At 72.5% G+C, this 56,192-nt stretch carries 53 protein-coding genes (2 of these 53 only partly in view); 18 read left to right on the top strand and 35 right to left on the bottom strand.

Annotated elements, in window-relative coordinates; translation table 11 throughout:
• The 3 genes in view from MTP10_RS11590 to MTP10_RS11580 are tightly spaced (at most 3 nt apart) and all read right to left on the bottom strand, a layout consistent with a single transcriptional unit that may run on beyond the window.
• A protein-coding gene (locus MTP10_RS11590; protein WP_310709086.1) for an ABC transporter ATP-binding protein crosses the window boundary here: on the bottom strand, positions 1–1,753 show its 5' portion. The gene continues 101 nt to the left of window position 1, outside the view; only the first 1,753 of its 1,854 coding nucleotides appear in the window; it begins with the start codon at positions 1,751–1,753; its stop codon lies off the left edge, out of view.
• Positions 1,750–3,585: an ABC transporter ATP-binding protein gene (locus tag MTP10_RS11585; protein ID WP_310709085.1), complete on the bottom strand. Its 1,836-nt coding sequence runs from the start codon at positions 3,583–3,585 to the stop codon at positions 1,750–1,752. Before MTP10_RS11585 ends, MTP10_RS11590 begins: the two co-directional genes overlap by 4 nt.
• A gap of 3 nt (positions 3,586–3,588) precedes the next feature.
• Positions 3,589–5,706, bottom strand: a complete 2,118-nt coding sequence (locus MTP10_RS11580; RefSeq protein WP_310709084.1) for a TetM/TetW/TetO/TetS family tetracycline resistance ribosomal protection protein — start codon at positions 5,704–5,706, stop codon at positions 3,589–3,591.
• A 198-nt stretch (positions 5,707–5,904) separates the two neighbouring features.
• Between MTP10_RS11580 and MTP10_RS11575 the strand changes: the two genes are divergently transcribed.
• Positions 5,905–6,459 (top strand): O-acetyl-ADP-ribose deacetylase, encoded by a 555-nt coding sequence (locus tag MTP10_RS11575; protein ID WP_310709083.1) that lies wholly within the window; start codon positions 5,905–5,907, stop codon positions 6,457–6,459.
• 6 nt (positions 6,460–6,465) lie between these two features.
• On the opposite strand, the gene MTP10_RS11570 is transcribed toward MTP10_RS11575, so the two are convergent.
• Genes MTP10_RS11570 through MTP10_RS11560 form a run of 3 tightly spaced genes read right to left on the bottom strand, consistent with a single transcriptional unit; the run spans position 6,466 to position 9,369 of the window.
• The gene (locus MTP10_RS11570; protein WP_310709082.1) at positions 6,466–7,062 is read right to left on the bottom strand and encodes a hypothetical protein; all 597 of its coding nucleotides are present in this window, start codon (positions 7,060–7,062) and stop codon (positions 6,466–6,468) included.
• Positions 7,059–8,216, bottom strand: coding sequence for an acyl-CoA dehydrogenase family protein (locus tag MTP10_RS11565; RefSeq protein WP_310709081.1), 1,158 nt, complete (start codon positions 8,214–8,216; stop codon positions 7,059–7,061). The genes MTP10_RS11570 and MTP10_RS11565 overlap by 4 nt, the downstream gene beginning before the upstream one ends.
• A gap of 43 nt (positions 8,217–8,259) precedes the next feature.
• The gene (locus MTP10_RS11560; RefSeq protein ID WP_310709080.1) at positions 8,260–9,369 is read right to left on the bottom strand and encodes a Xaa-Pro peptidase family protein; all 1,110 of its coding nucleotides are present in this window, start codon (positions 9,367–9,369) and stop codon (positions 8,260–8,262) included.
• A 143-nt stretch (positions 9,370–9,512) separates the two neighbouring features.
• Here MTP10_RS11560 and MTP10_RS11555 point away from each other — a divergent pair, with 143 nt between their 5' ends.
• From MTP10_RS11555 to MTP10_RS11520, 8 genes are all read left to right on the top strand, one after another.
• A complete protein-coding gene (locus MTP10_RS11555; RefSeq protein ID WP_310709079.1) occupies positions 9,513–10,826 on the top strand; it encodes a SpoIIE family protein phosphatase in 1,314 nt (437 codons plus the stop codon).
• Positions 10,827–11,096: 270 nt separating this feature from the next.
• The gene (locus MTP10_RS11550) at positions 11,097–12,104 is read left to right on the top strand and encodes a LacI family DNA-binding transcriptional regulator (RefSeq protein ID WP_310709078.1); all 1,008 of its coding nucleotides are present in this window, start codon (positions 11,097–11,099) and stop codon (positions 12,102–12,104) included.
• Positions 12,097–12,984 carry a ribokinase gene (locus tag MTP10_RS11545; protein ID WP_310709077.1) on the top strand — a complete coding sequence of 296 codons (888 nt, stop codon included), beginning with the start codon at positions 12,097–12,099 and terminating at the stop codon, positions 12,982–12,984. The genes MTP10_RS11550 and MTP10_RS11545 overlap by 8 nt, the downstream gene beginning before the upstream one ends.
• Positions 12,974–13,345, top strand: a complete 372-nt coding sequence (gene rbsD / locus MTP10_RS11540) for a D-ribose pyranase (RefSeq protein ID WP_310709076.1) — start codon at positions 12,974–12,976, stop codon at positions 13,343–13,345. The genes MTP10_RS11545 and rbsD overlap by 11 nt, the downstream gene beginning before the upstream one ends.
• 12 nt (positions 13,346–13,357) lie before the next feature.
• Positions 13,358–14,326, top strand: coding sequence for a sugar ABC transporter substrate-binding protein (locus tag MTP10_RS11535; protein ID WP_310709075.1), 969 nt, complete (start codon positions 13,358–13,360; stop codon positions 14,324–14,326).
• A complete protein-coding gene (locus MTP10_RS11530; protein WP_310709074.1) occupies positions 14,323–15,810 on the top strand; it encodes a sugar ABC transporter ATP-binding protein in 1,488 nt (495 codons plus the stop codon). The genes MTP10_RS11535 and MTP10_RS11530 overlap by 4 nt, the downstream gene beginning before the upstream one ends.
• Positions 15,807–16,805 (top strand): ABC transporter permease, encoded by a 999-nt coding sequence (locus MTP10_RS11525; protein ID WP_310709073.1) that lies wholly within the window; start codon positions 15,807–15,809, stop codon positions 16,803–16,805. Before MTP10_RS11530 ends, MTP10_RS11525 begins: the two co-directional genes overlap by 4 nt.
• A gap of 183 nt (positions 16,806–16,988) precedes the next feature.
• Entirely contained in the window at positions 16,989–17,882 is an 894-nt protein-coding gene (locus MTP10_RS11520; RefSeq protein ID WP_310709072.1) for a 5'-3' exonuclease, read from the top strand.
• 132 nt (positions 17,883–18,014) lie between these two features.
• On the opposite strand, the gene MTP10_RS11515 is transcribed toward MTP10_RS11520, so the two are convergent.
• The 3 genes from MTP10_RS11515 to MTP10_RS11505 are packed head-to-tail and all read right to left on the bottom strand — an operon-like array spanning position 18,015 to position 19,647.
• Positions 18,015–18,995, bottom strand: coding sequence for an NAD(P)-dependent alcohol dehydrogenase (locus MTP10_RS11515; RefSeq protein WP_310709071.1), 981 nt, complete (start codon positions 18,993–18,995; stop codon positions 18,015–18,017).
• Complete coding sequence (locus MTP10_RS11510; protein WP_310709070.1) at positions 18,992–19,225, bottom strand: helix-turn-helix transcriptional regulator; 234 nt, start codon at positions 19,223–19,225, stop codon at positions 18,992–18,994. Before MTP10_RS11510 ends, MTP10_RS11515 begins: the two co-directional genes overlap by 4 nt.
• Positions 19,219–19,647: a hypothetical protein gene (locus MTP10_RS11505; RefSeq protein ID WP_310709069.1), complete on the bottom strand. Its 429-nt coding sequence runs from the start codon at positions 19,645–19,647 to the stop codon at positions 19,219–19,221. Before MTP10_RS11505 ends, MTP10_RS11510 begins: the two co-directional genes overlap by 7 nt.
• A gap of 133 nt (positions 19,648–19,780) precedes the next feature.
• Here MTP10_RS11505 and MTP10_RS11500 point away from each other — a divergent pair, with 133 nt between their 5' ends.
• On the top strand, positions 19,781–21,205 hold the full coding sequence (locus MTP10_RS11500) for an RNB domain-containing ribonuclease (RefSeq protein WP_310709068.1): 1,425 nt from the start codon (positions 19,781–19,783) through the stop codon (positions 21,203–21,205).
• Between the two features lie 69 nt (positions 21,206–21,274).
• On the opposite strand, the gene MTP10_RS11495 is transcribed toward MTP10_RS11500, so the two are convergent.
• The 8 genes from MTP10_RS11495 to MTP10_RS11460 form a co-directional block, all read right to left on the bottom strand.
• The gene (locus tag MTP10_RS11495) at positions 21,275–21,445 is read right to left on the bottom strand and encodes a hypothetical protein (protein ID WP_310709067.1); all 171 of its coding nucleotides are present in this window, start codon (positions 21,443–21,445) and stop codon (positions 21,275–21,277) included.
• Positions 21,446–21,655: 210 nt separating this feature from the next.
• Positions 21,656–24,379, bottom strand: a complete 2,724-nt coding sequence (locus MTP10_RS11490; protein WP_310709066.1) for a DEAD/DEAH box helicase — start codon at positions 24,377–24,379, stop codon at positions 21,656–21,658.
• 95 nt (positions 24,380–24,474) lie between these two features.
• Positions 24,475–25,419 carry a diacylglycerol kinase family protein gene (locus tag MTP10_RS11485; protein WP_310709065.1) on the bottom strand — a complete coding sequence of 315 codons (945 nt, stop codon included), beginning with the start codon at positions 25,417–25,419 and terminating at the stop codon, positions 24,475–24,477.
• A 16-nt stretch (positions 25,420–25,435) separates the two neighbouring features.
• A complete protein-coding gene (gene tatC / locus MTP10_RS11480; RefSeq protein ID WP_310709064.1) occupies positions 25,436–26,326 on the bottom strand; it encodes a twin-arginine translocase subunit TatC in 891 nt (296 codons plus the stop codon).
• Positions 26,327–26,368: 42 nt separating this feature from the next.
• A complete protein-coding gene (gene tatA / locus MTP10_RS11475; RefSeq protein WP_310709063.1) occupies positions 26,369–26,686 on the bottom strand; it encodes a Sec-independent protein translocase subunit TatA in 318 nt (105 codons plus the stop codon).
• A gap of 62 nt (positions 26,687–26,748) precedes the next feature.
• Positions 26,749–26,916, bottom strand: a complete 168-nt coding sequence (locus tag MTP10_RS11470) for a hypothetical protein (protein WP_310709062.1) — start codon at positions 26,914–26,916, stop codon at positions 26,749–26,751.
• Positions 26,913–27,878 (bottom strand): WYL domain-containing protein, encoded by a 966-nt coding sequence (locus tag MTP10_RS11465; protein WP_310709061.1) that lies wholly within the window; start codon positions 27,876–27,878, stop codon positions 26,913–26,915. The genes MTP10_RS11470 and MTP10_RS11465 overlap by 4 nt, the downstream gene beginning before the upstream one ends.
• 37 nt (positions 27,879–27,915) lie before the next feature.
• Positions 27,916–28,890, bottom strand: a complete 975-nt coding sequence (locus MTP10_RS11460) for a WYL domain-containing protein (RefSeq protein ID WP_310709060.1) — start codon at positions 28,888–28,890, stop codon at positions 27,916–27,918.
• Positions 28,891–28,928: 38 nt separating this feature from the next.
• Between MTP10_RS11460 and MTP10_RS11455 the strand changes: the two genes are divergently transcribed.
• Complete coding sequence (locus MTP10_RS11455; RefSeq protein WP_310709059.1) at positions 28,929–30,011, top strand: DUF3866 family protein; 1,083 nt, start codon at positions 28,929–28,931, stop codon at positions 30,009–30,011.
• Here MTP10_RS11455 and MTP10_RS11450 read toward each other — a convergent pair.
• From MTP10_RS11450 to prcB, 8 genes are all read right to left on the bottom strand, one after another.
• A complete protein-coding gene (locus MTP10_RS11450) occupies positions 29,957–30,436 on the bottom strand; it encodes a DUF3291 domain-containing protein (RefSeq protein ID WP_310709058.1) in 480 nt (159 codons plus the stop codon). The two genes, MTP10_RS11455 and MTP10_RS11450, sit on opposite strands and share 55 nt — an antisense overlap.
• 33 nt (positions 30,437–30,469) lie before the next feature.
• Positions 30,470–31,132: a helix-turn-helix domain-containing protein gene (locus tag MTP10_RS11445; protein WP_310709057.1), complete on the bottom strand. Its 663-nt coding sequence runs from the start codon at positions 31,130–31,132 to the stop codon at positions 30,470–30,472.
• Positions 31,133–31,193: 61 nt separating this feature from the next.
• Entirely contained in the window at positions 31,194–32,135 is a 942-nt protein-coding gene (locus tag MTP10_RS11440; protein ID WP_310709056.1) for an FKBP-type peptidyl-prolyl cis-trans isomerase, read from the bottom strand.
• An 84-nt stretch (positions 32,136–32,219) separates the two neighbouring features.
• Entirely contained in the window at positions 32,220–33,578 is a 1,359-nt protein-coding gene (gene pafA, locus MTP10_RS11435; protein WP_310709055.1) for a Pup--protein ligase, read from the bottom strand.
• A gap of 293 nt (positions 33,579–33,871) precedes the next feature.
• Positions 33,872–34,468, bottom strand: a complete 597-nt coding sequence (locus MTP10_RS11430) for a hypothetical protein (protein WP_310709054.1) — start codon at positions 34,466–34,468, stop codon at positions 33,872–33,874.
• 92 nt (positions 34,469–34,560) lie between these two features.
• Positions 34,561–35,520, bottom strand: a complete 960-nt coding sequence (locus tag MTP10_RS11425; protein WP_310709053.1) for an SIMPL domain-containing protein — start codon at positions 35,518–35,520, stop codon at positions 34,561–34,563.
• 349 nt (positions 35,521–35,869) lie between these two features.
• On the bottom strand, positions 35,870–36,709 hold the full coding sequence (prcA, locus tag MTP10_RS11420; protein ID WP_310709222.1) for a proteasome subunit alpha: 840 nt from the start codon (positions 36,707–36,709) through the stop codon (positions 35,870–35,872).
• Between the two features lie 20 nt (positions 36,710–36,729).
• Complete coding sequence (gene prcB, locus MTP10_RS11415) at positions 36,730–37,578, bottom strand: proteasome subunit beta (RefSeq protein ID WP_310709052.1); 849 nt, start codon at positions 37,576–37,578, stop codon at positions 36,730–36,732.
• Between the two features lie 206 nt (positions 37,579–37,784).
• Between prcB and MTP10_RS11410 the strand changes: the two genes are divergently transcribed.
• On the top strand, positions 37,785–38,894 hold the full coding sequence (locus tag MTP10_RS11410; protein ID WP_310709051.1) for a DNA polymerase IV: 1,110 nt from the start codon (positions 37,785–37,787) through the stop codon (positions 38,892–38,894).
• On the opposite strand, the gene MTP10_RS11405 is transcribed toward MTP10_RS11410, so the two are convergent.
• Both MTP10_RS11405 and MTP10_RS11400 read right to left on the bottom strand, forming a co-directional pair.
• Entirely contained in the window at positions 38,870–39,877 is a 1,008-nt protein-coding gene (locus tag MTP10_RS11405) for an endonuclease domain-containing protein (protein WP_310709050.1), read from the bottom strand. The genes MTP10_RS11410 and MTP10_RS11405 overlap by 25 nt on opposite strands.
• Positions 39,878–39,909: 32 nt before the next feature.
• Positions 39,910–40,119: a ubiquitin-like protein Pup gene (locus MTP10_RS11400; RefSeq protein WP_310709049.1), complete on the bottom strand. Its 210-nt coding sequence runs from the start codon at positions 40,117–40,119 to the stop codon at positions 39,910–39,912.
• Positions 40,120–40,267: 148 nt separating this feature from the next.
• Between MTP10_RS11400 and MTP10_RS11395 the strand changes: the two genes are divergently transcribed.
• Positions 40,268–40,675, top strand: a complete 408-nt coding sequence (locus tag MTP10_RS11395) for a hypothetical protein (protein WP_310709048.1) — start codon at positions 40,268–40,270, stop codon at positions 40,673–40,675.
• Positions 40,676–40,754: 79 nt separating this feature from the next.
• Here the strand turns inward: MTP10_RS11395 and dop are convergent, their stop codons facing one another.
• From dop to MTP10_RS11375, 4 genes are all read right to left on the bottom strand, one after another.
• The gene (gene dop, locus MTP10_RS11390) at positions 40,755–42,269 is read right to left on the bottom strand and encodes a depupylase/deamidase Dop (protein WP_310709047.1); all 1,515 of its coding nucleotides are present in this window, start codon (positions 42,267–42,269) and stop codon (positions 40,755–40,757) included.
• An 86-nt stretch (positions 42,270–42,355) separates the two neighbouring features.
• The gene (locus MTP10_RS11385; protein ID WP_310709046.1) at positions 42,356–43,480 is read right to left on the bottom strand and encodes an acyltransferase; all 1,125 of its coding nucleotides are present in this window, start codon (positions 43,478–43,480) and stop codon (positions 42,356–42,358) included.
• Positions 43,481–43,610: 130 nt separating this feature from the next.
• The gene (arc, locus tag MTP10_RS11380; protein ID WP_310709045.1) at positions 43,611–45,374 is read right to left on the bottom strand and encodes a proteasome ATPase; all 1,764 of its coding nucleotides are present in this window, start codon (positions 45,372–45,374) and stop codon (positions 43,611–43,613) included.
• Between the two features lie 204 nt (positions 45,375–45,578).
• Complete coding sequence (locus tag MTP10_RS11375; protein WP_310709044.1) at positions 45,579–46,439, bottom strand: tRNA (adenine-N1)-methyltransferase; 861 nt, start codon at positions 46,437–46,439, stop codon at positions 45,579–45,581.
• 55 nt (positions 46,440–46,494) lie between these two features.
• On the opposite strand from MTP10_RS11375, the gene MTP10_RS11370 reads away from it, so the two are divergent.
• Both MTP10_RS11370 and MTP10_RS11365 read left to right on the top strand, forming a co-directional pair.
• On the top strand, positions 46,495–47,586 hold the full coding sequence (locus MTP10_RS11370; RefSeq protein WP_310709043.1) for a GNAT family N-acetyltransferase: 1,092 nt from the start codon (positions 46,495–46,497) through the stop codon (positions 47,584–47,586).
• A 154-nt stretch (positions 47,587–47,740) separates the two neighbouring features.
• Positions 47,741–48,256, top strand: a complete 516-nt coding sequence (locus MTP10_RS11365) for a hypothetical protein (protein ID WP_310709042.1) — start codon at positions 47,741–47,743, stop codon at positions 48,254–48,256.
• 28 nt (positions 48,257–48,284) lie between these two features.
• Here MTP10_RS11365 and MTP10_RS11360 read toward each other — a convergent pair whose 3' ends face one another.
• Positions 48,285–49,895, bottom strand: coding sequence for an FHA domain-containing protein (locus MTP10_RS11360; RefSeq protein WP_310709041.1), 1,611 nt, complete (start codon positions 49,893–49,895; stop codon positions 48,285–48,287).
• Positions 49,896–50,313: 418 nt separating this feature from the next.
• A complete protein-coding gene (locus MTP10_RS11355; RefSeq protein WP_397334448.1) occupies positions 50,314–51,408 on the bottom strand; it encodes a site-2 protease family protein in 1,095 nt (364 codons plus the stop codon).
• A gap of 155 nt (positions 51,409–51,563) precedes the next feature.
• Here MTP10_RS11355 and MTP10_RS11350 point away from each other — a divergent pair, with 155 nt between their 5' ends.
• The 3 genes from MTP10_RS11350 to MTP10_RS11340 all read left to right on the top strand — a co-directional run bounded on the left by MTP10_RS11350 (position 51,564) and on the right by MTP10_RS11340 (position 54,653).
• Positions 51,564–52,424, top strand: a complete 861-nt coding sequence (locus MTP10_RS11350) for a RecB family exonuclease (protein WP_310709039.1) — start codon at positions 51,564–51,566, stop codon at positions 52,422–52,424.
• A gap of 328 nt (positions 52,425–52,752) precedes the next feature.
• Positions 52,753–53,973: a histidine kinase gene (locus MTP10_RS11345; RefSeq protein ID WP_310709038.1), complete on the top strand. Its 1,221-nt coding sequence runs from the start codon at positions 52,753–52,755 to the stop codon at positions 53,971–53,973.
• A complete protein-coding gene (locus tag MTP10_RS11340; RefSeq protein WP_310709037.1) occupies positions 53,970–54,653 on the top strand; it encodes a response regulator transcription factor in 684 nt (227 codons plus the stop codon). The genes MTP10_RS11345 and MTP10_RS11340 overlap by 4 nt, the downstream gene beginning before the upstream one ends.
• A 57-nt stretch (positions 54,654–54,710) precedes the next feature.
• On the opposite strand, the gene MTP10_RS11335 is transcribed toward MTP10_RS11340, so the two are convergent.
• Both MTP10_RS11335 and MTP10_RS11330 read right to left on the bottom strand, forming a co-directional pair.
• Positions 54,711–55,703, bottom strand: a complete 993-nt coding sequence (locus MTP10_RS11335) for an ABC transporter ATP-binding protein (RefSeq protein WP_397334447.1) — start codon at positions 55,701–55,703, stop codon at positions 54,711–54,713.
• A gap of 68 nt (positions 55,704–55,771) precedes the next feature.
• Positions 55,772–56,192 carry the final stretch of an ABC transporter ATP-binding protein gene (locus MTP10_RS11330; RefSeq protein ID WP_310709035.1) on the bottom strand. 608 nt of this gene lie beyond the right edge of the window, so only the last 421 of its 1,029 coding nucleotides appear in the window; its start codon lies off the right edge, out of view — the gene reads right to left on this strand; its stop codon occupies positions 55,772–55,774.

Below are 56,192 nucleotides of genomic sequence, written 5' to 3'. Positions count from 1 at the left end.
CGGCGACCCGGCCGCGGTCGAGGACGACGACCTCGTCGGCCCGTTCGAGGGCGACCCTCCGGTGCGACACCACCAGCAGCGTCGAGGGCCCGCTCCCGTCGCGGGCGGCCGTCGCGAGCCGCTCCCACAGCAGCTCCTCCGTCTCGACGTCCAGCGCGGACGACAGGTCGTCGAGGACGAGCAGGTCCGGAGCCCGTACGAGCGCGCGGGCGGCGGTCGCCCGCTGCACCTGGCCGCCGGACAGCCGCACGCCGCGCGGCCCGACCACGGTGTCCGGACCCTCCGGCATGGCGGCGAGGTCGTCCTCCAGCGCCGCGAGCCGCAGCGCCCGCTCCAGGCCGTCATCGGGGACGCCGAGCAGCACGTTCTCCCGCAGCGACGCCGAGAACAGCCGGGGCACCTGCCCGGCGTACGCGACCCGGCCGGGCACCAGGAACGTGCCGGGGTCGGCGACGGGCCGGCCGTTCCAGGTGATCGTCCCGGCGTCCACCGGCAGCAGCCCGAGCAGGGCCCGTATCAGCGTCGTCTTGCCCGCGCCCACGGCGCCGGTGACGACCGTGAACGAGCCGCGCCGCACCCGCAGGTCCACCCCCCGCAGCCCGGCGCCGTGCGGCCCGAGGCGGACGGTCAGGCCGCGCGCCTCCAGCACCTCCAGGGGGTCGCCGTGGCGCGGCGGCGGCACGGCGGCGGGCGGCTCGCGGTGGAACCACACGCCGGTGTCGCGCGCCAGGTCGCCGGCGTCCTCGTGCGGCGCCATGAGCGCGGTGAGGCGGCCGGTGGCGACGGTGGCGTGCGGCAGCCGGGCGAGGATTCCGCCGACGACGCGCGGCAACGCCGCCAGCCAGCCCGCGTAGCTGGTGAACAGCGCCAGGTCGCCCACCGTGAAACCGCCGCGGCGCATGGCCGGCGCGGCGAGCACCAGGACCAGGCCGACGCCGATCTCGACGGTCGCGTTCGTCACGCCCTCCAGCAGGTCGGTGGCCAGCCGGTCGCGGAGGGCGGCGTCGCGCCGCGCCCGGTTGCGCTCGCGCAGCCGCTCCAGGGCCGCCGCCTCCGCGCCCGCCACCTTGAGCGCGAGCACGCCGCCGAACATCTCCCCGACGTACGCGGTGACGTCCGCGCCGAGCGCCCGCGCCCGCTGGTGCAGACGCCGGACCCGGCGGCTCATCAGCCGGCCGGCGACCCCGATCACGACCATCGGCACCACCAGCGCCGCCGTGACGACGGGGTCGATCGCCGCCATGATCCCGAGCGCGGTCCCGCCGAACAGGATCGCCCCGGCCAGCGGCACCGCCTCGTCCACGAGCTCCACCAGGTCGCTCACGTCGTCCCGCAGCCTTGCGAGCGCGTCCCCCGGCGCGTACGGCAGCCTGGCCGCGGCCGGGCCCGGGGCGGTGAGGACCGAGCGGAGCAGGTTGGAGCGCAGCAGGGTGGCCGCCGCGTCCCACCAGTAGTCGCCGTACGTCCAGGCGACCACCATGGTCAGGCCCCGGGCCAGCTCCACGCCGACGAGCGCGGCGCACAGCCACAGCACCTGACCCGGCGCCGCGGCGGCCTGCCCGCTGATCCCGTCGAAGATCGCCTGGAGCGCCAGGCCGGTGCCCAGCGGCAGCACGCTGACCGGCATCCACAGCAACGCGCCCACCAGGAACCGGCGCAGGTCGAACCGCACCAGTCCCGCCACCACCGTCCACACGCCCGCCCCACGCCCGGAACGGCCCCTCGGGTCCACGTCACCTTCCGCGCGGCTCATCGGGTCACCCCCGCCAGCGTCAGCAGGCGCGCGAAGCGGCTGCCCGGGTCCGCCGCCAGCTCCTCGCGGCGGCCGTACTCGACGACCCGCCCGTGCGACATGACCGCGATCTTGTCGACCCGCGCCAGCGACGACAGCCGGTGCGCGACGATCACGCCCGTGCGGCCGGCGAGCAGCCGGTCCATGCCGCGCTCGACGCGCCGCTCGGTGGCGGGGTCCAGCCGGCTGGACGCCTCGTCGAGCACGACCAGCCCCGGATCGGCCAGGAACGCCCGCGCGAACGCCAGCAACTGCGCCTGCCCGGCCGAGACGCCCCGCAGCTCGGTGTCGAGCCCGTCGGGCAGCCCGGCCAGCCACTCGCCGAGCCCGGCGTCGGCCAGCGCCCGCCGTAACCGGTCGTCGCCGGGCGAGGGACGGAACAGGGTCAGGTTGTCGCGGACACTCGCGCCGAACAGCCGCACGTCCTGCGTGACCGCGCACACCCGCTCACGCAGGGAGGCGGCGTCCACGTCGCGCAGGTCGAGCCCGCCCACCCGCACGGCGCCCCGCACCGGGTCGTACAGGCGCAGCACGAGCCGCGTGATCGTGGTCTTGCCGCTCCCGGTGCGGCCGACCAGCCCGAGCGTCTCCCCCGGCGCCAGCGACAACGTGACGTCCACCAGCACCCGCTCCTCGGGGGCGTCGCGGGCGTCGTAGCCGAAGGCGACCGCGTCCAGCTCCAGCGCGAGCGGCCCGCTCGCGGGCAGCCGGCGCGGCCGGGCGGGCGCGGGCAGCGTGCGCCGCTCGGCCAGCAGGCCGCCGATGCGGGTGATCCCCGCCAGGGCGCCCTGGTAGTCGCGCAACCGGTCGATCAGCCGCTCGAACGGCGTACGCACCATCACCGTGCACTGGAACACCAGGACGGCGGTGCCGACCGTGAGCGTCCCGCTCGCCCGGGCCCACGCGGCCAGGGCCAGCATGAGCGCCGTCCCGGCGGCGAACGCGACCGACGTTCCCGCCAGCAGGCCGCTGCCGATCCGGTCGGCCCGGTGCTCGGCCCGGTACCAGACGGCGGCGGTGCCGAGGAAGCGGCTCACGACGTGCCCGCCCGCGCCGTTGGCGCGGATGTCCTCGGCTCCGGCCAGCCGCTCCTCCATCTCGCCGTACAGCCGCGCCTGGGCCGCTCTCGCCGCGGCGGCGGAGGGCACCGCCAGCCGCTGCGCGCGCGTCGTGCCGAACCCGACGAGCACGCAGTACGCGAGCAGGGCGGCGCCGAGGCGCGGGTCGGCGGCGAACACGACGGCGATCACCCCGGCCAGCAGCAGCCCGCCGGCCACGACGTCCATGAGGAACGCCACGACGAACCCCGACACGGCCACCACGTCGCCGTCCACCCGCTCGATCAGCTCGCCGGGCGTGTGCCTGCCGTGGAAGTCCATGTCGAGGCCGAGCGCGTGCCCGGCCAGGCGCTCACGGAGACGGTCGGTGCCGTCCCAGGCGAGCCGGCTCGCCAGCCAGGCGGCCGCCAGCCGGGCCGCCTGCCCCGCGACGGCCGCCGCGAGGGCGGCCAGCGCGATCAGCGTGAGCCGGCCGGTGCCCGCGCCGGCGATGGCGTCGTCGACGAAGCGGCGGGTGAGCTGGGGGCCCGCCAGCGGGAGCACGGTCATGGCGGCGACGGCCACGCCCAGCACCACGGCGGCCCGCCGTCCCGGCCACATGAGCCGCAGCACATCCCGCCGGACCTCCCGGCTCCGCCCCGGCCTCCGGTCCTGGGCGGCGCGTTCCGTGGTGCGGGGACGCCCGTCTTCGGTGGCATGCCGATCGTCCCGGTCCTGCCGGGTCTCGGAGGTCATCGGCTACACCCGCCGCGCGACGTGCAGGAGGTACTGCTCGCGGTCGAGCGGGTTCCGGCCGTCGCGCCGCCGGACGGGTGCGGGCCCTCGGACGGGCCGGTAGTGGTCGAAGGTGGTCTCCAGGACGCCCTCGCCCCGGGTCAGCCCCGGCAGCCGCCGTTCCAGCCGGTGGACCTCGGCGGCCGGGATGTCGCCCTCCAGCTCGTACCACGGGCCCCGTCGTGCCGTGTCGCCGTGAACGGCGCGCAGCCGGCCCAGGACGGCCGCGACCTGCCCGGCCGTGTCCGCCGGGACCTCCAGGTGGAAGCGGTGGACCGGCTCGCACACGACCGTCCCGGCCCGCCGCAGCGCGCTCATCAGCACCAGCGGCGTCAGGAGCCGGAAGTCGCGTGCCGTGGACATCGGCGAGATGTAGCCGGAGCGCGTCAGGGTGACCGCGCAGTCGACGACCTCCCAGCCGCGCAGACCCTGCCGGAGCGTCTCGCGCACCGTGCCGCCGATCGTCTCGGCCAGCTCGCCGACCGACTTGTACACGTACAGCGGGAGCGTGCCCAGCTCGGCCCGCACGCGGAAGGCGACGCCCGCGCCGGGCGGGACGGGCTCGACCCGCAGGCCGAGCGTGGCGACGAACGGGTTGCCGTCCTGGCCGAGGAGCTCCACGGCCTCGCCGGTGGCGGCGGGGCGCTCGACGCAGATGGTGGTGGTCTCGCGGAAGGTGACGTGCAGGCCGTACTCGGCGGCCAGCGTGTCCTGGACGACCTCCTTCTGCACCTCGCCGTAGAGGGAGATGGAGATCTCCTGCCGCTCGTCGTCCTGGCGCAGGCCGATGAGCGGGTCCTGCTCGGCGAGCTCGGTCAGGGCCGCGTGCAGCGCCGCCCTGTCGGCGCGACGGGCCGGCACGACGACGGTCTCCAGGCTGGGCGGCGCGAACCACCCGCGCCCGGGCGCCCGCACCGGCCGGGCGTGATCCACGGCGAGGGCCGGGGAAGCGCCCGGGGACGCGGCCGAGGGTTCGGCCTGGCGGATCTCGTCGCCGATCCGGATGCCGGTGAGGCCCCGCACCGTCCCGATCCGCCCGGCCGGGAGCGCCGCCCCCGGACCCGCCGCTCCCCGGTCGAACACGCGGATCGCCGTGACCCTGCCCTCCCGTTCACCCCCGACCTGGCCACCGCCGTCACCGGCACCCTCACCGGCACCTTCACCAGCGCCCTCGCCGGCACCTTCACCTGCGCCGGCGAGGGGGCCGAAGCGCACCCGGTCACGCACCCGCAGCGTCCCGGACAGCATCCGCACGTAGGCGGCCCTCTCCCCGGCCGGCCCCCGCTCGACCTTGAAGACGGTGCCCGACGCCGGGGCGTCCGGGTCGGGGTCGGCGGCCGGCAGCAGCTCCTCGACCCCGGCCAGCAGCGCTTCCACGCCCGCGCCGGTGATCGCCGACCCGAATAGCACCGGGTACGCCCGCGCCCGCCCCGTCTGGTCCGCGAGCGCGCGGCGCAGCCGGTCGTGGGTGAGGGCGGGCCCGCCGTCGAGGTAGGCGGCCAGCAGCGCGTCGTCCCGCTCGGCCAGCGCCTCGGCCAGGCCGGTCACGTAGGCGGCGTCACCGGGCCCGTACGGGACGAAGGCGGCGTCGCGCGTGCCGGCCCGGCGCACGGCGCCCAGCGGTACGACGTCCGGCGTCAGCCTCTCGGCGACGGCCCGCAGGACCCGCCCCGGATCGGCGCCCGAACGGTCGATCTTGTTGACGAAGATGATCGCGGGGATGCGCAGCCTGCGCAGCGTGCGCATGAGCACGCGGGTCTGCGCCTGCACCCCTTCGACGGCCGAGACGACCAGCACGGCGCCGTCGAGCACGCCGAGGGCCCGCTCCACCTCGGCGATGAAGTCCGGGTGGCCGGGCGTGTCGATCAGGTTGACCGTGACGCCGCCGACGGTGAACGACACGACGGCGGACTTGATGGTGATGCCGCGCCGGCGTTCCAGCGCGAGCGAGTCGGTCTGTGTGGTGCCGTCATCGACGCTGCCGACCTCGTCGATGACACCGGCGGCGTGCAGCAGCCGCTCGGTCAGGCTCGTCTTACCGGCGTCTACATGCGCCAGGATCCCCAGGTTGAGCGTACGCACGAAGCGTCATGTCCTTCACGTAGATGGAACCTCCTTGCCGAATGGACATGGACCTACGCCGCATCTCCGCCTCCTTGGTCTGTGGCCGGTTGGCCGGTTGGCCGGTTGGCCGGTGGCCTGTCGTCGCCGGGAGTACAGCAGACGGCCGGCCCGCCGCACAACCGAATAACCGGCGCCCGGTGCGGAAGACTCGGTGGCATGAGGATCACGCTCGTCCAGGGGGACATCACCAAGCAGCGGGTCGACGCCGTCGTCAACGCCGCGAACCCGTCGCTGCTCGGCGGAGGCGGCGTCGACGGGGCCATCCACCGGCGCGGCGGCCCGGCGATCCTGGCGGAGTGCCGGCGGCTGCGCGCCACCCACTACCCGGACGGGCTGCCGGTGGGCCGGGCGGTGGCCACCACGGCGGGCGAGCTGCCCGCCCGGTGGGTCATTCACACGGCCGGCCCCGTCCACTCCACCCGCGAGGACCGCTCGGCGCTGCTCGCCTCCTGCTACCGGGAGGCGCTGCGGGTGGCCGGCGAGCTGGGCGCCGCCACCGTGGCGCTGCCCGCCGTGTCGGCCGGCATCTACGGCTGGCCCGTGGACGACGCCGCCCGCATCGCGGTGACCACCGTCCGGGCCGCCGGCGCGGAGCTGGAGACGGCGGTGGAGACGGCGGTGGAGACGGCGCTGGAGGAGGTGCGGTTCGTGCTGTTCACGGCCGACGTCCACGCCGCCTTCGCCCGCGCCCTGAAGGACGCGGGCGGTTGACGGCGGTCAGCCGCCCGGGCCCACGTGGTTGTCCGGGGCGCCGTCGCCGGCCGTGGGGAGGTCGCCGCGGGGCACGGCCGTCGGCGGCGGCGCGGGCGTGCCGTCCCCGACGGCGGGGCGGGCCCCCGTCACGGCCTTCCGCAGCGCCTCCCGGCCGACCTGCGCCACCGGGGCGGTCAGCCGGATGTAGTGGTCGCCGCGGACCACGGTGTAGTCCTGGCGCGCCCCGTCCGTCCGGTACCAGCCGTCCCCGTCGCGCTCGCACCGCACCTGGCCGCCCTGCGCGCCGGTGCCGCCCGGACCGCTCGCCACGGGCGTGGTGGCGCACAGCGTGTCGCTGAACCCGCCCCGGTCGATCCGCAGCTGCACGGGCTCGCCCGAGCCGCCGTCGGCGCCGTAGTACGCGCCGTAGCCCTCCTCGCCGATCCCGCCCGCCGACTGCTCAAGCAGCCGGTACCCGTCCAGCTCGACGGCGTAGATCAGGTCAGGCGCCGCCCCGGAGGCGCGGGCCCGGTCGACGACCTCCTGGCTCAGCGCTCCCTGCGACCCGCACCCCGTCACGAGCCCCAGCCCCAGTCCCAGCAGCAGGACGACACCCTTCACGGGCCCGGCCGCTCTTGTGCGAGGGCGCGGCCGATGACGAGCCGCTGGATCTGGTTGGTGCCCTCGACGATCTGCAGCACCTTGGCCTCCCGCATGTACCGCTCGACCGGGAAGTCCTCGACGTAGCCGTACCCGCCGAGCACCTGCACCGCGTCCGTGGTGACCTTCATGCACGCGTCCGTCGCGAACAGCTTGGCCATCGCGGCCCGCGTCCCGTACGGCCGTCCGGCGTCGCGCAGCCGCGCGGCGTCGAGGTAGAGCGCCCGGGCGGCGGCGACCTGCGTGGCCATGTCGGCCAGCATGAACGAGACGCCCTGGAAGTCGACGATGCGGCTGCCGAACTGGCGGCGCTCGCGGGCGTAGGCGGAGGCGGCGTCGAGCGCGGCCTGGGCCACGCCGACCGCGCAGGCGGCGATGCCGAGCCGGCCGCCGTCGAGCGCCGCCATGGCGATGCGGAAGCCCTCGCCCTCGGCGCCGACCAGCGCGTCGTGCGGCAGCCGTACCCCGTCGAAGCGGACCTGCGCGGTCGGCGAGGACCGCATGCCCATCTTGTGCTCGGGCGTGCCGGACGACAGGCCCTCCGCGCCGGCCGGGACGTACAGGCAGGACACGCCGCGCGCGCCCGGCTCGCCGGTTCGGGCCATGAGCAGGTAGAAGTCGGCGACGCCGCCGTGGGTGATCCACGCCTTGACGCCGTCGACGGTGTAGCCGTCGGGGCCGGGCACGGCCCGCGTGGTCAGGGCGGCGGCGTCGGAGCCCGACTGGGGCTCCGACAGGCAGTACGCGCCGAGCAGGTCGCCGCCGAGCATGCCGGGCAGCAGGCCGGCCTTCTGCTCCTCGCTGCCGTAGGCGGCGACGGGGAAGCACGACAGGGTGTGGACGGAGGTGCCGAGGCCCACGGAAAGCCAGCCGGCCGCCAGCTCCTCGACGACCTGGAGGTAGACCTCCTGCGGCTGGGCCGCGCCGCCGTACTCCTCGGGGTAGGGCAGGCCGAGCAGCCCGGCGGCGCCCAAGGTGGCGAACACCTCGCGCGGGAACCGCCCGGCCGCCTCGTCGGCCGCCGCCCGGGGCGCGACCTCCTTGGCGACCAGCTCACGGGTCAGCTGGATCAGGTCGTGCGCCTCGGGGGTGGGCAGGGCACGCTCAACAGTCATCGGCAGATACTCCTTGTGAGAGTGTACGTGCCCTGAATTCTGCCTAAATGATCACCAATTCACGAGAGGTGAGGTTCAGCCGTTCTCCGCCGTTCTCTCCGCAGACGACGATGTCCTCGATGCGGGCTCCGTGGCGGCCGGGCAGGTAGATGCCAGGCTCGACGGAGAAGGCGAAGCCGGGCTCCATCGGCTCGGCGTTGCCGGAGACGATGTAGGGCTCCTCGTGCGTCTCGATGCCGATGCCGTGCCCGGTGCGGTGCACGAAGTACTCGCCGTACCCGGCCTCGGCGATGAGGTCGCGGGCGGCGGCGTCGATCGACTCGCACGGCACGCCGGGCCGCACGGCGGCGCAGGCGGCCTCCTGCGCCTGGCGCAGCACCTCGTAGTACGCGGCGAACTCGGCGGGCGGCTCGCCCACGCTGTAGGTGCGGGTGGAGTCGGAGCAGTAACCGTTGTGCAGCTGGCCGCCGATGTCGACCACGACCGGCTCGCCCGGCTGGATGACGCGGTCAGACACCTCGTGGTGCGGGCTGGCGCCGTTCGGGCCGGAGGCGACGATGACGAAGTCGACCGTGGAGTGCCCGGCCGCGAGGATCGCCTCGGCGATGTCGCGGCCCACCTCGCGCTCGGTGCGGCCGGCGCGCAGCAGCTCCGGCACCTGCCGGTGCACGGAGTCGATGGCCTCGCCGGCCTCGCGCAGCGCGGCCACCTCGACGGGCGACTTGCGCATCCGCAGCTCACGCAGCACGCTGCCGGCCAGCACCTGCCGCGCGTCCGGCAGCACGTCGCGGAAGCGCAGCGACGACATGGCCCACATCCGGTCCGCGAGCCCGACCGTCGCCACCGGCCCGAGCCGGTCGGCGGCGATCCGGTACGGGTCGTCGGTCTCGTCCCACGCCACGAACTCCAGCCCGAGCCGCGAGGCGGGTGACGCCTCGGCGGCGGGCAGCTCCAGGCGGGGCACCAGCATGTACGCCTCGCCGGAGGCGGGCACGACCAGGCAGGTGAGCCGCTCCAGCGGCTTGGCGTCGTACCCGCTCACGTACCGCAGGTCGGGGCCCGGGGTGAGCAGGAGCGCGTCGATGCCGGCCTTGGCGGTGGCCTCCTGGACGGCGGCCAGGCGGGACACGGGATACAGATCTGAGGACGTCACGGCCCCAAATCTACTCCTGACGCCACCTCCTAAAATCCGCGAAAAGGTCTTACAAGACGCCAGGCCATCGCTACCCTTCGCGCACGTCCGACCGCATAGTGTGAGGCGAATGTCCGGTTCCACTGCATTCGAGGGTGTGTCTCATGGTCGACGTCATCACCGGCGGGCCGGGGCAGCGACGGCGGCCAGGAAGTGCCGCCGGGGCGCCGTACCAGGTGTCCGCCGAGCGGGAGCTGCTGGCCGTCCGGCTGGCGCACGCCCAGCGGCTGGGCAACATGGGATGGGCCGAGTGGGATCTGCGCACCGGGGCGAGCGCCTGGTCGGACCAGGTGTACGTGATCTTCGGTCGCGACCCGGCCGAGGGGCCCGCGGACCTGCCGGAGCTGGCCTGCCTGGTGGAGCCGGACGACCTGCGGCTGCTGGAGCAGCTCCTGCTGACCGTGGTGCACGAGGCGGAGCCGGCGCAGGCGGAGCTGCGCATCAGGCGCGGCGGTGAGCTGCGCAACCTCCGCGTCGTCCTGGAGCCCCTGCTGTCCTCGGGCCGCGCGCCGGACCCGGACCGCGCACCGGACTCAGGACGCGCACCGGACTCGGGCCGCGCCACGGTGGCGGTGCGGGGCGTGCACGCCGTCTTCCAGGACATCACCGGCCGCCGCCGCGCCGAGCGCATCATGTCGGAGTCGCGCCGCCAGCTCCTGGAGGCCCGCGTCAAGGCCGCCGAGGAGCGGCACGTGATGCTGGCCCTGCGCGAGGCGATCCTGCCCGACCCGGTCGGCTGCCTGGACCTGCCGCCCACCCGCATCGCCGTGCGGTACGTGCCGGCGGAGAAGACGGCGAGCCTCGGCGGCGACTGGTTCGAGGCGGCGCCGCTGCCCGACGGGCGGGTGCTGCTCGCGATCGGCGACGTGTCGGGGCACGGCCTGCCCGCGATCGCCCACATGGCGCAGCTCCGCCACGCGCTGGTCGGGCTGACGATGACCGGCGAGCCCGCGAACGGCCTGCTGGCCCTGCTGAACGACCTGGTGATCCACCGCCTGGAGGGCACCACCGCCACGGCCGTCATCGGCCATCTGGACGCCTCGGCGCGGGTGTTCAGCTGGGCGCGGGCCGGCAACCTGGAGCCCATCCTGGTGCGCGACGGCACCGCCCGCCGGCTCGAACAGGCCAGGGGCGTGCTGCTCGGGGCCGCCTGCGACCAGTCGTACCATCTGGCGAGCATCGAGCTGCGCGAGGGCGACCTGCTGCTGATGTTCACCGACGGGCTGGTCGAGCGGCGCAACCGCGGCATCGACGAGGGCCTGGCGCTGGTCCTGGCGGCCGCCTCCCGCCTGCGGGGCGACGACCTGCACAGTGGCCTGGACGCCGCGCTGGACCGGCTGCTGGACGAGATCGGCGGGCCGAACCCCGAGGACGACGCCTGCCTGCTCGCCGTCGGCATCCAGAACCGCCCTGGCTGATCACGGATGATGCCGGGTTTGCTGGGTGCCGAGCGGTACGGGCTGGAGGGGGCCTTCCGACCACCGCGACCGATGACCCTGAGGGGCGACGGCAATGTGCGGCATCGGCGGGGCGGCGCACAAGCCCGGACCGCCATTCGTGACTGTCCTGAAATCTGGCGATAACGCCTTCATAACGTCGCATCTACACGTGTTGCTTGTTGCGGAATTCTGGCCGAATACTGCATCAACACGAGTAGATGGGACTTACGAGTGGTCACACGCCGCGATGTGGCACGGCTGGCCGGCACCTCAGAGGCCGTGGTCAGTTACGTGCTCAACAACGGGCCGAGGAACGTCGCCCCGCACACCCGGGAACGGGTGCTGCGCGCGATCGACGAGCTCGGCTACCGGCCGAACGCCGTGGCCCGCTCGCTGCGCACCAACCGCACGCACACGATCGGGCTCGTCGTCCCTGACAACGCCAACCCCTTCTTCGCCGAGCTGGCCCGCGAGATCGAGGAGGTCGCGTTCCAGCATGGCCTGACGCTGCTGCTCGGCAACGCGATGGACGACGACGATCGCGAGGCCGCCTACGTGCGGACCCTGATCGACCGCCAGGTGGACGGGTTGATATTGATTCCCGCCCACGGCCCGCGCGCCTGGCGGTCCCAGCTGGCCGCGTCCGGGGTGCCGTGCATCGTGCTCGACCGCGAGCTCGACGACACCCCGGCCAGCCACCTGCTTCTCGACAACGAGGGCGGCGGGCACGAGGCGACCGGCCACCTGCTGGCGCACGGACAGCGGCGCATCGGCTGCGTGGCGGGGCCGAAGGACATCCACCCGACCGTCGACCGTGTCGCCGGCTGGGCGCGGGCGCTGACCGAAGCAGGTATCGACCCGGCCTCGATGCCGCTGGCCCACGGCCCGTACGGGCGCAGGCAGGGTTACCTCAGCGGCCGCCGGCTCCTGTCGCAGGAGGACCGGCCCACCGCGCTCTTCGTGACCAGCGACGAGCAGGCGATCGGCGTCATGCGCGCCGCGGCCGAGCTGGGGCTGAGCGTGCCCGGCGACGTCGCGCTGTGCTCGATCGACGGCATCGCCGCCTCGTCCTACACCGTGCCCGCGCTCACCACCATGCGCCAGCCGATCGAGGAGCTGGGCAGGCGCGCGGTGGAGCTGCTGGCGGCACGGATCGGCGACTCACCGGGTGACGAGCGCGTGGTCCTGTCCGCCACGCTGATCAGGCGCGGCTCCTGCGGCTGCCCCGACCCCGCGGGCGGGGTGGACGATGCGTGAGCTTGAGCTGGTCGTCGTCGGCAGCCTCAACATGGATCTCACGGTCCCCGTGACGCGTCTGCCGGGCAGGGGCGAGACGGTCGCGGGCGCCGCCCTGGTGCGAGCCGCCGGGGGCAAGGGCGCCAACCAGGCGGTGGCCGCCGCCCGGCTGGGCGCGCGGGTGCGCCTGGTGGGCCAGGTCGGCGACGACGCGCTGGGTCATGACCTGCTCGCCGCCGTGGCGGGCGAGGGCGTGGACGTCTCAGGCGTACGGCAGGTGCCCGCCGGCACCGGGCTGGCGATGATCGTCGTCGAGGACGGCGGCGAGAACATGATCACTGTCTCCAGGGGCGCCAACGGGCTCTTCCACCTCACCGAGCTCGACCTGGACCTCCCCGGCGCCGACGCGCTCCTGCTGCAGTTGGAGATCCCGGTCGCCGCCTGTCTCGCCGCCGCCCGGCAGGCCAGGGCGCACGGCGTGCCGGTGATCCTCAACGCCGCGCCGTACACGCAGGGCCTGGACGAGCTGCTCGCCCAGGTGGACCTGCTGATCGTCAACGAGAGCGAGGCCGCCGCCCTGTGCGGCGGCACCGATCCCGCCGAACTGCTCGCGCTCGGGCCACGTGCCGCGGTGGTGACGCTGGGCCGGCGCGGGGCGCGCGGCCAGGACGCCTACGGCGCCTGCCAGATGCCGTCCTTCCAGGTGTCCGTGGTCGACGCGGTCGGCGCGGGCGACACGTTCTGCGCACAGCTCGCGCTCGCCCACGCGGGCGGTCTGCCTCTCGCCCAGGCGGTACGGCGGGCCTGCGCGGCCGGCGCGCTGGCCACCACCGCCCATGGCGCCCAGACCGCCATGCCCACCGCCGGCGAGGTGGAAAGGCTGCTCGCCCATGCGTCATGAGGGCCTCTGGCATCCCCGCCTGCTGCACATCCTGTCCGCGGCGGGACACACGGACCTCATCGTGGTGGCCGACCCCGGCCTCCCCGTCCCGCCCGGCGTCGAGACGGTCGACCTCGTCTGGCGCAGGGGCGAACCCGCCCTCCTGCCCGTACTCGAAGCGGTGCTCGGCGAGCTCGTCGTCGAGACCGCCTACCTGGCCGAGGAGTCGCCGCGCGGCTTCCTCGACGGCCTGCTGACACGTACAGAACGCATCCCTCACACCCGGCTCAAGGAGCTCACCGGCCGGGCCCGCGCGGTCGTGCGAACCGGTGAGGCGACGCCGTACGCGAACGTCGTCCTCCAAGCGGGCGTTCCCTTCTGAAGGAGATACCAGATGAACAAGAAGATCGTCGCCGTGGCCGGTCTGGCCCTCGCGCTCACCGCCTGCGGCAAGGAGGGCGGCACCGCCGCCGAGCCGGCGGCCGCCCCCAAGCCGGGCGAGAAGCCGGGCGTCTGCCTGGTGATGAAGTCGCTGGCCAACGAATTCTTCCAGCAGATGCAGAAAGGCGCGGAAGAGCACGCGGCCAAGCGCGGCGACCTCACGCTCAGCGTCGTCGGCATCCAGAACGAGACCGACATCGACAACCAGGTCGCCGCCGTCGAGAAGTGCGTCACCCAGCAGGCCAAGGCTGTCGTGATCGCCCCTGCCGACTCCCGCGCGCTGATCGCGCCGCTCAAGCGGGCCGTCGACGCGGGTGTGAAGGTCGTCAACATCGACGTCCAGCTCGAAGAGGGCGCGTTGAAGGCCGCCGGCATCGGCGACAAGATTCCCTTCGTCGGGCCCGACAACCGCGAGGGCGCCAAGCAGTCCGGCATGGAGCTGGTCAAGGCCGTCGGCAAGGACGCCGAGGTCGTCATCCTGGAAGGCAACCCCGGCGCGGCCAACGCCGCCCAGCGCAAGGCCGGCTTCGAGGACGCGATCAAGGAGGGCGGGCTGAAGCTCGTCGACTCCAAGACCGCGCACTGGGAGACCAACGAGGCGCACACCGTCTTCAGCAACATGCTCACCGCCCACCCGAACATCAAGGGCGTGCTCGCCGGCAACGACAACATGGCGCTCGGCGCCCTGAAGGCGATCGAGGAGCAGGGCAAGAAGGGCCAGATCAAGGTCGCCTCGTTCGACAACATCCCGGCCGTCGCCCAGTACGTCAAGGACGGCACCGTCGTGGCGACCCTCGACCAGTACGGCGCGCAGCAGGCAGCCAACGGCATCGACTACGCCATGAAGATGATCGCCGGCGAGAACTTCAGCGGCTGGCAGAAGAGCGAGATCAAGCTCATCACCAAGGACAACGTCGGATGATGACGGTCAGCGGTCTCGTCAAGCGCTTCCCCGGTGTGGTGGCGCTCGACGGGGTCGATCTCGACATCCGCGCGGGCGAGATCCACGCCCTCGTGGGGGAGAACGGCGCGGGCAAGTCCACGCTGGTCAAGGCCCTGGCCGGGATCCACGCGCCGGACGGCGGCACGATGACCTTCGACGGCGCGCCGTACACCCCCGCCGGCGCAGCCGACGGTCTGGCCGCCGGGATCTCGGTGGTCCACCAGGAGTTGGCGCTGCTGCCGTACCTCACTGTCGCGGAGAACCTGTTCCTGCGTGAGCTGCCGCGCACGGCGGGCGTCGTCGACAGGAAGCGGCTGCGCGCGGACGCCGCGCGGCTGCTGGCCGAGGTCGGCCTTGACGTCGCGCCGGACACACCGGTCGAGCGGCTCGGCATCGCGCAGATGCAGCTCGTGGAGATCGCCAAGGCGATCTCCACCGACTGCAAGCTGCTCATCATGGACGAGCCGACCGCCACGCTCACCTCGCGCGAGGCCGGACGCCTGTTCGGCATCCTGCGGGCGCTGCGCGAGCGCGGCGTGGCCATCGTGTACATCTCCCACCACCTGCAGGAGGTGCTGGAGCTGGCCGACCGGGTCACCGTGCTGCGCAACGGGCGCAGCATCGAGACCCGCGAGATGGCCGGGGTGACCGCGCCCGACCTGGTCAGGCTGATGGTGGGACGTGAGCTGGCGCAGGAGTACCCGGTCAAGCCGCCGACCGCCCCGGGCGAGGTGGCGATCGAGGTGCGCGACCTCAAGGTCATGGGCTTCGAGGGGCCGCTCTCCTTCTCGGTACGCCGCGGCGAGGTCGTGGGTCTCGCCGGGCTGGTCGGCTCCGGCCGTACCGAGGCGATGCGCGCGATCTTCGGCGCCGACCCAGCAATGTCCGGAAATATCGAGCTTTACGGCAAGAAGGTGCACATCAGGCACCCCAAGGACGCGGTGCGGCACGGCATCAGCCTGCTCACCGAGGACCGCAAATCGCAGGGCCTGGTCCTCGACCTGCCGATCAGCGCCAACGTCACCCTCGCCAAGCTGCGCGGGTTCCTGGTGCGCTTCGGCCGGGAACGCTCCCTCGCCGAGAACCTCGGGCAACGTCTGCACCTGCGCTCCGCGGGCGTCGGCCAGCACGTACGCACTTTGTCGGGCGGCAACCAGCAGAAGGTCGTGCTGGCCAAGTGGCTCAACGCCGGATCCGACATCCTGATCGTGGACGAGCCCACCCGCGGCATCGACGTCGGCGCCAAGTACGAGATCCACGAGCTGCTGCTCGGCCTGGCCGCGGAAGGCAAGGCCCTGCTCGTCGTCTCCTCGGACCTGCCGGAGCTGATGGGCATCTGCGACCGCATCCTGGTCTTCTCCCGCGGCAGGATCGCCGGAGAGGTCACCAGGGCGGACTACGACGCCGAGCACATCCTCACGCTCGCCTACTCGGGCTACCTCAAGAACGGTGAAACACAATGATCAAACGGCTCGTGCTCGGCGAGGCCGGCATCGGTGTCGCCCTGGTGCTGCTCGCGGGCTTCTTCGTCATCGCGGCACCGAGCTTCGCGACCGAGCAGAACCTGCGCAACATCATGACCCAGATCACCCTGAACACCGTGCTCGCCGTGGGCATGACGTTCGTGATCCTGGTCGGCGGCATCGACCTGTCGGTCGGCTCGGCGATGGCGCTGTGCGCGGTCGTGTCGGGCACCATGATGGCCGGATCCGGCTCCGCCTTGACGCTGCTCGGCGCGATCCTGGTGAGCGTGCTCGTCGGCGCCGCGGTCGGCTGGATCAACGGGTTCGTGTCAGAACAGTGGCGGGTGCCGTCGTTCATCGTCACCCTGGCCATGCTCAACATCGCCCGCGGCGCCGCGGAGCGGTACACCGACGCGGCCACCATCTACAACCTGCCCGCCGCGCTCAACGACTTCGGCGCCATCACGTTGCTGGGCATCCCCGCGGTGTTCTGGGTCGCGCTGCTGCTGGTCGGAGTCGGCTGGTTCGTGCTGTCGCGCACGGTCTTCGGGCGGCTGATCTACGCCACCGGCAACAACGAGGAGGCCGTCCGCCTGTCCGGCCACAAGACCTCCCGCATCAAGATCGCCGCCTTCATGATCGCCGGACTGACCGTGGGCATCGCGGCCATCCTGTACATGGCCAGGCTCAACATCGCCAGCCCGATCCTCGGCCAGGGCTACGAGCTCAACGCCATCGCCGCCGTGGTCATCGGCGGAGCCAGTCTGATGGGCGGGCGCGGCTCGATGGCCGGCACGTTCCTCGGGGCATGTCTGCTCGGCGTGCTCACCAACGGACTGCTGCTCATGGGCGTCTCCGACTTCGAACGGCAGATCATCACCGGGCTGGTGATCCTGGTCGCCGTGGTGCTGGACGCCTACCGGCTCCGTCTGGCCCGCAGGCTGGCCGTCACCCAACCCGCGAAGGCACCCACACCGGTGACGGTCCCCTCCTGACCCGCCGACTGATCCGGCAGGTTCTGGCGGCATGAGGGCGTGGACCGCGGCGAAGGCCAGGAGCGGGGCGGCGGTCCGCGGTGGACCCCTGAACAGGGCTGAGCCGACGGTCGAGCGGGGCGGCGCGTCCCGGTCCCGGGGGCGGGACTTGTCGCACCCGGGTGCCACCATGGGGGAGTGCTGATGCTGCTGGACACTCCGTCGCTGTACTTCCGCGCCTTCTACGGCGTGCCGGACTCGGTCACCGCGCCCGACGGCATGCCCGTCAACGCGGTGCGCGGCCTCATCGACATGATCGCCACGCTGGTCCGGGCCCACTCCCCCACCCGGATGGCGGCCACCATGGACGCCGACTGGCGTCCCGCGTTCCGCGTCGAGGCGATCCCGACGTACAAGGCGCACCGCGTGGCCCAGGGGGACGAGGAAGAGGTCCCCGACACGCTGGTGCCGCAGATCCCGGTCATCGAGCAGGTGCTGGACGCGGTCGGCATCGCCCGGCTGGAGTGCCCCGGCTACGAGGCGGACGACGTCATCGGCACGCTCACCCACCGGGAGGACGGGCCGGTCGACATCGTGACCGGCGACCGCGACCTGTTCCAGCTCGTCGACGACTCCCGCCCGGTGCGGGTCCTCTACACCGCCCGCGGCATCCGCAACCTGCAGATCGTGGACGAGGAGTTCGTGACCGGCAAGTACGGCATCCCGGGCCGCGCCTACGCCGACTTCGCGACCCTGCGCGGTGACCCCAGCGACGGCCTGCCGGGCGTGGCCGGCGTCGGCGAGAAGACGGCCGCCTCGCTCGTCACGCGCTTCGGCTCGCTGGAGGCGTTGCTCGCGGCGCTCGACGCGGGCGTCACCGACGGCTTCCCCGCGGGCAGCCGCACCCGGCTGGCCGCCGCCCGCGACTACCTGCGCGTCGCCCCGGCCGTGGTCGAGGTCGCCCCGGACGCGCCGCTGCCCGAGGCCGATCTCACGCTCCCGGCCAAGCCGCGCGACCCCGAGGCCCTCGTACGCCTGGCGGACCGTTACGGCCTGGACAGCCCGCTGAACCGCCTCCTCGACGCCCTGCCCGGCTGAGTCACCCCTTACCCGGCTGAGCGGCACTGACGGGCTGAGGGGCACTGACGGGTTGAAGGCACTGACGGGCTGAGCGGCTCCGGACGGGCTGAACGGCTCTCCGGACGGCTGAGACGCCCCGGGCGGGCAGGCTCACACGGTGACGACGATCTTGCCTGTGGGGTGGCCCTCCGCGAGGTGGCGGATCGCCTCGGGCGTCTCGGCGAGAGGGTAGGCGCGGCCGACCACCGGCCTGACCGCGCCCGACTCGATGAGCCGGTCCAGCTGCGCGAGGTCCTCGGCGCCCTCCCTGGCGGTGTGGCCGCGCAGCCGCTGTCTCGTGGTGATCTGCACCAGCGGTCTCCACAGGAGCGCGCGCGTGTACCCGCCGAGCGGGCCGGGCGCGTCGTGCCCGCCGCCGGCGAGCACCAGCGTGCCGCGTGGCGTCAGCGCGCGCCGCAGCAGCGACAGTGGCCTGCATCCCGCGACATCGATGATCACGTCGTGCCGGGGCCCGTCGCGGTCGACCTCGTCGCGGGTGTAGTCGATGACGTCGTCCGCCCCCAACGAACGGACGAGGTCGGCCTTGCCGGGGCCGCACACGGCGGTGACGGTCGCGCCGAGCGCCTTGGCGATCTGCACGGCGAACGTGCCGATGCCGCCTCCCGCGCCGGTGACCATCACGCGCTGTCCGGGCCGCACGCGGCCGGTGTCACGGACGGCCTGGAACGCGGTCGTCCCCGACACGGGCACCACCGCGGCCTCCTCGAACGACAGCCCCGCCGGCTTGCGCGCCAGCAGCCGCTCGGGCGCCGCCGCGTACTCGGCGTACGAGCCGCTCTCGCAGGTGCCGTGCACCTCGTCGCCGGGCCGGAACCGGGTCACGCGGGCGCCGACGACCTCCACCACCCCGGCGAGGTCCCGGCCGCGCACGGGCACCCTGGGCCGGCGCAGACCGAACCCCATGAGCCGCACGGCCGGCGGCCGGCCGGTCATGACGATCCACACGCCCGGGTCCACGCCGGCGGCGCGCACCCGCACGAGCACCTCGTCGCCGCCGATCCGCGGCTGCTCGACGTCCCGTAACCGGAGCACCTCCGCCGGGCCGTACACGTCCTGGACGATCGCCTTCATGACGCCTCCTCGGGTGGGCCGGGATACTGGAACACCTCGTCGAGCGGGACGCCGAACACCCGGGCGATCCGGAAGGCCATCTCCAGGGACGGCGAGTACCTGCCCTGCTCGATGGCGATGACGGTCTGCCGGGTGACGCCGATGCGCTCGGCGAGCTCCGCCTGGGTCATCTCGCCGTGCGCGAAGCGCAGGGCGCGGATGCTGTTCGTCACATGGGTGGGCTTCACCACTGCGGCATGCTCCTGCGGTACACGACGATCTTCGTGAGGCCGCCGAGGACGGACGACAGCGCGAAGCACAGGTAGACCGCGTTGGCGATCCAGAACCGCTCCCAGCCGGCCATCGCCATCAGCATCGCGGCGACGGCGCCGATGACGACGAACGACTGGCCGGTGTGCTCGCCGAGCCGCCCGATCTCCCTGTCGCGCACGTCGCTGGCCCGCGACGCCCCAGGCGTCACGACCGCCATGACGATCTCGGCCGCGATCGAGGCCGCGATGGCCCCGCCGACCGACCACAGCAGCGCGGCCGCGTAGGGCACCTCGGCCAGCGGGCGCCCTCCGGCACGGCCCGTGACGGTGACCACGTACGCCGTGTACGCCACCACGGAGACGACCAGGCGGATCCACGCGCGTTTCTCCTCGTGCGTCATGACATGCCTCCTGTGATGTACAGAATCTTTGACATCTCGAATGTAGCGAATCTTTGACGTCATGTACAGAAGATTTGACATCGCACGGGGCCGGACGCCGGTGGCGTGGGGGGCGCGCGGTAGGTTGATCGGCGTGTCGAAGACGAGCATTCAGGTCCCAGGCGACGTCCCCGCCCGCCTGGAGGACGGATTCGGACGCATCAGGCGCGAGGCCGAGCTGCCCGACGGGTTCCCCCGGGCGGTGCTCGACGAGGCCGACTGGGTGGCCGAGGCGCCCCGGGTCTCCGGCGAGGACCTGACCGAGCTGCCGTTCGTCACCATCGACCCGCCCGGCGCCATGGACCTCGACCAGGCCGTCCACCTGGAGCGGCTGGCCGGCGGCTACCGGGTGTGGTACGCGATCGCCGACGTCGGCTCGTTCGTCCGGCCCGGCGGGGCCGTCGACACCGAGGCCCGCGTCCGCGGCGAGACCGTCTACCTGCCCACCGGCAGGGTCCCGCTCCATCCGCCGGTCCTGTCGGAGGGCGCGGCCAGCCTGCTGCCCGGCGCCACCCGCCCGGCGGCGGTGTGGCGGATCGACCTCGACGCCGACGGCCGCACGCTGGGCGCCGACGTGCGGCGGGCCCTGGTGCGCAGCCGCGAGCGGCTCGACTACGCCTACGTCCAGGCCGCGGTGGAGACCGGCACGGCCGACGGCACCCTCGGTCTGCTGGCCGAGATCGGCCCGCTGCGGCTGGAGCTGGAGCGCGAACGCGGCGGCGTCACCCTGCCCACCCCCGAGCAGGAGGTGGTGGCCGCCGACAGCGGCTACCGGCTGGAATACCGCGTGCCTCTGCCCGCCGAGGCGTGGAACGCCCAGATCTCCCTCCTCACCGGCATGGCCGCGGCCACCATGATGCTCGACGCGGAGATCGGCGTGCTGCGCGTCCTGCCGCCGCCCCAGCCCGGCGATCTCGCCAAGGTGCGCCGGATGGCGGCGGCGCTGGGTGTCGGCTGGGCCGAGGACGCCACGTACGGGGAGGTCGTGCACGGCCTGGACCCCAAGAGCCCGCAGCAGGCGGCGTTCCTGCACGAGTCGCGGGTGCTGCTGCGCGGCTCCGGCTACGTCGCCTTCGACGGCGCCCCTCCCCCGATGGCCGACCACGCGGCGGTCGGGGCGCCGTACGCGCACGTGACGGCGCCGCTGCGGCGCCTGGTCGACCGGTACGCCACCGAGGTGTGCCTGGCGGTCGCGGCGGGCGAGCCGGTGCCCGAGGACGTCGCGCAGGCCCTGCCGGAGCTGCCGCCGATCATGTCGGCGTCGAGCCGGCGCAGCGGCGGGGTGGACCGGGCCTGCGTGGATCTGGTGGAGGCGTTCCTGCTGCGCGACAGCATCGGCGAGGCGTTCGAGGCCGCGGTGATCGACGTGACGGCGGACGGCCGGGGCGGGCAGGTCCAGCTCGTGGAGCCGGCGGTGGTCGCCCGCTGCGACGGCGCCCTGCCCCTCGGCGAGAACGTCACGGTCCGCCTCGTCCAGGCCGACCCCGCCACCCGCGAGGTCCGCTTCACCCTGGCATGAGCCTGCGCTCGGCCCCGGGCACGGCCGTGGCCGCGCCCGGGTGGACGGGCGCGGCCACGGAGGCGCGGGTCACTTCTTGAGGACGTTCCAGCCCGCCCCCACCCCCATCAGGTGCAGGGCGACGGCGAGGAGCCCGGCGAGCCCGAGCGTGGTGACCGTCAGCACGCCGCCCACGGACAGGCCGGCGAGGGCGAAGATCAGGGCGAGCAGGAAGAACAGGGCTGCGACGAGGGCGAACATGCCAACCTCCGGTGGTCCGGCGGACGCCGGGGTTCCGTGCCGGGGGCGGGCCTCAGCGCGGTGCGTCCGAAGCGTGACGGGCTTTCCGACATGGGGATGTCCGCCAGGTTCGGGCAGGAAACTGGCGCGGTGGTGACGATGCGTAGACCACCGATGACAACACCTTGACCGGGCGGTCAGTCCGGGCTCGGCCGGCCGAGCCCGGACCCGCTAGCTGAGGGAGGAGTAGGCCACCACGCCGCGCCGCATGCCGTCGATCGCCTTGGACGCCGTCTGCTTGATCTTGCTGTCCGGCGGCGCGGCGTTGCCGAGCTGGCCGAGCAGGTCCATCAGCTGCTTGATCCACCGGACGAAGTCGCCGGCCGCGAGCTCGTTGCCGTTGATGCCGTCCATGAGGACCGCGTCCAGGGTGTGCCCCTTGGTCCACCGGAAAGCCGCCCACGCGAATCCCAGGTCGGGCTCGCGGATCGTGTCGAGGCCGTGATCGGACTCGATGCCCTCCAGCTCCGCCCACAGCCGCACCATCGCCGTCAGCGCGTCCTGGGCCCGCCCCGCCGGGATCCTGGGACGGCGGGCGTCGTCGGCCTGCCGCGACTCGAACACCAGCGCCGACACGCACGCCGCCAGCTCCGCCGGCTCCAGCTTCTCCCACAGCCCGCTGCGCAGGCACTCGGCCGTCAGCAGGTCCAGCTCGGTGTAGAGGCGGCCGAGGCGGCGGCCCTCGTCGGTGACGGTCTCGTCCTCCAGGTAGCCGAGCTGCTCCAGCACCGCGCAGATGCGGTCGAACGTGCGCGAGATGACGTGGGAGCGGCCCTCGACGCGCCGCCGCAGCCCCTCGGTCTCACGCAGCAGCTTGTAGTAGCGCTCGGCCCAGCGGGCGTGGTCCTCGCGCTCGTCGCAGCCGTGGCACGGGTGCTGCCGGATGCGCCGCCGCAGCTCGTTGATCTCCTCGTCCTCCACCGCGTGATCGCGCGCCCTCGCCGGCTTGCCGAGGTCACGGTCGCCGATCTTGGCGAGCAGCGTGGAGATGAGGTTGGCGCGCTCCTTGGGGGCGCGGGCGTTGAAGTTCTTCGGGATGCGCAGCTTCTCGATCGGCTCGACCGGGACCGGGAAGTCGGCCGGGTCGAGCTTCTTGACCTGCTTGCCGATCGTCAGCACCAGCGGGCTCGGGCCGGTGCCCCGGGGGTTGCGGCCGGGGTCGAGGACGATCGCCAGGCCCGCCCGGCGCCCGCCGGGCACCCGGATCACGTCGCCCGGCTGCAGCGCCTCCAGCGAGCGCACGGCCGCCGCCCGCCGCGCCGCGCCGCGCTGGCGCGACAGCTCGGCCTCCCGGTCGGACAGGCGCCGCCGCAGCCCCGCGTACTCGGTGAAGTCGCCCAGGTGGCACGTCATGGCCTCCTGGTAGCCCTCCAGCGCCTCCTCGTGCTTGCGCAGCTGCTTGGCCAGGCCGACGACCGCCCGGTCCGCCTGGAACTGCGCGAACGACTCCTCCAGCAGCGTGCGGGCCCGCTCGCGGCCGAACTGGCCGACGAGGTTGACGGCCATGTTGTACGAGGGCTGGAAGCTGGAGCGCAGCGGGTAGGTACGGGTGCCGGCCAGGCCGGCCACCGACAGCGGGTCCATGCCGAGCTGCCACAGCACCACGGCGTGGCCCTCGACGTCGATGCCGCGCCGTCCGGCCCGGCCGGTGAGCTGGGTGTACTCGCCGGGCGTGAGATCGGCGTGCGTCTCGCCGTTCCACTTGTCGAGCTTCTCGATCACCACGGTGCGCGCCGGCATGTTGATGCCCAGCGCCAGCGTCTCGGTGGCGAACACGGCCTTGACCAGGCCACGGGTGAACAGCTCCTCGACGACCTCCTTGAAGGCCGGCAGCATGCCCGCGTGGTGGGCGGCCAGCCCCCGCTCCAGGCAGTCACGCCATTCCAGGTAGCCGAGCACGGCCAGGTCCTCGTCGGGCAGGTGCGCGGTGCGCTCGTCGACGAGCTGGCGGATCTCGTGCCGCTCCCGCTCGGTGGTGAGCCGGATCCCCGCGTACAGGCACTGCGCGACGGCCGCGTCGCAGCCGGCCCGGGAGAAGATGAACGTGATCGCCGGCAGCAGCCCCTCGGCGTCGAGCTTCTCGATCACCTGGGCGCGGTCCGGCGGCCGCGAGCGCTGCGGCCGGCCGTAGCCGCGCCTGCCGCGGCCCGCGCCGAGCCGCTCGGCGTCGCGGGTGACCCGCATGAGCGTCGGGTTGATGCGGGGCACGTCGTCGTCGGTCATGAACATGTCGTAGATGCGGTTGCCGACCATCATGTGCTGCCACAGCGGCACCGGCCGGTGCTCGTCGACGATGACCGTGGTCTCGCCGCGCACCTCGCCCATCCACTCGCCGAACTCCTCGGCGTTGCTGACCGTCGCCGACAGCGCGACCAGCCGCACCGACTCGGGCAGGTGGATGATGACCTCCTCCCACACCGCGCCCCGGAACCGGTCGGCGAGGTAGTGGACCTCGTCCATCACCACGAACCCCAGCCCGGCCAGCGTCGCCGACCCGGCGTAGAGCATGTTGCGCAGCACCTCGGTGGTCATGACCACGATCGGGGCTTCGCCGTTGACGCTGTTGTCGCCGGTCAGCAGGCCCACCTTGGCGGTGCCGTAGCGCTTGACCAGGTCGTTGTACTTCTGGTTGGACAGCGCCTTGATGGGGGTGGTGTAGAAGCACTTCTGCCCCTGCTCCAGGGCGAGGTGGACGGCGAACTCGCCGACGACCGTCTTGCCCGAGCCGGTGGGGGCGGCCACCAGAACGCCGTCGCCCGCCTCCAGGGCCCGGCAGGCGTCGATCTGGAAGGGGTCGAGCTCGAAGTCGTAGAGACCCCGGAACGATCTCAGAGCGGCCCCGTCGTCTCCGAACCTCTCGCGGAAGGCCGCGTACCGTTCCGCTGGCGTCGTCATGACGTCAGCCTACCGAAACCACCATTCCGGTCCGTCCCGGTGCGCTCCGCGCTTCGCGGCCGGCGCCTTTACGTCGTAGATCCCGTGCCCGGGGCTCAGGCGATGACCTGGAGCACTCCCGGCAGCGCCTCGCAGGTCACCGGGCCGGTCCCGAGCCGTTCGCCGTCGGCGTAGGCCGGCACGTCGGGCGCCTCCAGCCGCACGTGCCGCGCCCGCCGGACCGTGACGGACGGATGGCCGACATGCGTGCCCCGGTAGACGCCCGGGAAGACCCGCAGGAACTCCCCCACGCCCACCGCCCCCACCACGACCACGTCGAGCAGCCCGTCGTCGGGCCGCGCGCCCGGGCAGACCCGCATGCCGCCGCCGTAGGAGTGCGTGTTGCCGACCGCCACCAGCACCGCGTCACGCTCGACGACCTCCTCGCCGTCGAGGGTCACGCGGAACGGCACCGGCCGGAACGCGCGCAGCTCCGCCAGCACCGCCCGCACGTACCGGGCCCGGCCGGAGGGCCACGTCAGCCGGTTGGCGCGCTCGTTGACCCGGGCGTCGAAGCCGCAGCACAGCACGCCGGCGACCAGCTCCTCCGCCGCGCCCTTCCCGACCGGGCCCTTCCCGGCCGGCGCCTCCCCGATCGGGCCCTTTCCGGCCGGGCCGGTGACGGCGCGGGCCGCGTCGACCGGCCGCGTCCTCATGCGCAGCACGGTGCGGGCCGCCGCCATCGGGTCCGCGGGCACGCCCAGCCCTGTGGCGATGTCGTTGCCTGTGCCGGCCGGGATGATGCCGAGGGGGACGTCGGTGCCCGCCACGGCCTGGACGGCCAGATGGACCAGCCCGTCGCCGCCGAAGGCCACCAGCGCGTCGGGCCGCTCGGCCACGCACGCGCAGGCCCGTTCGAGGGCGTCGGCGGCGTCGGCCCCGGCGATCACGGAGACTTCCGCGCCGCCCATGCGCAGGCGGCGCACCACGGGCTCCAGCAGGCGCAGCGCGCGGCCGCCCCGGGCCGCGGGATTGACGAGCAGGGCGAGTCGAGGGGACACGCCCGGAACCTATCGCCTATCTGCCCGAACCGGAATCCTCTTCCACTGTGCCCGTGTCCTCCGGCAGCGGCGACGCCTCGTCGTCGGACAGGTGGGAGAAGTCCTCACCGGACGGCGCCCGCTTCTCGCGGAGGTACATGAACGCCTCCGCCAGGAAGTACAGCACGACCATGGGGGCGGCGAGCGCCATCATCGTCAGCGGGTCCCCGCCCGGCGTGATCACCGCGCCGAAGACGAACATGAGGAAGACCACCGTGCGGCGGTGCTTCTTCACGGTCGCGTGCGGCAGCACGCCGATGATGTTGAGGAAGACCAGCAGCAGCGGCAGCTCGAACGAGATGCCGAAGATCACCAGCATGATGAGCACGTAGCTGACGTACTCGTCGATCTGGATGATGGCCACCGTGTCGCTGGGCGCGAACCCCAGCAGGATGCCGAGGCTGGTGTCCATGATGAAGTACGCCAGCACCGCGCCGACGAGGAACAGCGGGATGGCCAGGCCCAGGAAGGCCAGCGAGTAGCGCTTCTCGTTGCGGTACAGGGCGGGCGTCACGAACGCCCAGATCTGGTAGAGCCAGACCGGTGAGGACACGACGATGCCGACCATCGCCGAGACCTTCAGGGTCAGGAAGAACGACTGGAAGATGCCGCCGTAGGTCAGCGTGCAGCCCGCGCGGAGCTGGTGCGCCTGCGGCGTGGCACAGAACGGCGCCTTGATGAACGCCCATACCGGATCGAAGAAGATCCAGCCGATGATGATCCCCACGATCACGGCGGCCGTCGCGATGAGCAGCCGGTTGCGCAGCTCCCGCAGGTGGTCCATCAACGGCATGCGGGCGTCGGCGTCGGGGTCGGGCTCCGGCCCTTTGCCGCTCGACTTGCCGCTCGACCGTTTCAGCAGCGCCATCTACCAGTCCAAGGTGACGAGGGGACGAGGAGGGAACAGACTTCAGACCTGCTTGTCGGCCTTGGCCGCGGCACGCAGCCTGGCGGCCTGCTCCTCCAGCTGGCGGGCCTGCTCCTCGGCCGACAGCGCCGGCGCCGGCGGGATCTGCTGGGCGGCGGGCTGCGGCTGGGGCTGGGGCTGCGCCTGCACCGTGGTCCGCTGCTCGTCCTCGTCGTCGTCGCGCAGCTTCGCCGTCTCCGACTTGAAGATGCGCAGCGACCGGCCGACGCCCCGCGCCATCTCCGGCAGCTTCTTGGCACCGAACAGCAGGACGAGCACCAGCGCGATGATCAGAAGCTCAGGAACTCCGAGGTTAGACATGTAACGTCCTTACCGGTTAGTGCGTTTGCAGCCATGATGGTACGCCGCCCGGGGGCCGGTCTTCATCCCCCCTGACCCCGCAATCCGGCCGAGTGGGACTCGATCGCCGCCCGCGCCACGGCCACCTCTCTGTTCAGACTACGCGCCGCGGCGGACACCCGTACACCTGCCCAGGCGAGCATTCCCAGGCCGGCCAGGGCCAGCACCGCCGCCACCACGATCCACGTCATGACCGGTGAGCGTACCGGGCCAGCGCCGCGTCGGCCTCCTCACGCACCCGCGCGGCCATCGACGGCGGCGAGACGATCCTGCCCGTGTCACCGAGCCGCAACGCAAGTTTCACCACCCAGTCCTCGTCCCGAGCCCGCAGCGTCACCCGCAGACGGCCCTCGCCGAGCTCCTCGGCCCGCTCGCACGGGTAGTACTCGGCCACCCAGCGTCCCGCGGCGGTGACCTCCAGCTCGACCATCTCGTCGGTGGGCGAGGGCCGGAAGACGCCCTGGGCCACGTCGATCGGCTCGGCCCCGGCGGGCGGGTCGGCGGGCACGTCGAGCACGTCCACGCCGAGCATCCGGTCCAGCCGGAACAGCCGCATGGCCTCGGCCCGGTAGCACCAGCCCTCCAGGTAGGTGCGGCCGTCGGCCACGACCAGCCGCATCGGGTCGACCTCGCGCGGCGTCACCTCGTCGCGGCCGGGCACGTAGTAGCGCAGCGACAGCCGCCGACGGCCGGTCAGCGCCTCGCGGACCCGGGGCAGCGCGTCGGGGGCGGCGTCCACGTCCACGGCGACCTGGCTGCTCACCGAGGACGCGCCCTCGCCCGCGGCCCGCTCCAGCTTGGCCACCACGCGCGGCAGCGCGTCGCCGGGGACCTCGGCCAGCTCCGGCATCGCGGCCAGCATGCGCAGCGCCACGAGCAGCGCGCTGGCCTCGTCGATGCCGAGCCGCAGCGGCCGGGCGATGGTGTCGGCGTTGTCGATGAGGATCTCGCCGCCGTCCCAGGACACGTCGATGAGGTCGCCCGGGGTGTGGCCGGGCAGCCCGCACATCCACACGAGCTGCAGGTCGTCGATGAGCTGCTTCTCGCTCAGCCCGAACACCTCGGCGACCTCGCCCACCTGGGCGCCCGGGTGGGACATCAGGTACGGCACGAGGGCGAGCAGTCTCGGCAGCCGGTCGGCGGAGCCGCTCACGCCGCCCCCTCGCCGGGCGCGGATCCGGTCATGCCGGTCATGCGAGGGCTCCCTTCAGTCTGCTGATGACGGCCTCACGGGCGTCCGGCGGCTCGACGACCTCCACGTCGGAGCCCAGGCTGGCCATCCACCCGGCCAGCCGCTCGGGGTCGGAGAAGGCCAGCTCCGCCTCGTCCCACTCCGCCGGCTCCTCCCGTGCGGGGCGGACGGCGCGGGCGAGCTGGCGCAGCCCCTGGCAGGTGCCCCGGCGCACGAGCACGACCGCCACGCGCTCCTCCATCGTGGACTCCTCCGGGAAGTCCACCATGGCGCGCAGGTCCACGCCCTCGGGCACCTGGACGGCGCCGGGCCGGCCCACGGTGGCGACCTGGCCGGTGATGCGGCTGAGCCGGAAGGCGCGCGGCGCCTGCCGGTCGCGGTCGAACCCGGCGAGGTACCAGCGCCCGCGACGGCTGACCACGCCCCACGGCTCCACGGTGCGGGCCCGGACGCTCTCGCTGCCGGCGCCGCGGTAGTCGAAGCGCACCGCCCGCCGGTCGCGCACGGCCTCCCACAGCGGCGGGAACGCCGGGTCGCGGGTGTCGACGCGCAGCTCCAGCACCCCCGTCTGGCCCAGGCCGCCGACGGTCTCGTCGGTGGCCACCCCGCCGGCGCGCAGCTTCAGCAGGGCGCCCGAGGCGGCCTCGGCCAGGCTCGCGCGCTGCCACACCTGGGCAGCCAGGCCCAGCACGGCCGCCTCGTCGGGCTCCAGAGTGATCTCGGGCAGCTCGTACGACTCGCGCCGGATGCGGTAGCCGGGCTCGTCCTCCCAAGGATCGCGCACCACGTCGATGGGGATGCCGATCTCGCGCAGCTCGTTCTTGTCGCGCTCGAACATCCGCTGGAACGCCTCGTCGCCGTCGCGGTCGTAGCCGGGCACCGCGTGGCGGATCTGCTCGGCCGACAGGGGACGGCTGGTGGCGAGCAGGCAGATCACCAGATTCAGCAACCGCTCGGTCTTACGGCGCGACATCTGCCTCACTCCTCCTTCATCGACGCTACCCTGCCCCCGTGATCAGATGGCGCAAGGGCGAGGTCGTGCGGATCCGCCGCGAGTGGCCGGGAGCGGTGGAGCTGGACGTCGCCGTGCCCGAGGGGCGGTGCCGGGCGCTGGCCTATCCGGCTCTGGTGGGCCGCCCGGAACCCGGCGACGAGGTGCTGCTCAACACGACGGCACTCGCGATGGGTCTCGGTACGGGAGGTTACGCCATGGTGGTGGCCGTCCCGAACCGTTTACCGGAAGATCCCCAAGGGCCGGGGCACCTGGTGAAGGCGCGCTACACCCCGATGCAGGCGACGGTGCTCGGCGCGGACGAGCAGGACTCCCCGCATCACGAGGTCCTGCGCGAGGCGGACTCGGTCGACGGGATGCCCGTGGTGGTGGCCGACCTGCACTCGGCGCTGACGCCGATCCTGTGCGGCCTGTACGAGGCGGTGCCCGGGGGCGCGGGCGGCGGCGTGCGGGTGGCGTACGTGATGCAGGACGGCGGGGCGCTGCCCGCGTGGTTCTCGATGGCGTGCGCGACGCTGCGGGAGATCGGCTGGCTGGCCGGGGTGGTGACGGTCGGGCAGGCGTTCGGCGGCGACGTGGAGGCGGTGACCACGCACACCGGGCTGCTGGCGGCCCGGCACGTGCTGGAGGCCGACGTCGCGATCGTGGCCCAGGGTCCCGGCAACCTCGGCACGGGCACGCGGTGGGGCTTCTCCGGCGTGTCGGCGGGCGAGGCGGTCAACGCCGCCGCCGTGCTGCTCGGCCGGCCGGTGGCGGCGCTGCGGGTCAGCGAGGGGGACCGCCGCGAGCGCCACCTCGGCGTGTCCCACCACTCGCTGACCGCCTACGGCCGCGTGGCGCTGGCGCGCGCCCGCGTGCCGGTGCCGCTGCTGCCGGGCGAGTTCGGCGAGCGCGTCCGCGACCAGGCCGAGCTGCTGGCCGTACGGCATGAGCTGGTGGCCGTGCCGGTGGACGGCCTGCACGAGGCGCTGCGCGACTCGCCGGTGCGCCTGTCGACGATGGGGCGGGGCCTGGAGGAGGACCTGGCCTACTTCCTGGCCTCGGCGGCGGCGGGCAGGCTCGCGGCCTCGCTGCTCTCGTAGGGCTCCTGGAAGGTGAACGCCTCGGGGCCGGGCCCGTGGGCCTTGAGGCGTTCCAGGCGCTCCATCCCCTCGGCCAGGGTCGGGATGTACCCCTCGGGCACCCACCACATCACCGCGTACGGCTCTGCGATGCGCAGGAACCACTCCCTGCGCCGGCGCAGCACGCCCAGATGGGCGCTGCGGTAGACGAACGACCACAGGGCGTCGACGGACTCCCACAGCGAGAAGGTGACCACCAGGTGGTCGCCGTAGTCGTGCGTGATCGTGGCCGTCGGGTCCTCCTCGCTCTCCTTCATCCGCCACACGAAGCCGGGGGCGCTGTCGGCGAGGTCGTTGATCGGCTCCAGGAGCTCGACGAAGGAGGCGAGCTCGGGCCCGTCGATGGGCGCGCGCAGATGGGCGACATTGAGCTGGGCGAGATGCATGGCGCTCAGCACACCACGCCTCGCGCTTCTATGTCAATCTTCATTTGTTTTAGAAGACCGAGGCGGATCGGCGAGGGAGACGCAGCACTCCCCCGGCCGCGGATCCAGCTCGGCCCGCTCCGGGCGGTCGCCCAGACCCTCCAGGAGGCCCTGGCACAGCGCGAGGTTCATCGAGCACACCAGCAGAGGCTGCTCCTGTGACAACGCGTGGAAGGGGCAGTTGCGCAGGCGCAGCCTGCCCGCCTCGGCGTACGGCTCGTAGCCCCGATCGCGCAGCACCGCCTCCAGGGGCTCGCCCCGGTGGCCGCGGGCCATCCGGGCGCCCGCCGCCCTGGCCGCCTCCTCCGCCCGCTCCTCGGCGCCCAGCGCGTCCACCACGCCCGCCAGCACGGAGGCCAGCACGCCGTAGTCGCGCGGCGGCAGGCTCCCCGCCCGCTCCCCCGAGGCCCGCCGGTACACCTTCGCCGGGCGCCCGCTGCCCGGGCCGCGCCGCTCCTGCTGCCTGAACCCGCTCTCCAGCAGACCGGCCTCGACCAGCTTGTCGAGGTGGTGGCCGGCGAGAGTCCTCGACACCCCGGCGGCCTCCGCCGCCTCGGCCCGGCCCACCTCGCCGCCGCCGCCCGCCACGGCCTCGTACAGGCTGCGCCGCACAGGGTCGTGCAGCAGGGACAGGGCCTCAAGGTGGTCTTCGCGCACAGCCGGAGTCTAGGCCGCGCCGGCGCCCTCCCCGGACGCCGGCGCGGCCCGCCCACGTACGTCAGTAGGCCGACAGGACGTCCACCACGAACACGAGCGTGCTGTCGGCCGGGATGCCCTGCTGCTCCTGCGCGCCGTAGCCCAGGTCCGGCGGGATGCTCATCACCACGCGGCTGCCGACCGGCACGCCCACGAGGCCCTTCTGCCAGCCCTGGATGACCCCGGACAGCGGGAACGACGCCGGCTGCCCCTTGGCCCAGCTGGAGTCGAACTCCTTGTCGGTGCCCCAGATCTTGCCGGTGTAGTGGACGGTCAGGGTGTTGGCCGCCTGCACCTTCTGGCCGGTGCCCTGGATCAGCGTCTTGACGACGAGCTCCTTCGACGGCTTCTCACCGGTCTTGGTGGTCAGCGTCGGGGCCTTGTCTCCGCCGGGGCTGACGACCTTGACGCCCTTGATGCTGTCGCCGGTCTCCTTGCCGGCGGCGGCCTTCAGCGGCTCGGGCGGCGCGCCGACGACGTCGATGACGAACACCTTGGTCGGCTGGGCGGCCTGCGTCTGCTGCGCCTGCTGCTGGGCGGAGTCGGCCGCCATCACGGCCAGCAGCCGGCCGCCGTGCTTGACCTTCGAGAAGCCGTCGCGCAGCACCTGCGGGAGCTGGTCGGAGACCGGGATGGTCTCCGGCTGCTTGGTGTCGTAGGAGGAGCCCTGGAAGGCGTTCTGCTTGCCGTCCCAGTTGTAGACGGTCAGGTTGACGATGACCTGGCCGCCCGTCTTGACCGCCGGGCCGGTGCCCGGGGCGATCACCTCGTACGACGACTTGGTGGCGGGCGTGCCCGAGATCGTCACGGTGGGCTTGACGCCCACGTTCCCGGTGACCTTCACGCCCGCCGAGCCGCTTCCGGCCCCGTCGGAGCTGGAAGCGGTACTCGGGGCGTCGGAGCCGCACGCGGCGGCGAAGAAGATCAAAGGCACGGCGGCCAGGACGGCCAGGGCGCGGCGCATGGAGTTCCCTCGGTGGCGACAGCAGATTCGCGTCACCCTATCCGACCGTCGGGTAGGGCCGAGGTAAACCAGCGGGTAAAGCGGCTACATCCCGGCGATGAGCTTGTCCACCCGCTCGTCCACGCTGCGGAACGGGTCCTTGCACAGCACGGTGCGCTGCGCCTGGTCGTTCAGCTTCAGGTGGACCCAGTCGACCGTGAAGTCGCGCCGCTTCTCCTGCGCCTTGCGGATGAACTCGCCGCGCAGCCGCGCCCTGGTCGTCTGCGGCGGCACCGACTTGGCCTCGAAGATCTTGAGGTCGGACGCCACCCGCTCCACCGAGCCGCGCTTCTGCAGCAGGTAGTACAGGCCGCGCTTGCGATGCACGTCGTGGTAGGCCAGGTCGAGCTGCGCCACCCTCGGCGAGGACAGCGGCAGGTCGTACTTCTTGCGGTAGCGCTCGATGAGCTGGTATTTCGTCACCCAGTCGATCTCGCGGGCCACCAGGTCGAGGTTGCCCGTCTCGACCGCGGTCAGCGTGCGCTCCCACAGCTCCAGCACCCGCTGGGCGACCGCGTCGCCGCCGCGCCGCTCGACGAAGTCCTTCGCCTTCGACAGGTACTCCTGCTGAATCTCCAGGCTCGACGCCTCGCGGCCGTTGGCCAGGCGGACCCTGCGGCGGCCGGTCATGTCGTGCGAGACCTCGCGGATGGCCCTGATCGGGTTCTCCAGCGACAGGTCGCGCATCACGGTGCCGGCCTCGATCATGCGCAGCACCAGGTCGGTGGCGCCGACCTTGAGCAGCATGGTCGTCTCGCTCATGTTCGAGTCGCCGACGATGACGTGCAGGCGGCGGAACCGCTCGGCGTCGGCGTGCGGCTCGTCGCGCGTGTTGATGATCGGCCTGCTGCGGGTGGTGGCGCTGGAGACGCCCTCCCAGATGTGCTCGGCCCGCTGCGACACGCAGTAGACCGCGCCGCGCGGCGTCTGCAGCACCTTGCCGGCGCCGCAGATGATCTGCCGCGTCACGAGGAACGGGATGAGCACGTCGGCCAGCCGGCCGAACTCGCCGTGCCGGCCGACGAGGTAGTTCTCGTGGCAGCCGTACGAGTTGCCGGCGGAGTCGGTGTTGTTCTTGAACAGGTAGATGTCGCCCGCGATACCCTCTTCGCGCAGCCGCTTCTCGGCGTCGACGAGGAGGCCCTCGAGGATCCGCTCCCCGGCCTTGTCGTGGGTGACGAGCTCGATGACGTTGTCACACTCGGGTGTTGCGTACTCAGGATGGCTGCCCACGTCGAGGTACAGGCGTGCGCCGTTGCGGAGGAAGACGTTGCTCGATCGGCCCCAGGACACGACCCGCCGGAACAGGTAGCGCGCGACCTCGTCGGGCGACAGCCTGCGCTGTCCCCGGAACGTGCAGGTCACGCCGTACTCGTTCTCCAGCCCGAAGATGCGACGATCCATCACCTCACACTATGCCCACGGATCGGCTCGCGGGAGGGATCTTCGGCGTGTTTTGCCGCCCCACGCCCTTCCGGCCCCCCGCCCACCCGCTTCGTCCCACCCTGACCCCCGACGTCCCGGCCGTCACGCGTCGCGGCCCCTCTCGCGTCCGGCCGTCCTTCCCTGGGCATCCGCACGCGACCCCCGTGGGCCCGCCGCCGTTCCAGGGGCCGCCCGGACACGGGAACGCCGCCTCCTCCCGGGTGGGAGGGGCGGCGCGTCACGGCTGTCCTGGACGACGGCCCGCGAGGAGGTCAGGGGGTGTAGATCTCCTGGACCTTGACGATCTGACCCTTGTAGACGGTGATCAGGGACGCCTGGCCGTTCTTCTTGTGCCGCTTGAGCAGCACCGAGCGGGAGCAGCGCTTGTCGCCGAGCCCGGTGGAGCGGCTGACCGTCATCTGCGACATGGTGGCCTTGCAGCCGAACGCCGAGAGGTACACGACGTCCTTGGCGACGGTCGAGGCGTAGGCCGTCACGTCACCCTCGGGCGGGCCGACGAAGAAGCCCTCGGTCCGGGTGCCCTTCTTCCACTTGATCGGCTCGTACTCGGCGACACTGCCACGGACCACGGTGATCCATCCGCGCAGGATGCCGTCGTGCCGCGAGCGGATGCCCTTGGTGAAGTCGTGCTTCGGGTCCGCCTGGAAGGTCGTCCCGAAGATCTTCGGGGCCTTGAAGTCCGGAATCGGCCGCCGAGCCGCGACGGCCGCGGAGGGGGCGGTGGAGGCGCCCGTGGAAGTGCCCGTGGTAGCGCCCGTGGAAGTGGACGCCCCGGCGGCCGCGCCGGAGGTCAGGACCAGGGCCGCGGTGGCGCCGCCCGCGAGAAGCGTGCGCAGGGAAGTCTTCACGGACAGATGAGATCCTGCGCCTCCCGCCGGAGTTCGACCCATCAATGGTGACATAGGTCACATTCTCCGGCGGGAGGCGTTCACCGGCCGGGTCAGATCAGCTCGTACACCACGTTGACGATCACGGACACCGACGACTCGCCGGGGCTGACGAACGCACCGTCGGCCATCGCGTACTGCCGTGTCGGCGCCTCGGCCTGCTCGTCCATCCGCACGACCCGGCCCACGTGCCGGCCGGCCAGCGCCGCGAGCTGCCGCGCCTTGGCCAGCGCGTCCCGGTAGGCCGCCGCCCGCGCCTGCTGCACGAGCGTCTCACCCTTGGAGATCTCGAACGTGACACCGTTGATCTGGACCTCGTCGCCGACGGCCGCGACGGCGTCGATGACGGCGTCGGCCCGCGACAGGTCGCGCAGCAGCACCTCCACGCCCTGGGAGGCCCGGTAGCCGACCACCTGGGCGCCGTCCTTGTACTCGGCGCCGAGGGTGAGGTTCTCGGTCCGCAGGTCGTTCACGGAGATCCCGGCGCCCTGGACGGCGGCGGCGAGCCGGGCCCGCGTGGCCTTGGCGGCGCTGAACGCGGCGGCGGCGCGGTCACGGCGCACCTCGACGCCGACGCTGAGCCGCATGACGTCGGGCGGCGCCTGGACGGTTCCGCGTCCGACGACGGTGAGCTGCGCCGGCTCCCCCGGCCACGTGCCGGCCGTACGCGAGGAGACGCCGGACGACCCCGAGACGTGAGGAGCCGTACGCGAGGAGACGCCGGACGACCCCGAGACGTGAGGAGCCGTACGCGAGGAGACGCCAGGCGATCCCAGGGCGTGGGGGGACGGACGTGAGGAGGCGCGGGAGGACGGCCCCGAGGAGGCGGGACGTGGCGTGCGGGCGATGGCCCCGTGGGACACGTGCCCGGCGGGCCGGGAGGCGTGCGGGGTGGCGGGGCGGGCGAGGGAGGGAGACTCCGGCTTGGGCCCGGCGGACGCGAGCGCGGGGACGGCCTGCGCTCCCAGGAGGACGAAGGTGGCGGAGGCCACGACGGCACTCAGTTTGATCATGAGGTCATGGCAGCACCCGGCAGCCCGGCCGCCCCGCCGCCGACACCCGGCCCGCCCGACATTTGACCGAACCCGGCGGCCACGGGGATGGCACCGGGCCGTCCCTTTACCGACGCCCACCGGCCCCCGCCGCACGTGCCGCACAGAAGCCCGGCCGCTCTGCCCATCCGCCCGCTCTGCCCATCCGCCCGCCCGCCCGCTTGCCCGCCCACGCACGCGGGCGCTGGGGGTTCAGAGGGCCGTCGGATGCCGAGCGACTGGAAGGCGGGCGGCTGGGAGGTGAGCGACGCCGACGGCCTCCACGGCGCGTGGAGGTCGTCGGCGCGGGCGGGGAATGTCGCCGGGGTCGCTACAGGGGCGAGGAGCCGTCGTCGATGTCGCCGTCCGGACCCGTGGGCGGCGGGGTGCCGCCGGACGGAGGCGTCGGGCCGGTGGCCGGGGCGGCGGGGCCGGTCTCCGCGGCGGGCTCCCCAGAAGACTCCCCGGCGGGGCCGGTGGTGTCAGGGGACGCCTGCGACAGCAGCCGCTCCAGGCGGGCGGCCGTCAGCCGGAGGAACTTGCGGTGCTCCCGGTTGCGGTCCAGCACCGCCACCTCGAGCTGCGCCATCGGCGGCCGCTCGCCCCCCGGCTCGGTCAGCGCCGCCATCGCGACCTCCAGCGCGTCGGCCAGCGGCATGCCCTCGCGGTAACGCTCCTTCAGCCGCGTCGACACCGCCTCCGCCTGCCCGCCCATCGCGGCGAAGCCGTGCTCGTCGAACACCGAGCCGTCGAACGTCAGCCGGTAGATCGCGTCACCGTCGGCGGCGTCGCCCACCTCGGCCACCACGACCTCCACCTCGAGCGACTTGATCGACTCGGTGAAGATGCGGCCCAAATTGGAGGCGTACAGGTTGGCCAGGCCGCGGCCGGTCACGTCGGAGCGGTCGTAGGTGTAGCCGTTGATGTCGGCGTAACGGATGCCGCCGAGCCGCAGCTCCTCGAACTCGTTGTAACGGCCCACCGCCGCGAAGCCGATGCGGTCGTAGATCTCGCTGATCTTGTGCAGCGCCCGCGACGGGTTGGGCGCCACGAACAGGATGCCGTCCTCGTACTGCAGCACGACGACGCTGCGGCCCCGCGCGATGCCCTTGCGCGCGTAATCCGCCTTGTCCCGCATGATCTGCTCAGGGGACGCATATCCGAAAGGCATGGACACCGTGATGGTCCTTTCTAGCGCAGCGGGGCGATGGGGCCGTCAGGAGAGATCAGCCGGGCCTCGAGCATCTGCTCGACGTAACCCGACACCTGCTCATCCGTCAGCCGGCGGAAGCCGTCGGCGTCGATCACCGACACGATCGGCCAGATCTTGCGCGTCACGTCCGGCCCGCCGGTCGCCGAGTCGTCGTCGGCCGCGTCGTACAGCGCCTGGATCAGCGTCATCACCATGTCGTCGGCCGAGGCCCCGTCGCGGTAGAGCTTCTTCAGCGAACCGCGCGCGAAGATCGAACCCGACCCGATCGCGTCGAACCGCTCACGCTCGTACGGGCCGCCCGCCACGTCGTAACTGAAGATCCGCCCCTCGTCGCGGTCGGGATCGTAGGCCGCGAACAGCGGCACCACCACCAGCCCCTGCATCGCCATGCCGAGGTTGCCGCGGATCATCGTGGCCAGGCGGTTGGCCTTGCCCGCCACCGAAAGGGTGCGGCCCTCCATCTTCTCGTAGTGCTCCAGCTCCACGCGGTAGAGACGGGCCATCTCGATGCCGGTGCTGGCCGTGCCCGCGATGCCCATGCAGGAGTAGTCGTCGGCCCGGAAAACCTTCTCCACGTCACGCTGGGAAATGATGTTGCCGGAGGTCGCCCGGCGGTCACCCGCCATCACCACGCCGCCCGCGAAGGTCGCGGCGACGATCGTGGTCGCGTGGGGAACCTGGTCACCGATCGGGGTGGCGAGGACCTTGTCACGCTGCGGCAGGATGTCAGGCGCGTACCCCGCGACGAACTCCGTGAACGAGGAACTCCCGGTGTTGTGGAAAAGGTGGTTCACCAAGCCGGCGGGCAGATCCCTGTGCGATGCCACGCGACTCCCTCCCAAAGGTCAGTGTTCCTAGAGCGACCCTACTCATGTTGTGTTGCTGTCTGCACTTCCCACGATCAGCTCACGGCGAACCGGTCACCAGATCGTTTCTTTACACTCGCCAGAGCACCGGCTCCTCCTCCCCGACGCGGCGGCCGCCACCGGGCCCGAAACGGGCGTCAGCCCTCTGAGCGGGACATACTTACAGCATGTCCACCGTGCCCACCGACTCGACGGGATCCACCGGATCCGGCCGGGACTGGATCCTGCACGTGGACCTCGACCAGTTCATCGCCGCCGTGGAGCTGCTGCGCCACCCCGAGCTGCGCGGCCGGCCCGTCGTCGTGGGCGGCTCCGGCGACCCCACGCAGCCGCGCACCGTGGCCGCCACCGCCACCTACGAGGCCCGCGCGTACGGCGTCCACTCGGGCATGCCGCTGCGCACCGCGCTCAGACGCTGCCCCGACGCCGTCTTCCTGCCCGCCGACCGGCCCGCCTACGAGGCCGCCTCCGAGCGGGTCATGGCCACGCTGCGCGGCCTCCCCATCCGCCTGGAGGTCTGGGGATGGGACGAGGCGTTCGCCGGCGCCCGGACCGACGACCCCGAGGCCCTGGCCGCCGAGCTCCAGCGGGCCGTCCTCACCGCCACGGAGCTGACCTGCTCGGTCGGCATCGGCGACAACAAGCACCAGGCCAAGCTGGCCTCCGCCTTCGCCAAGCCCGCCGGGATCTTCCGGCTCACCACCGACACCTGGCGGGAGGTCATGGACGACCGGCCCACGGACGCCCTCTGGGGCATCGGGGCCCGCACCGCCGGGAAGCTCGCGGACCTGGGCCTGCACACGGTCGCCCAGCTCGCCGCCGCCGACCCCGCCGAGCTGGCCCGCCGCTTCGGGCCCACCAACGGCCCCTGGTACCGCTACCTCGCCCTCGGCCACGGCGAGTCGGAGATCGTCACCACCCCGTGGGTGCCGCGCGGTCACAGCCGCGAGACCACCTTCCCCCACGACCTCACCGACGCGTCCGACATCGCCGCGCACGTCGCCACCCTCGCCGGACAGGTCGCCTCGGACGCGGCCGCCGAGAACCGAGCCGCCGTCCGCGTCTCCGTCAAGGTGCGATTCGCCCCGTTCCTCACCCGCACACGCCAGACGAAACTCGCGGCACCCACCACGGACCCCGCCGAGCTGACCCGCGTCGCCCTCGCCGTCCTCGGCCGGTTCGACCTCACCCGCCCCGTCCGCCTGCTCGGCGTCGGCATCGAGTACGCCCCACCCGACGGCGAACAGGCCCCCTACACCCTCACCACCCTGGAATAGAACTCCGACCAGGCATCCTCATCCACCTGCTCCAGCCGCGCGAACTCCTCAGGCGACAGCTCCACCTCGGCGTAGCACTCAGCCTCCTCGGGCGTGGCCGCCTCCACGTAAGCCAGAGCCCGCCGCACCACCCCGGCGTCGTCCCGGAACTGCCCGATCCCTGTATTGCACGGCAGGCAGAGCGCGAAGCGGACATCACCCGTACGGTGACAATGATCGACATGCTCCGGCGGGCGGTCCCAGCACACCACGCACAGCCCGAACTGGTCGGCGATCATCCGCTCGACGTCCTCGTGCCGCATCCCGTAACGCTGCGACAGGTGGTACGACCTCGTCCGGGCCACCACCCCGCCCGGCCGCGCCTGCGGCGGCACCACGAACTCGGGCCGAAACCCCCATCCATCGAGATAGAAGGCGGCCAGCTCCAGCAGCACGGTGTTGTCGCCGAAGTGCCCCAGTCCGTTGTTGCAGTTGAAGCACAACACGCCGCGCACCCGCCCGCTGCTGTGGCAGTGGTCGACGAACGTGCCCGGTACGGCACGGCAGATGGCGCACAGACCGCCCTGTTCCGCCAGCATGCGGTCGAAGTCGTCCTCGGTGATGCCGTAGCGGTACTTGAGCTTGTAGTTCCGGTCGCTGCCGTGGTTCTTGACCCTGTTGTCGAGCGTCACCCGAGCATGACACGGCTTGCAGTACGCGGTCAGCCCATCCTTGCTGGATCGGTTACTGCCGAACTCGGCATGTGCCTTGATCTCTTCGCACCTCGGACAGTACTTGTGGCCGGGGGGCGGCTCCACCCGCTCACGCACGACCTTGCCCTGTTCGGCCTTGCGCTTGCGGTAGCTCCGGGTGGAGCGGACCTGGAAGCAGGGCTTGCAGTAGCGCGCACGGCCATCGGCCATGCGCTTGTTGAGCCCGAACTCGGAGAGCGTCTTGGCCTCCCCGCAGTCCGGGCACCGCTTCAAGCCCTCATCGCTTCCCATACTCTTGCCCTACTTTGCCTGTCCGTTTCGCCCTACTCTCCGCCCTTTTGCACGTAAGAGCGCACGAACTCCTCTGCGTTCTCTTCGAGAACTTCGTCGATTTCGTCCAGGATGGCGTCGACGTCGTCCGTCAGCTTCTCCTGGCGCTCCTGGACGTCGGGCGCCGCCGACGCCTCGGTCTCCTCGACCTCGCCCTCACGCCGGCCGGCCTGCTTCTGACCTCCGGAGTCCCTGTTCGCCATGTCGTACCTCCACTCGGGGGACTGCCTCTTGAGGCATATCTTCCCCGAACCGGGCGACATTTCGCGCCGAAGGACCGGCGATCTTGCCGGTTTGTCTGGATAGCTGTACTATCCAATACGCCCCAGACGCTCTGCCAGGAGGTTTCCCGTGTCCCCCGCGTCCCTGACCATGGCCGGTGTGCTGCTCATCACCGTGCCGACGATCGCCTTCGGCGGCGTCACCCTGCTGAAGTTCCTCATGCGCGGCGTGCCGGGCTACGTCGACAACCCCGTGCGGCGCGGCCTGTGGCGGGCCGGGCACGCCCACGCCGGCGTGCTGGTGCTGTTCAGCCTGGTGGCCATGCTCTACGTGGACCAGACGGGCCTGCCGGAGGGCCTGAAGTGGCTGGTGCGGGTGCTGATCGTGGCCGCGCCCATCCTGATGCCCCTGGGCTTCTTCCTGTCGGTGATCAGGCCGGGCGACACGAAGCCGAGCCGCCTGATCGGGCTGACCGTCGCGGGGGGCGCCTGTCTGGCCGTGGGCGCGCTGTCGCTGGGTGCGGGCCTGCTGATCTGAGCGGCCGCCTTTACGTCGTAGATCAAAGAACGGCGTCCCGGACGAGGGCCGGGACGCCGTAGAAGTGCCGGTGGGAGGGTCAGTCGCCGCCGGTGAGGGCGGCGACCAGGTCGGCCGCGGTGCGGCAGCGGTCGAACAGCTCGCCCACGTGCGCCTTGGTGCCGCGCAACGGCTCCAGGGTGGGGACGCGCTGCAGGGACTCGCGGCCGGGGATGTCGAAGATGACGGAGTCCCAGGAGGCCGCGGCGACCGACTCGCTGTACTGGCGGAGGCAGCGTCCGCGGAAGTAGGCCCGGGTGTCGGTCGGCGGGTTCTCCACGGCGCGCTGGACCTCGTCCTCGGTGACGAGGCGCTGGATGCGCCCGCGCGCGACGAGGCGGTTGTAGAGGCCGCGGTCGGGCCGGATGTCGGAGTACTGGAGGTCGACGAGCTGGAGCCTGGAGTGGGACCAGGGCAGGTTGTCGCGGGTGCGGTAGCCCTCCAGCAGCTCCAGCTTGGCGACCCAGTCGAGCTCGCGGGACAGCTGCATGGGGTCCTCGGCCAGGCGGGTGAGGACGGACTCCCAGCGGTCCAGGATGTCCTTGTTCATCTCGTCCTGGGCGGTGCCGCGCTCCTCGACGTACTTGCGGGCCTGGTCGAGGTACTCCATCTGCAGCTGGACCGCGGTGAGCCGGCGACCGTCGCGCATGGAGATCTCGTAGCGGCAGGTCGGGTCGTGGGAGACGGCGCGCAGCGCCTGGACCGGGTTGTCGACGGCCAGGTCGCGGGTGATGAAGCCGTCCTCGATCATGGCGAGGACGAGCGCGGTGGTGCCGAGCTTCAGGTACGTCGAGATCTCGGACATGTTGGCGTCGCCGATGATGACGTGCAGCCGCCGGTACTTCTCCGGGTCGGCGTGGGGCTCGTCGCGGGTGTTGATGATGGGGCGTTTGAGCGTGGTCTCCAGCCCGACCTCGACCTCGAAGAAGTCGGCGCGCTGGCTGATCTGGAAGCCCTCGCCGCGGGAGTCCTGGCCGATGCCGACCTTCCCGGCTCCGACGACCACCTGACGGCTGACGAAGAAGGGGGTGAGGTGGCGGACGATGTCGGCGAAGGGGGTGGAGCGCCGCATGAGGTAGTTCTCGTGGCAGCCGTACGAGGCGCCCTTGGCGTCGGTGTTGTTCTTGTAGAGCTGGATAGGCGCGTTGGACGGGATGGCGGAGGCGCGCTGCGCCGCGTCGTACATGACCCGCTCGCCCGCTTTGTCCCAGAGGACGGCGGCGCGGGGGTTGGTGCACTCGGGCGTGGAGTACTCGGGGTGGGCGTGGTCGACGTAGAGGCGGGCGCCGTTGGTGAGGATGACGTTGGCCAGTCCGAGGTCCTCGTCGGTGAGCTGGCTGGGGTCGGCGACCTCTCTGGCGAGGTCGAACCCGCGGGCGTCGCGGAGGGGGTTCTCCTCCTCGAAGTCCCAGCGGGCCCTGCGTGCGCGGGCCGCCGAGGCCGCCAGATAGGCGTTGACCACCTGCGAGGAGGTCACCATCGCGTTGGCGCCCGGCTGACCTGGTACGGAGATGCCGTACTCGGTCTCGATGCCCATCACCCGACGCACCGTCATGCAGCACCCTCTGTTCGTCCGGATCTGCCTATCCGCCGTTTATATGCCCGAGCCTATGCCCTTCACAGTGCCCCAGGGTCACAGAGTTATGGCACCGACGCCTTTTCCACCTGTACGGCCGGGGCGGGTCGGGCCGGTGAGTGGCGGCGTGGCTTGAGCAGACGCTGGATCGGGCGTTCGGCAAAGGTGTAGACGAGATACGACAGGAGGATCGCCGCGAGCGCGGTCACGGTCGCGGTGAGCCATGGGGGCAGGCTGCCGGTCAGGCGCGGGACGAGGGCGACCGCGACGGCGGAGTGGAGCAGGTACAGCGGGTAGGTGGTCGCGCCGAGCGCGGTGAGGACCTTGGACGGCTTGAGCCGGAGGAGGCCGAGGGCGACGAGCGCCATCAGGGCGAAGACGAGGGTGATGGTGACGATCACGGAGACGTCGGTCACCGGCATGTTCTTGAATCCGGCGACCTTGATGCGGCCGTGGACGCGTTCGAGGGCGGAGTGGAGGGACATGGCCCATCCGGCGACGACGTAGAGCCAGGGTAACCAGGCGCTGCCGCGCTTGTGGATGAGGTAGAGGGCCATGCCGGCGACGAAGTAGGGGGCGTAGCGGGGCATGACGAACTCGTTGAGGAGGTCGTTGCCGAGCAGTTCGGCGCCGAGGGCCGCGGCGAGCCAGACGCCGCCGAGGACGAGCACCCGCCCGTAGGTCACGCCGATGATGACGAGGATCGCCATGATCAGGTAGAAGCGGAGTTCGGCCCAGAGCGACCAGTAGACGCCGGCGGCGTCGGTGACGCCGAACAGCCGTTGGAGCATGGTGGCGTTCACGGCGTACTCACCGGGGGTGAGCTTGGGGTCCAGCGCCTTGGCGCCGGTGAGGCCGTACAGGGCCGCGACGGCCGCCAGGCTCAGCCAGTACGCCGGGTAGAGGCGGACGAGCCGGGAGCGGGCGAACGCGCCCAGGGAGCGGCCCCAGGCGCTCATGAGGATGACGAAGCCGCTGATGACGAAGAACAGCTCGACGCCGAGGATGCCGAGCCCGGCCAGGGGCGCGACGGCGGGGAACAGCTCGGCGGGCCGGTCGCCCCACACGGAGGCGTAGGCGACGAGGTAGTGGAAGGCGAGCACGGCCAGGGCGGCGGCGAAGCGCAGCAGGTCGAGCTCGGCCAGCCGGCCGTCCCCCCGGGCATGGCGCGGCCGGTTGCTGAGATGCACGACCCTTGGACGTCACGTCGATCACTTCGGTTCCCGCAGTAACAGCTTTCACAGCGCGGTGGGCGGGGCGGGAATGCGAGAGGGCCGCGCGGGTGAACCGCGCGGCCCTCTTCGAGGTGACGGGACGCGACTACAGGTACTGGCCGGTGTTGGCGACGGTGTCGATGGACCGGCCGGCTTCGGCGCCCTGCTTGCCGGAGACGAGCGTGCGGATGTAGACGATCCGCTCGCCCTTCTTGCCGGAGATGCGGGCCCAGTCGTCGGGGTTGGTGGTGTTGGGCAGGTCCTCGTTCTCGGAGAACTCGTCCACGCAGGCCGTGAGCAGGTGCTGCACCCGCAGGCCCTTCTGGCCGCTTTCGAGGAACTGCTTGATGGCCATCTTCTTGCCCCGGTCGACGATGTTCTGGATCATCGCTCCGGAGTTGAAGTCCTTGAAGTACAGGACCTCCTTGTCGCCGTTGGCGTAGGTCACCTCGAGGAAGCGGTTCTCCTCGCTCTCGGTGTACATGCGCTCGACGACGCTCTGGATCATGCCGTGGATGGTCGCCTCACGGGAGCCGCCGTGCTCGGAGAGGTCCTCCGGGTGGAGCGGCAGGCCGGCCACGAGGTACTTGGAGAAGATGTCCTTGGCCGCCTCGGCGTCCGGCCGCTCGATCTTGATCTTGACGTCCAGGCGGCCGGGCCGCAGGATCGCCGGGTCGATCATGTCCTCGCGGTTGGAGGCGCCGATGACGATGACGTTCTCCAGGCCCTCGACGCCGTCGATCTCCGACAGCAGCTGAGGGACGATGGTGTTCTCCACGTCGGAGGACACGCCCGATCCGCGGGTGCGGAAGATCGAGTCCATCTCGTCGAAGAACACGATGACCGGGGTGCCCTCGGAGGCCTTCTCGCGGGCCCGCTGGAAGACCAGGCGGATGTGCCGCTCGGTCTCGCCGACGTACTTGTTGAGCAGCTCGGGGCCCTTGATGTTGAGGAAGAAGCTCTTGCCGGACTGGCCGGTCTTCTCCGCGACCTGCTTGGCCAGGGAGTTGGCGACCGCCTTGGCGATGAGCGTCTTGCCGCAGCCGGGAGGGCCGTAGAGCAGCACGCCCTTGGGCGGGCGCAGCTGGTGCTCGCGGAACAGGTCGGCGTGCAGGTAGGGCAGCTCGATGGCGTCACGGATCTGCTCGATCTGCCGGGACAGTCCGCCGATCTCCTCGTAGGAGATGTCGGGGACCTCCTCCAGCACGAGCTCCTCCACCTCGGACTTGGGGATGCGCTCGTAGACGTAACCCGAGCGGGGCTCCAGCAGGAGCGAGTCACCGGCTCTGATGGGCTGGCCCACCAGCGAGTCGGCGAGGCGGACGACGCGCTCCTCGTCGGCGTGCGAGATGACGAGGGCGCGCCTGCCCTCGTCGAGGAGCTCCTTGAGCATGACGATCTCGCCGACCTCTTCGTAGCCGAGGGCTTCGACCACGTTGAGGGCCTCGTTGAGCATGACCTCCTGGCCACGCTTCAGCGAGTCGACGTCGACGGCCGGGCTGACGTTCACCCGCAGCTTGCGGCCGCCGGTGAACACCTCGATCGTGCCGTCTTCTCTGGCCTCCAGGAAGGTGCCGAAACCGGATGGCGGCTGCGCCAGCCGGTCGACCTCCTCCTTGAGGGCGACGATCTGGTCCCTGGCCTCCTTCAACGTGGCGACCAGGCGCTCGTTCTGGCCGGTGACGGCCGCGAGGTTCGCCTGTGCCTCGTGGAGGCGCTCTTCGAGGACTCTGGCCTGACGGGGTGACTCGGCCAGCTTCCGCCTCAGCGCGGTGATCTCCTCTTGGAGGAAGGAGACCTGTGTTGAAAGATCAGCGACCTCCCGTTCGCGCTGCGCGGCTCGAGCCTCTGCATCATCGCGAGCTGCCACGCCCCGTCACCTCCTTCCCAGTCGAGGGCGACTACTTAGGACCTTACCTATCTCGGGCCCCTCCGTAACCTGGCCGGGCAGTGTTCGTAGAGTGACATTCAGTGTTCGGTGAATAATCCTCTGTCGTGCGTTTAATCCTGCCAGCGCGGGAACCCGGCGGCTTGTTCCCGTCTCACGCACCAAAGCATCCCCGTGGCCGAATTGTCATAGTTCCTCGGTGGTTCCCTTCGGTCGTCGGCGACGTGGCGGGGGTGTCACGCCGTCCGCCATGCGGCGGGCGGTGACGAGGAAACCCGTGTGCCCGATCATCCGGTGATCGGGCCGTACGGCGAGTCCTTCGACATGCCAGTCGCGAACCAGGGTCTCCCACGCATGGGGCTCCGTGAAACTCCCGTGATCGCGAATGACCTCGACGGTCTTGGACATCTGCGTCGTCGTGGCCACGTAGCAGCAGATCACTCCCCCGGGCGTCAGCGCCTTGGCGGCGGCGTCCACGCACTCCCACGGGGCCAGCATGTCGAGGATCACGCGGTCCACGTCGACCTCGTCGATCGAGGCCACGAGGTCGCCGACGACCAGCCGCCAGTTGGCCAGCGGCCCGTCCTCCTCGGTGCCGAAGAACTTCTCCACGTTGCCGCGGGCCACGTCGGCGAACTCCTGGCGCCGCTCGTACGAGGTGACGTGCCCCTCGGGGCCGACGGCCCGCAGCAGGAAGCAGGTCAGCGCGCCCGACCCCACGCCGGCCTCGATGACGCGGGCGCCGGGGAAGACGTCGGCCATGCCGACGATCATCGAGGCGTCCTTGGGGTAGATCACGGCGGCGCCGCGCGGCATCGCCAGGGTGTAGTCCTGCAGCAGGTGCCGGAACGCGAGGTACTGGGTGCCGCCGGAGGAGCGCACCACGGAGCCCTCCGGCTGCCCGATCAGCTCGCTGTGGGGGATGGCGCCCTTGTGCGTGTGGAAGACGCCGTCCTGCTTGAGCGTGATCGTGTGGCGCTTGTTCTTGGGGTCGGTGAGCTGCACCTGATCCCCCACCTGGAACGGCCCATGCCTGCGGAAACCCATGGCGGCAAGGTTATAGGGCTTTCGACCGGCCTCTGACGCGCGATATGTATGGGTCATGCTCCCTCGTGCCGTCCTGTCCACCGGTTCCCTCGTCCTGCGCGCCCCCGCGGAGAGCGACGTGGAGGGGATGACCGCCACGGGCGCCGATCCCGTGGCGGCGAGGTTCCTGACCTCGCTGCCGTCGCCGTACACCGAGCGGGACGCCCGCGAGCACCTGGCCGTGGCCGCGCGCAGGTGGGAGGAGGGCGGCGCCGAGTTCACCATCGCGCAGAACGGCGCCTACGCCGGGGGGTTGCGCGTCTCGGCGCCCGACCCGTGGGGGGCGGTCGAGATCGGCTACCTGGTCGCGCCGTGGGCCCGCGGCAAGGGCGTGGCCACGGCGGCCGTGCGGGCGGTGACCGAGTGGCTGTTCGACCAGGGCGTCCACCGGGTCGAGCTGCGGGTCGCGGCCGAGAACGTGGCGTCACTGCGGGTGGCGCTGAAGGCCGGCTTCCGCGAGGAGGGCCGCCGCCGCGACGCCCGGGAGACGCGCGACGGGCGGCTGACGGACGACGTCCTGTTCGGGCGGCTCGCCCTCGACGCGGGCGAGGAGGCGCCGCCGTACCTCCCGCTGCTGGAGGGCGGCGAGCTGACGGACGGCGTGGTACGGCTCGTGCCCATCGAGCCCGGCGACACCGAGGACTTCCACCGGATGATGGCCCAGCCCAGTGTGGCGGCCTACGCGATGGGGCCGGCGGCCACGCTGGAGGAGATCGAGCGGCGCTGCCGCAACACCGGCTACTGGTGGGTGACGGCCCAGCGGGCGGAGCTCGCGATCCGCGACGCGGAGTCGGGGGCGTTCGCCGGGCACGTGCAGCTCGCGCACGTGGTGCCGGTCCTGGGGCAGGCCATGGTGGGTTACTCCCTGCTGGAGGAGTTCCGGGGCAGGGGCTTCATGACGCGGACGGTGCGGCTGCTCGTGGACTGGGCGTTCGCGAACACGCCGCTGCACCGGATCACGGCGGGCACGAACGAGCGCAACAGGGCGTCGCACGCGGTGCTCGAGCGGGCGGGGTTCACGCGGGAGTGCGTCCACCGGGAGCTGTTCCCGGCGGCGGACGGCACGCGGGCCGACGACGTCCAGTGGGTACGCCTGCGGTCCCGCTAGCCTGGGCACGCTCCCACATCTGGGCAGAAATCAGACTTTCCCGTTCGGGTCTGGCCAAGCGGCGCGGCGCGGTGAATACTCCGGGTCACCGCACCGGAGACGCGTGCGAAGAGGGCACGCGGTCTCTCCCCCCTCCGCGGAGGGATACACCTCGATGCCTGGCAACCGCGCTCATGTCGTCGTGCACGAACTCATCCGCTCCTTCTCCTGCCCGGACGCGGCGGCGCTGGCCGACCTGCTGGCCCGCGCCGCGGCCGACGTCTCCGGAACGGGGTACGCCGGTCTCGTCCGGGTGGACCCGCTGCGGGAGGCCGCCCGGGTCGTCCACCTGCACGCTCCCCCGGGCGATCCGCTGGGGGTACGGCCCTGGCTGGCCGAGCCGGGCGTGCTCAAGCTCCTGACCCTCTCGGCGGGGCAGGTGCGCCTGCCCCGGGACGCCACGGTGGGCGAGCCGGGATTCCTGGCCACGCCCGTGCCCCTGGCCGCCCGCGAGCAGCTGCACCTCTGGGTGGCCGGGCGGGACTTCGGGGACCACGACGAGCACCTGCTCAGCCGGCTCGCCACGGCCGGAGGACGGGCTCTGGAGGCGGCCAGCGGCCTGGAGGCGGCCGCCCGGCTCCTGCGCGGGGTGCACGCCTTCGGCGAGGGCCGTCCGGCGCCCACGCGGTGACGGGGGCGCCGGACGGTCACGCGGAGCGTCAGCCCCGGTGGGGCTCGAAGCGCATCGTGCGGGACACGCCGACCCGGACCGTCGTGCCCGGGGCGATCGTGACCGGCTCGTTGGGCGGGATGTCGTAGAAGTTGGGATCGCCCGGCGGCTGGATCTGGGTGCCGTTGACCGAGCCGAGGTCGACCAGGTTGACGTCCCAGCCGTCGAGCGCCACCCGCAGGTGGCGGCGCGAGACCGAGCCGTCGGGGCTGGTGACCTTGGCGGGACGGGCGGAGCCGCCGGCCACCTCGGGGGCGCGCTCGGGGTCGCGGCCCAGGAGGTAGTCGGTCTCCAGCGGCAGCGTGGTGCCGTCGTCCAGGACGAGGACGCCGAGCGACGGGCGGGGGCCCTTGTACGGGACGAGGGTGCGCTGCACCAGGGCGATGCCGCAGACCGCGCAGTACGGCGAGCGGGGGTCGTTGAAGTGGTCGTTCTTGCAGTCGACGCCGTAGACGAGCGGGCGGTCGCCGTGCTCGGGCTGCTCCTGCGCGTGCTGACCCGCCTGGCCCTGTGCCTGGCCCTGACCCTGGCCCGGCTGTCCCTGACCCTGCTGCTCGAACGGGCCCGGCTGGTCGAAGGAGCCCTGCTGGTCGAAGGGGCCCGGCTGGTCGAAGGGTTCGGACGGCGGTCCGGAGGGCTGGGCGGGCTCGAAGTAGTCGGGCACCGCCGACAGGTGCGCGCCTGGCTGCTGCTCGTACGGCTCGGGCTGCCCCGGCTGGTCGTAGGGGTCGCCGGCGCCGTTGGGGGTGTGGACGGGCTCGTCGTAGCTCGGGTAGCCGGACTGCGGCTGCTCGTGCGGCGGCTGGAACGGCGAGGCCGGCGACTGCTCGGCCGGCGACGGCGGGTAGCCCGCACCGCCCGCGGACGCTCCGGCGCCGGAGGGCTCCGGCGGCGCGGACGCCGGCGAGTGCGCGGCCGGGGCTGCCTGCGGGCCCGACGGCGGTGCCGGCTGGTAGGAGGGCGCCTGCTGCGCGGGGGCCGGCGGCTGGTCGCCCGACATGGGGTAGGGCGGCATGTTGACCGGGGCGCGCTCGGGCGCCGGCGGCTGGACGAGGTCGGGCTCCATGTACAGGCCCGTGTTGGGCAGCTCGCTGGTGAGCGGCCCGGACGGGGCGGGCGCGGCCTGGTCGCCGAAGTCGCCCGCCAGGCCGCCGCCGTGGACCACGCCGCCGTCGAAGCGGACCGCGGGGTGCGGGGTGCCGGCGCCGGGCAGGGTCAGCTCGACCCGCTCGACCGGGCCGCCGATGAGCCGGTCGGCCCAGGTCAGCGAGTCGCTGCCGGCCAGCCTGGTCTGGCCGTCCGCGGTGGTGATGACGGCCGCGGCCGAGCCGCTGACCAGCACGGCGACGCCGCCGTCGCTGACCGGTCCGGCCACCGCGCAGGTGGCGGGATCGCCCGTCATGTTGGCGGCGAGCACCTGGGCCGCGCGCCTGGCGAGGGCCCGGCCGTCGCCGCCGGAGGCGGCCGTCGAGCGCAACGCCTCGAGCAGGTCGCCGGCCGCGCTCTCGCCCGCGTCGCAGGCGAGCAGCAGCCCGCCGAGGTAGGCGACGAGGCCGTCCCCGGGAAGCGGACGCACCACGCCGAAGCCCTGGTCGGTCATGAGCCCTCCTTCACGCCGACGGTGCTGCGCTCGCGCTCAACGGTGCCCTCGCTGCGCTCGGTCACTCAACTCTCCTCCCCGGAAGCCGGCGACATCACGGCGCCCGCACTGCATTACGGCACCCGCACTGCCGTGCCGGCCACCAGCCCTTACGCGTCCCAGTGGCGGGGCGGCGCCGCGGCGGGGCGGTGCCGATCCGCCGGATCGTCGGATCGTCGGGCCGCGGCGAACCCCTCCGGTCTGTGAGTTCGGCCAAACGGAACACTATCGGCCAGCCGTCGCATCCTCGAATCGCCGGGGTGGGATCGGGCCGGCACGCATCCGGCCTGATCACCAGTTACGACACTAGCCGGGGGCTGCCCGTTATTCGAGTGGGACAAATCAGACGCTCGGGCGGGGACACGGGTCGCGGGGGCGGTCAGACGCCGGCGAAGACGCGGTTGACGTCGGCCGTGGCGAGCACGCCGTAGATCTCGCCGGTCCGCTCCACCAGGAGGTACTCCGCCGCGGGGGTCTCCCGCATGGCGTCGATGAGGGGCTCGCCGGTCAGGTCGGCGGCGAGCACCATGGACGGCTCCAGCGACTTGGCCAGGGACGAGACGCTCACCCACGGGCGACGGTGCTCGGGGGTGGCCTGGACGGCGGCCTCGTTGACGATGGCGACGGGCCGGCCGTCGTGGTCGACGACGACGAGCGCGCCGGCCCGCCGCTCGCCGGCCTGGCGCAGCGCCTCGGCCAGCGGCGTGTCGGAGCTGACGGGGATGGCCCGCCGGGCCAGGGCCCGGGCGTCGACCTGTGGGATGCGGGCGCGGATGCGGGCCATGCGCAGCGACTGCGAGGCGCCCATCCAGATGAACGAGGCCAGCACCAGCGGCCAGATCATGCCCGTGGGATCGACCTTCTGACCGTTCATGGTGACCATGGCCAGCGGCGCGAGGACGAGCAGCACGGCCAGGACGCGGCCGCCCCAGGCGGCGGCGATGGTGCCGGTGCCGGGCCGGTGGGTGAGCTTCCACACCCCGGCGCGCAGCATCCGGCCGCCGTCGAGCGGCAGGCCGGGCAGGAGGTTGAAGACGCCGACGATGAGGTTGGACACCCAGAGCTGCCAGACCAGCTCCTGGGGGATGCCGCCGCCGTTGACGAGGTACAGGTCGGCGAGCAGGCCGGCGCCGCCGAGCACCAGCGAGAGCGCGGGCCCGGCCGCGGCGATCATGAACTCCTTGCCCGGCGTGGGCGGCTCCTTTTCGATCTCGGACACACCGCCGAGCAGGTAGAGCGTGATGCGGCGCACCGGCAGGCCGTAGGCCTTGGCCAGGACGCTGTGGGCCAGCTCGTGCAGCAGGACCGAGACGTACAGCAGGACCGCGAAGACGAAGGCGACGGCGTAGGCGGCGGGGGCGTCGAGCTCGGGCAGCGTGTCGCGCACGCGTTCGCCGTACATCCAGGTGATGAAGGCGGCGATGATGAACCACGTCCAGGAGACGTAGACCGGGATGCCGAACGGCCTCCCCATCCTCAGGCCGGAGAACTCCTGCTGGGGACTCTGCTCGCTCACCGAACTCCTCGCCGTCCGTCATAGGGTGCCGCTGCCTCGATGCTACGCGCCGGACGGGGTGATCCCGTTTCCACGGCCCCGTTCTGTCGGGGGATTGACCTAGAGTGCGGTGCATGACGTTGACCGATCCGGTGATCATCGGAGCTCTCTCCCCGTCCCGGGCGGGCGACTTCATGACGTGTCCCCTTCTCTACCGGTTCCGGGTGATCGACCAGTTGCCGGAGCGGCCGTCACAGGCGGCGGTGCGCGGCACGGTGGTCCACGCGGTGCTGGAGCGGCTCTACGACCTGCCCGCGCCCGGCCGCTCGGTCCGGGCGGCTCTGGAGCTGCTGGAGCCCCAGTGGCGGCGGTTGCTCGACGAGGAGCCCCAGTACGCGGAGATGTTCGCCGACGATGCCGAGCAGGCCGCGTGGCTGGCGCAGGCGCGGGGCATGCTGGAGCGCTACTTCACCCTGGAGGACCCGACCCGGCTGGAGCCGGCCGAGCGCGAGCTGTACGTCGAGGCGGTGCTGGAGGGCGGGCTGATGCTGCGCGGCTACGTCGACCGGCTCGACGTCGCGCCGAGCGGCGAGGTGCGGGTGGTCGACTACAAGACGGGCAGCGCGCCGGGGCCCGACTTCGAGGCCAAGGCGCTGTTCCAGATGAAGTTCTACGCGCTGGTGCTGTGGCGGCTGCGCGGCGAGGTGCCGAGGCTGCTCCAGCTCGTCTACCTGGGCGGCGGCGGCGAGGTGCTGCGGTACGCGCCCGACGAGGCCGACCTGCTGGCCACCGAGCGCAAGGTGCGGGCGCTGTGGGCGGCGATCGAGCGGGCGCTGCGGTCGGGCGAGTGGCGGGCGCGGCGCGGCCGGCTGTGCGACTGGTGCGATCACCAGGCGCTGTGCCCGGAGTTCGGCGGGACCCCGCCGCCGGTGCCCGCCCGCCAGCCGGGCGACACGGTGCGCCGCAACCGCCGGGCGGCGACCGACGAGCTCTAGCGGGACCTGGTCACCGGAGCGGGGCCGCCGTGCTCTGGCGGGACCTGACCGCCGGAGCACGGCCGCCGGAGCAGGGCCGCCGGGCCTGGCCTGCCGCCGGGCCCTGGCCGCTCTCGGCCCGCCGGCGGCTCACGGGGGCCCACGGGGGCCCTCTGGTGGGAGGTCCGGTTCCTCCCCTGGGAGGAGGTCCGCTGGGCCGCCCGGGCCTACAGTGGCAGGCGCCCGCCCCCGTGGTGGGCCGGAGCGGCGACCTCACGCGGGGAGGGTCGAGCGTGTCCCAGGGGTTCGCGCCCCGCCACCATCCCCGGAGGCGTCCTGGGAGCCTGTGGTGAGAGTGTGGGGCGGGGCGGGGCGGGGCGGGCGGGTGCTGGTCCGGGACACCCTGCCGGCCGTGCTCGTGGCGGGGGCGTCGGTGGTGCTGTTCAGCGTCCACGGTCGTGGGCAGCTCGGCGGGCAGGGCGTCCCGGTCGAGGGGCTGCGGGAGCCGGACGCGCTCGGGGTGGCGCTCCTGCTGCTGGCGTGCGTGCCCGTCGCGGTGCGCAGGCGATGGCCGCTGACCGGCCTGTGCGCGGCCCTGCTGCCCGAGACGGCCTTGGAGGGACTCGGGTACGGCACGGGACTGACGGGCGTCGCCGGCCTGGTGATGCTGTACTCGGTGGCCGCCTACCGGGGTCTGGCGGTGGCGCTGGGGGGCCTGGCCCTGTCCGTGGTGCTGTACACGGCGTCGGTGGCGGCGGGGGCGGGCCCCCCGGCGGCCTGGAGCGGCCACCTGGTGATGATCGTGGCGCTGGTGGCGGGGTGGGGCGTGGGCCGGAGCCTGCGGCTGCGGCGCGCGTACATGGCTGAGCTGAAGGACCGCGCGGCGCGTCTGGAGCGGGCGCGGGCGGCCGACCGGCGGGCGGCCCGCGCCGAGGAGCGGTCCCGGATCGCGCGGGAGCTGCACGACGTGGTGGCGCACCACGTGAGCGTGATGACCGTGCAGGCGTCGGCGGCGCGCCGGGTGCTGGCTTCTGACCCCGAGCTGGCCGGTGAGGCGCTGTCGGCGATCGAGGAGACGGGCCGGATGGCGCTGACCGAGATGCGGAACATCGTCGGGGTGCTGCGGGCGGGCGCGCGGGCGGAGCTGGGGCCGCAGCCGGGCACCCGGGACCTGCCGGCCCTGGTGGAGCAGATGCGGGAGGCGGGGCTGGCGACCGGGCTGACGGTGCAGGGCCCGCCGGGGCCGATCCCCGCCGGTGTGGACCTGGCCGCGTACCGGCTGGTGCAGGAGGGGCTGACGAACGCGCTGCGGCACGCTGGCGCTGGCGCGACGGCGCGGGTGACCGTGCGGCACGAGCCGCACGAGCTGGACGTCCGCGTCGAGGACGACGGGCGCGGCGCGGACGGCGGGTGGGGCGCGGACGGCGGCCGGGGCGCGGACGGGACCGGGCATGGATTGGTGGGGATTCGCGAGCGTGTGGCGCTCTATGGTGGAATTCTCAGCATCGGCCCGAGGCCAGGGGGCGGTTTCGAGGTGCGGGCGAGGTTCCCCCTGAAGGACGGACAATGACGATCAGAGTGCTGCTGGTGGACGACCAGCCGCTGCTGCGCACGGGATTCCGCCTGATCCTCGAGGCCGAGCCGGACATCACGGTCGTGGGGCAGGCCGGTGACGGCAAGGACGCCCAGGACCAGACGCGGGCCCTGCTGCCGGACGTGGTCCTGATGGACATCCGGATGCCGGGGGTCGACGGGATCGAGGCGACCCGGCGGATCGTGCGGGAGGCGGCGCCGGGGGCGCACGTGCCGAAGGTGCTGGTGCTGACCACGTTCGACCTCGACGAGTACATCGTGGAGGCGCTGCGGTCGGGGGCGTCCGGGTTCCTGCTGAAGGACGTGCCGCCGGACGAGCTGGTGCAGGCGATCCGCGTGGTGGCGGCGGGCGAGGCGATCGTCGCGCCGAGCGTGACGCGGCGGCTGCTGGACCGGTTCGCGGCGCGGCTGCCCTCGGCCTACGAGCAGCCCGCCCCGGCGCGGGTGGACCGGCTGACGGAGCGCGAGCTGGAGGTGCTGCGGCTCATCGCCAAGGGCATGTCCAACGCGGAGATCGCGGCCAAGCTCGTGGTGAGCGAGACGACGGTGAAGACGCACGTGGGCAACGTGCTGACGAAGCTCGGGCTGCGCGACCGGGTGCAGGCCGTGGTGCTGGCGTACGAGACCGGGCTGATCACTCCCGGGGCCCTGTCCTAGCGGCGGGCACGACCGCCCGCCCCCGGCAGGTGGGGAGGCGGGCGGGGCTGCCGGGTGTCAGGCCGTGACCGGCTCTTCCTTGCCGGCGGCGGGCACGTCCGGGGCGTTCTCCGGGAAGTGGCAGGCGACGCGGTGCCCGGTGGCCAGCTCCGCCAGCGGCGGCTCGACCTTCTTGCAGATGTCCTGCGCCTTCCAGCAGCGGGTGTGGAAGCGGCAGGCGGGCGGCGGGTTGAGCGGGCTGGGCACGTCGCCGGTCAGGCGGATGCGCTCGCGTCCGGCGCGTCCGCGCGGGTCGGGCACGGGCACGGCCGACATGAGGGCGTTGGTGTACGGGTGCATGGGCGCGGCGTACAGGCTCTTGCGGTCGGCGATCTCGACGATCTTGCCGAGGTACATGACGGCCACGCGGTCGCTGATGTGGCGGACCACCGACAGGTCGTGCGCGATGACCACGTACGTGAGGTCCAGCTCGTTCTGCAGGTCCTCCAGCAGGTTGACGACCTGAGCCTGGATGGACACGTCCAGGGCCGACACCGGCTCGTCGGCGATGATGAGCTTCGGCTTGAGGGCGAGCGTGCGGGCGATGCCGATGCGCTGCCGCTGGCCGCCGGAGAACTCGTGCGGGTAGCGGTTGTAGTGCTCGGGGTTGAGGCCGACGAGTTCGAGGATCTCCTGGACGGCCTTCTTGATGCCGTGGTCGGTCTGGACGCCCTGGATGCGGAACGGGGCGCCGACGATGGCGCCGACCGTGTGGCGGGGGTTCAGCGACGAGTACGGGTCCTGGAAGATCATCTGCATGTCGCGCCGGAGCGGCCGCAGCCTGCCCTGGCTCATGTGCGTGATGTCGCGGCCCTCGAACAGGACCTGGCCGGCCGTGGGCTCCAGCAGCCGGGTCACCAGGCGGCCCGTGGTGGACTTGCCGCAGCCCGACTCCCCCACCAGGCCGAGCGTCTCGCCCTTGTAGACGTCGAAGCTGATGCCGTCGACGGCCTTGACGGCGCCGACCTGCCGCTTGAGCAGGCCCTTGGTGACGGGGAAGTGCTTCTCCATGTCCCGGACGGACAGGAGCGGGTCGCCCTGCCGGGCGGGCTCGGTCGCGGGCGGGGTCTGGGGCTCGCTCACTGGCTCTCCAGCACTGGCTTGATCTCGGTCTCCCACAGGGTGCGCCGCTCGGCCGGGCTCATGTGGCAGCGCACGAGGTGGCCGCCCTCGGTCTCGGCGAGCGCCGGCACCTCCGTGTCGGCCCTGCCGCCGGTCCGCTCCGCGTACGGGCAGCGCGGGTGGAAGGCGCAGCCGGGCGGCACGTTGATGAGCGACGGCGGGCTGCCCTTGATCGGCAGGAGCCGCTCGGTGGGCTCGCGGTCGAGGCGGGGCATGGATCCCAGCAGACCCCAGGTGTAGGGGTGCTCGGGACGGTAGAAGATGTCGTCGGCCGTGCCGTACTCGATGCACTTGCCGCCGTACATGACGAGGATGTCGTCGGACAGCTCGGCGACCACGCCCAGGTCGTGGGTGATGATGATGAGCGCGGAGTCGAAC

The organism is Nonomuraea sp. 3-1Str, assembly GCF_031570565.1.
Lineage (GTDB): Bacteria > Actinomycetota > Actinomycetes > Streptosporangiales > Streptosporangiaceae > Nonomuraea.
This window is presented reverse-complemented; position numbering and strand designations above follow the sequence as displayed.

Excerpts from the sequence above, each read along its gene's own strand:
- pafA (WP_310709055.1), bottom strand. The coding sequence starts at position 33,578 with ATGGATCGTCGCATCTTCGGGCTGGAGAACGAGTACGGCGTGACCTGC.
- MTP10_RS11340 (WP_310709037.1), top strand. The coding sequence starts at position 53,970 with ATGACGATCAGAGTGCTGCTGGTGGACGACCAGCCGCTGCTGCGCACG.
- MTP10_RS11530 (WP_310709074.1), top strand. The coding sequence starts at position 14,323 with ATGATGACGGTCAGCGGTCTCGTCAAGCGCTTCCCCGGTGTGGTGGCG.
- MTP10_RS11335 (WP_397334447.1), bottom strand. The coding sequence starts at position 55,703 with ATGGAGAAGCACTTCCCCGTCACCAAGGGCCTGCTCAAGCGGCAGGTC.
- MTP10_RS11365 (WP_310709042.1), top strand. The coding sequence starts at position 47,741 with ATGCCTGGCAACCGCGCTCATGTCGTCGTGCACGAACTCATCCGCTCC.
- rbsD (WP_310709076.1), top strand. The coding sequence starts at position 12,974 with ATGCGTCATGAGGGCCTCTGGCATCCCCGCCTGCTGCACATCCTGTCC.
- tatC (WP_310709064.1), bottom strand. The coding sequence starts at position 26,326 with ATGGCGCTGCTGAAACGGTCGAGCGGCAAGTCGAGCGGCAAAGGGCCG.
- MTP10_RS11425 (WP_310709053.1), bottom strand. The coding sequence starts at position 35,520 with ATGATCAAACTGAGTGCCGTCGTGGCCTCCGCCACCTTCGTCCTCCTG.
- tatA (WP_310709063.1), bottom strand. The coding sequence starts at position 26,686 with ATGTCTAACCTCGGAGTTCCTGAGCTTCTGATCATCGCGCTGGTGCTC.
- dop (WP_310709047.1), bottom strand. The coding sequence starts at position 42,269 with ATGACGGTGCGTCGGGTGATGGGCATCGAGACCGAGTACGGCATCTCC.
- MTP10_RS11495 (WP_310709067.1), bottom strand. The coding sequence starts at position 21,445 with ATGTTCGCCCTCGTCGCAGCCCTGTTCTTCCTGCTCGCCCTGATCTTC.
- MTP10_RS11585 (WP_310709085.1), bottom strand. The coding sequence starts at position 3,585 with ATGACCTCCGAGACCCGGCAGGACCGGGACGATCGGCATGCCACCGAA.
- MTP10_RS11370 (WP_310709043.1), top strand. The coding sequence starts at position 46,495 with ATGCTCCCTCGTGCCGTCCTGTCCACCGGTTCCCTCGTCCTGCGCGCC.
- MTP10_RS11355 (WP_397334448.1), bottom strand. The coding sequence starts at position 51,408 with ATGGGGAGGCCGTTCGGCATCCCGGTCTACGTCTCCTGGACGTGGTTC.
- MTP10_RS11490 (WP_310709066.1), bottom strand. The coding sequence starts at position 24,379 with ATGACGACGCCAGCGGAACGGTACGCGGCCTTCCGCGAGAGGTTCGGA.
- MTP10_RS11350 (WP_310709039.1), top strand. The coding sequence starts at position 51,564 with ATGACGTTGACCGATCCGGTGATCATCGGAGCTCTCTCCCCGTCCCGG.
- MTP10_RS11555 (WP_310709079.1), top strand. The coding sequence starts at position 9,513 with ATGGTCGACGTCATCACCGGCGGGCCGGGGCAGCGACGGCGGCCAGGA.
- MTP10_RS11405 (WP_310709050.1), bottom strand. The coding sequence starts at position 39,877 with ATGGGAAGCGATGAGGGCTTGAAGCGGTGCCCGGACTGCGGGGAGGCC.
- MTP10_RS11450 (WP_310709058.1), bottom strand. The coding sequence starts at position 30,436 with ATGCATCTCGCCCAGCTCAATGTCGCCCATCTGCGCGCGCCCATCGAC.
- MTP10_RS11545 (WP_310709077.1), top strand. The coding sequence starts at position 12,097 with ATGCGTGAGCTTGAGCTGGTCGTCGTCGGCAGCCTCAACATGGATCTC.
- MTP10_RS11505 (WP_310709069.1), bottom strand. The coding sequence starts at position 19,647 with ATGACGCACGAGGAGAAACGCGCGTGGATCCGCCTGGTCGTCTCCGTG.
- MTP10_RS11360 (WP_310709041.1), bottom strand. The coding sequence starts at position 49,895 with ATGACCGACCAGGGCTTCGGCGTGGTGCGTCCGCTTCCCGGGGACGGC.
- MTP10_RS11525 (WP_310709073.1), top strand. The coding sequence starts at position 15,807 with ATGATCAAACGGCTCGTGCTCGGCGAGGCCGGCATCGGTGTCGCCCTG.
- MTP10_RS11565 (WP_310709081.1), bottom strand. The coding sequence starts at position 8,216 with ATGACTGTTGAGCGTGCCCTGCCCACCCCCGAGGCGCACGACCTGATC.
- MTP10_RS11375 (WP_310709044.1), bottom strand. The coding sequence starts at position 46,439 with ATGGGTTTCCGCAGGCATGGGCCGTTCCAGGTGGGGGATCAGGTGCAG.
- MTP10_RS11460 (WP_310709060.1), bottom strand. The coding sequence starts at position 28,890 with ATGTCGCGCCGTAAGACCGAGCGGTTGCTGAATCTGGTGATCTGCCTG.
- MTP10_RS11535 (WP_310709075.1), top strand. The coding sequence starts at position 13,358 with ATGAACAAGAAGATCGTCGCCGTGGCCGGTCTGGCCCTCGCGCTCACC.
- MTP10_RS11575 (WP_310709083.1), top strand. The coding sequence starts at position 5,905 with ATGAGGATCACGCTCGTCCAGGGGGACATCACCAAGCAGCGGGTCGAC.
- prcA (WP_310709222.1), bottom strand. The coding sequence starts at position 36,709 with ATGCCTTTCGGATATGCGTCCCCTGAGCAGATCATGCGGGACAAGGCG.
- MTP10_RS11515 (WP_310709071.1), bottom strand. The coding sequence starts at position 18,995 with ATGAAGGCGATCGTCCAGGACGTGTACGGCCCGGCGGAGGTGCTCCGG.
- MTP10_RS11470 (WP_310709062.1), bottom strand. The coding sequence starts at position 26,916 with ATGACGTGGATCGTGGTGGCGGCGGTGCTGGCCCTGGCCGGCCTGGGA.
- MTP10_RS11520 (WP_310709072.1), top strand. The coding sequence starts at position 16,989 with ATGCTGCTGGACACTCCGTCGCTGTACTTCCGCGCCTTCTACGGCGTG.
- MTP10_RS11440 (WP_310709056.1), bottom strand. The coding sequence starts at position 32,135 with ATGCGCCGCGCCCTGGCCGTCCTGGCCGCCGTGCCTTTGATCTTCTTC.
- MTP10_RS11410 (WP_310709051.1), top strand. The coding sequence starts at position 37,785 with ATGTCCACCGTGCCCACCGACTCGACGGGATCCACCGGATCCGGCCGG.
- MTP10_RS11400 (WP_310709049.1), bottom strand. The coding sequence starts at position 40,119 with ATGGCGAACAGGGACTCCGGAGGTCAGAAGCAGGCCGGCCGGCGTGAG.